This is a genomic window from Caballeronia hypogeia (assembly GCF_001544875.2).
In the GTDB taxonomy this organism is placed as follows: Bacteria; Pseudomonadota; Gammaproteobacteria; order Burkholderiales; family Burkholderiaceae; genus Caballeronia; species Caballeronia hypogeia.
In genome coordinates this window covers 173015-229538 of sequence record NZ_FCOA02000001.1, presented here as the reverse complement: position 1 = coordinate 229538, position 56524 = coordinate 173015, and the positions used below count along the sequence as shown (strand labels likewise).

Genomic DNA, 56524 nt, shown 5'->3' with positions numbered 1-56524 from the left:
TCGTCATGAGCGGCATCGACGATGGTCGCGTGCGCTTTCTCATGCGCATCACGACCTTCGGTCGCCGGTTCAATGTCGAGCGCGGCATTCGTCTGCGGCTCGCGCTGGAGAGTCTCGGCCCGATCTTCGTGAAGTTCGGCCAGGTGCTGTCGACGCGGCGCGATCTGCTGCCCGTCGATATCGCCGACGAGCTCGCCAAGCTGCAGGATCGCGTTCCGCCGTTCGATTCGGCGGTGGCCGTGTCCATCATCGAGAAGTCGCTCGGCGCGGCGATCGACGAATTGTTCGACGATTTCGAGCGCGTGCCGGTGGCGAGCGCCTCGATCGCGCAGGTGCATTTCGCGAAGATAAAAAACGGCGAGCACGCGGGCAAGGCCGTGGCGGTGAAGGTGCTGCGCCCGGGCATGCTGCCGGTGATCGACTCCGACCTCGCGCTCCTGCGCGACATCGCGATCTGGGCAGAACGCCTGTGGGCCGACGGCCGGCGCCTGAAGCCGCGCGAAGTGGTCGCGGAATTCGACAAATATCTCCACGACGAGCTCGACCTGATGCGCGAGGCCGCCAACGGCAGCCAGTTGCGCCGCAACTTCCAGGGGCTCGATCTCTTGCTCGTGCCGGAAATGTACTGGGATCTTTCGGCTCCGACCGTCCTCGTCATGGAACGCATGGTGGGCGTGCCGATCAGTCAGGTCGAAACCCTGCGCGCGGCGGGCGTCGACATTCCGAAGCTCGCGCGCGAGGGTGTCGAAATCTTCTTCACGCAGGTGTTTCGCGACGGCTTTTTTCACGCCGACATGCATCCCGGCAACATTCAGGTGAGCCTCGATCCCGCTACCTTCGGGCGTTATATCGCGCTGGACTTCGGGATCGTCGGGGCATTGTCGGACTTCGACAAGAACTACCTCGCGCAGAACTTTCTCGCGTTCTTCAAGCGCGACTATCACCGCGTCGCAACCCTCCACCTCGAATCCGGCTGGGTGCCGCCGACCACGCGCGTCGAAGAACTGGAAAGCGCGATCCGCGCGGTGTGTGAGCCGTACTTCGACCGCGCACTGAAGGATATCTCTCTCGGGCAGGTGCTGATGCGCCTGTTTTCGACCTCGCGCCGTTTCAATGTCGAAATCCAGCCGCAGCTCGTGTTGCTGCAAAAGACCATGCTCAACGTCGAAGGGCTCGGGCGCTCGCTCGACCCCGAACTCGACCTCTGGAAGACGGCCAAGCCGTATCTGGAGCGCTGGATGAACGAGCAGATCGGCTGGCGTGGCTGGTACGAGCGCCTGCAGATGGAAGCGCCACAATGGAGCAAGACCATTCCGCAGTTGCCGCGCCTGATCCATCACATTCTGGCGCAGCATCACGACGCGCCGCGCGCCAGCAGCGACGAAACCATGCGTCAGCTTCTCGCCGAGCAGAAGCGCACGAACCGGCTGCTGATCACGCTGCTCGCGCTCGGGCTGATCGGGATGGCGGGCGCGGGCGTCGTCATTGCGCAGTTCTGGCTCGGCCATCCTTGAGGTCATCACCGTCATGAGCGATCCGACCCAACCCGACGCACCTTCCTTCGACAACCGCGACCCGAATTCGCCCGGTTTCTGGAACGAACGCTTCGACCAGCACTTCATGCCGTGGGATCAGGCTGGCGTGCCGGAAACGTTCGAGGCGTTCGTCGCGACGCGCACGAAACAGAACGTGCTGATTCCCGGCTGCGGCAGCGCCTACGAAGCGCGCCATCTGGCTGAGCGCGGCTGGCCGGTGCGCGCGATCGATTTCGCGCCGGCCGCAGTCGTTGCGGCACGCGCGCAACTGGGCGCACATGCGGGCATAGTCGAGGAGGCGGATTTCTTCACGTACCAGCCGCCTTTTTCGCCGGACTGGATCTACGAACGCGCCTTTCTGTGCGCGCTGCCGAGGGACCGCTGGCAGGATTACGCCCGGCAAATGGCGGCGCTCCTCGCGCCCGGAGCGGTGCTTGCGGGTTTCTTCTTCATCGGCGCGACGCCGAAGGGGCCGCCGTTCGGCATCGGTCGCGATGAACTGGACGCGCTTCTGACGCCGCACTTCGAGCTGATCGAAGATCGCGAGGTGAGCCACTCGATTCCGGTGTTCGCGGACCGCGAGCGCTGGATGACCTGGCGGCGCAAGTGAGCGGCGGCTTGAAATCCGCTAGCCGCGCCCTGAAATATTGCGCGGTTGAAGTTGTACCCGGCGTTGTACCCGGCCTGCGTGCCTTATCCTGAAAATCGCGGGTCAAAACTGGTTTGCGGCTATAATTCAAGGCTTTGGTGCGACACGCACACTCGTGTCCGGCGGCCCCACGACAAGGGGCATCGACCGTCGGAAATCAGTTGGGGTCGCGGTCCTGACTGCTCTGCTGACCATAGTGCTGGCACCTTGAGGCCGGCAATTTGTAGTGAAGCGATACCTGGAAGGGTAGTACCGGGTATCGCCATAGGCGATTTCCTGGTACTGCATCCGCCGGGATCGCATTGCATCAACTCGGTTACCACCGAGTTCCGCCCTGTCAGCGGCTTCAACTCCGCTGACACGCGGATTGTTGTTTGCAAGTCCTACGCCACAAGCTAAGGGATTCGCTAGCGGTACGAGTGGACAACTCGATGCGTCATTGTTCAACCCAACCTCGCATTCGTTGGGTAGTGAACCTGTTGTACGACCAGCAGTAGCCTAGGAGGACATGCGTCACTGGTAACGGTGGGGTGTGAAGCTTCTCTGACAATAGGTCTTGGCTTGCCAGTATGTGTGGACCGTGAGGTCTGCACATAGATACTCCCAGCAGCGCGGGGGTTGAGTCCTTAGGCTGGCTGATATGGCTAACGCAAGTGAACTACTGATAAACCTCGTAAGAATTGTGGTGCCTAAGCTGCTGTGTGGCACCGACCAAAATGGTACGCGGTTGGCTGATCCGCTCGAAGCTCGGGTCACGTCGTCATCCCACCGCCGGGGGAGAGGTAGAGCCTAAGTCAGTCGTGTGATGCATCGGGAACGTGGTAAGCCCGTATTGTTGCCGGGGAGGTTGCTCGGCAGGCGAACCGTGAGGAACGCTGTGGATGGTGCGGGTATGGGAGGACGGAGAAAGCGAAAGTCGGGCTGTAATGGTTCGGATAGGAGTTGCAACATCACTCCACGCGAAAGCGGGCAGACTTCCGTCTGGTCTACCGTCGCAAGACGGCTGACTAACCCTCTGGTACTTGGTTAGATGCGGGTGCACGCACCCGTGTTGCAGTGTTTGTTCGAGACATGGGTGCATGCACCTATGTTGAGTTCTGTTGTTCCCCAGCGGGTGTATCTGCCCCGCTGGGGGAGATGCGCCTTCTGCCGGGGTCTAACCTAAGGTAGGAGAGCAGCATGAGAGTATCGAGTCGGAAGACTGGGTCTGCGCTTTCCCATGTCCCTGACAAGTGGCACGCCGTAGATTGGCGGCTGGTTGAACGGAATGTGAGAGGGATGCAGATACGAATTGCGAAGGCGACGCGAGAAGGCGACTGGCGCCGGGTGAAAGCCCTGCAACGGATGCTGACTCGCACGTTGTCCGCGAAGCTGTACGCGGTACGACGTGTTACGCAAAATCAAGGTGCGCGTACGGCTGGAGTCGATCGCGAACTGTGGGACTCGCCTGAGAGCCGATGGGAAGCTGTCGGCAGATTGAAGCGGCACGGATATAGGGCTTTGCCATTACGGAGAGTCTTTATCCCCAAAGCCAATGGGAAGGAACGCCCTCTGGGTATCCCGACCATGCGGGACAGGGCGATGCAAGCCCTGTATCTGCTGGCATTGGAGCCGGTAGCAGAATCTACGAGCGACCCGAACTCCTATGGATTTCGAATCAACCGCTCGACAGCTGATGCTATGGGCCAACTGCGCGGTTGTCTGTCCCGCCGGGATTCGTCCCAATGGGTCCTAGACGCTGACATCGAAGGCTTCTTCGATCACATCAACCATGACTGGCTGATCGCAAATGTCCCCATGGACAAGAGCATCCTGCGGAAATGGTTAAAGGCTGGCTTGATTTATAAGGGTCAGTTTCAGGCGACGCGGGCCGGAACGCCCCAGGGAGGGGTGATCTCTCCCACGCTGGCGAATATGACGCTGAACGGGTTAGAACGGGACCTAATCGCGCACCTCAGTGCGAAATTGGGCATCGGGAAGGCCAAGAAGCTGAAGGTCAATGTTGTGCGATATGCAGACGACTTCGTTATCAGCGGAGCTTCTCGCGAAGCTCTCGAACTCGAAGTCCGCCCCTGGGTCGAAGCATTCCTAGCCACACGAGGTTTGCGACTATCCGAGGCGAAGACGCGGATCGTTCACATTGAAGACGGCTTTGATTTCCTTGGGTGGAATTTTCGGAAGTACAACGGAAAATTCCTTCCCACCCCAAGCAAGAAGAACGTGCAAGCGTTCTATCGCAAGGTGGCGGATACGATCAGTGGCAACAAAACGGTTAAGCAGGCGGAGCTTATTGACCTGCTGAACCCTATGTTGCGTGGTTGGGCGCAGTATCACCACCACGTCTCTGCCAAGCGGGCGTTCAGCCGCACGGAGTTTCTAATTTTCAAGCAACTCTGGCGGTGGTCCAAACGACGTCATCCACGAAAGACGGTCGAGTGGGTGAAGAGGAAGTACTTTCACACTATCGAAAGTCGGCATTGGGTGTTTGGCGTCCCACGGATCGCAAAGGACGGTAGTAGGGTGATAGAGGAGCTGTATTCGCTTAGTGGTACGGCTATCCGCTATCCCACGAAGATTCAAGGGGAGTTCAATCCCTTTGACCCTGCGTGGGAACAGTACGGTGAGCAATTGCGACAGACGCGCATGCAGTACTCCAAGCGCCATCTCAAGCAATGGGTCATTTTGTATATGTCGCAGGACGGGCGGTGTGCGCTCTGCGACGGGGTTCTGACCGACGAGACCGGTTCGCACAACCATCATCTGGTGTATCGGATGCACGGTGGGACCGACTCGCTGTCGAACCGGGTACTGCTTCATCCTCACTGCCACCGGCAGGTGCATGCCTGTGGTTTGACTGTGACTAAACCGGCTCTGCGGTAGCAGAGTTTTGCTCATGTAGGCTTGAGCTGTATGCGGGGAAACTCGCACGTACAGTTCTTAGGGGGCCCTTTCTCCGCAAGGGGAGGGGGCTACCCTACCAAGCGTCGAAAGATCATTGTAGGAAGAGTGCCATGCCGATTTACGCGTACCGCTGCGCAAACTGCGGCCACGAAAAAGACGTGCTTCAGAAACTGAGCGATGCGCCGCTCACGCAATGTCCTGCCTGCGGGCAGGACGCTTTTTCGAAGCAGGTGACCGCCGCCGGTTTCCAGTTGAAGGGATCGGGCTGGTATGTCACCGATTTTCGCGGCGGAAACAGCAATTCGAACGGCGGCTCCAATCCGAGCGCGCCGGCGGCGAAGTCGGATGACGCATCGGCGAATTCGGGTAGCGCCGCCAGTTCGAACGTGAGCGAAGGCGCGAACTCCGCTGCCGCATCATCGTCGGAGGCCGCCAAGCCTGCTGCGAGCTCGTCCGCACCGTCGAGCGCTGCTTAAACGCGCGAGATGTACGCGGTCGACGCCATTGCGGCGCCGGCCGGGCCGTATGCCACGCAATTGACCACGTCGACCGCGCTCGAGCGAGCGCGGCCCGCCTGCCGAGCCGAATCTCCCATGCCTTCAGAGAACCGGCGCAGCCTTCGCTCCGTGTAAATGACGACGAAAAAGACTACGCTGAAATCCGTGTTTCTTACCGGCCTGCTCGTGCTGGTGCCGCTCGCGATCACCCTGTGGGTGCTCGGGCTCGTGATTGGCACCATGGATCAGACCCTGCTCCTGTTGCCGCAGTCGTGGCAGCCGGAGCGCATCGTCGGGTTCCATCTGCCGGGCGTGGGCGCGTTGCTGACGCTGGCGTTCATTTTCATCGTCGGGCTGCTGACGCAGAACTTCGTCGGCCAGAAGCTCGTCACGTGGTGGGACGCGATCCTGCGTCATATTCCGGTAGTCGGTCCGCTTTACACGAGCGTGAAGCAGGTGTCGGACACGCTGCTGTCGTCGAGCGGCAACGCGTTCCGCAAGGCGCTGCTGATCGAATATCCGCGCAAGGGTTCGTACACCATCGGCTTTCTGACGGGCATTCCGGGCGGCGACGTGCTGAATCACCTCGACGAGGAGCACGTGAGCGTCTACGTGCCGACGACGCCGAACCCAACGTCCGGCTTCTTTCTGATGATGCCGAAAAGCGAAGTCGTCGAACTGGACATGACCGTCGACGCCGCACTGAAGTACATCGTCTCGATGGGCGTGGTAGCCCCCGCGCCTAGCGCGCCGGCGCCGGTTGCGCCCGCCCGCCGCCCCACCGAGCCGCCGATGTAATGCCGGCGCGCGCGAGCCGAGAGTCAGCCGAATGCAGAGCTTGACCCGAACGCGCGAGCCGTTGATTAACGAACAACGAAAGACACAACATCATGTCGATGCGATCTGAATACTGCGGTCTGGTGACCGAGGCCCGACTGGGCGAAACCGTCTCGCTGTGCGGCTGGGTGCATCGCCGCCGCGATCACGGTGGCGTTATCTTCATCGACCTGCGCGATCGCGAAGGGCTCGTTCAGGTCGTCTGCGATCCGGACCGCGCCGAGATGTTCAAGGTGGCCGAAGGCGTGCGCAACGAGTTCTGCGTGCAGGTGAAGGGCGTCGTGCGCAACCGGCCGGAAGGCACGGTCAACGCGAACCTCACGAGCGGCAAGATCGAAGTGCTGTGCCATGAACTCGTGGTGCTGAATGCGTCGGTGACGCCGCCGTTCCAGCTCGACGACGACAACCTCTCCGAAACCACGCGCCTCACGCATCGCGTGCTCGACCTGCGCCGCCCGCAGATGCAGAAGAATCTGCGCCTGCGCTATCGCGTGGCGATGGAAGTGCGCAAGTATCTCGACGCGCAAGGCTTCATCGACATCGAAACGCCGATGTTGACCAAGAGCACGCCGGAAGGCGCGCGCGACTACCTCGTGCCGTCGCGCGTGAACGCGGGCCAATTCTTCGCGCTGCCGCAGTCGCCGCAGTTGTTCAAGCAATTGCTGATGGTCGCGAACTTCGACCGTTACTACCAGATCACCAAGTGCTTCCGCGACGAAGACCTGCGCGCCGACCGTCAGCCGGAATTCACGCAGATCGACTGCGAAACCTCGTTCCTCACCGAGCAGGAAATCCGCGATCTGTTCGAAGCGATGATCCAGCACGTCTTCAAGGAGACGATGGACGTCACGCTGCCGGCGAAATTCCCGGTCATGCTGTACTCGGAAGCGATGCGCCGTTTCGGTTCGGACAAGCCGGACCTGCGCGTGAAGCTCGAATTCGCCGACCTGACCGATGCCATGAAAGACGTCGACTTCAAGGTGTTCAGCATGCCGGCCAACTCGAAGGACGGCCGTGTTGCGGCGCTGCGCGTGCCGAAGGGCGGCGAGCTTTCGCGCGGCGATATCGACGGGTACACGGAATTCGTGCGTATCTACGGCGCGAAGGGCCTGGCGTGGATCAAGGTCAACGACAAGACCCGCGGCCGCGACGGCCTGCAAAGTCCGATCGTCAAGAACCTGCATGACGCGGCGCTCGCAGCCATCATGGAGCGCACGGCGGCGGAAGACGGCGACATCATCTTCTTCGCGGCGGATCGCGCGAAGGTCGTGAACGACAGTCTGGGCGCGTTGCGTCTGAAGATCGGTCATTCAGAATTCGGCAAGGCGAACGGCCTGCTCGAAACCGGCTGGAAGCCGTTGTGGGTTATCGACTTCCCGATGTTCGAATACGACGAGGAAGAGAACCGCTACGTCGCCGCGCATCACCCGTTCACGAGCCCGAAGGACGAGCACCTCGAATATCTCGAAACCGATCCGGGCCGCTGCCTCGCGAAGGCATACGACATGGTGCTGAACGGCTGGGAAATCGGTGGCGGTTCGGTGCGTATCTTCCAGGAAGACGTGCAGAGCAAGGTGTTCCGCGCGCTGAAGATCGGCGCCGAGGAAGCACGTCTCAAGTTCGGCTTCCTGCTCGACGCGCTTCAGTACGGCGCGCCGCCGCACGGCGGTATCGCGTTCGGTCTGGACCGCGTCGTCACGCTGATGTCCGGCGCGGATTCGATTCGCGACACCATCGCGTTCCCGAAGACGCAGCGCGCGCAGGACCTGCTCACGCAGGCGCCGAGCGAAGTCGACGAGCGCCAACTGCGTGAGCTGCACATCCGTCTGCGTCAGCCGGAACAGAAGACGCATTAAGCATCATCAGTGGTCGTAGTGATGAAAAAGGCGCCGAGTGCGCCTTTTTCGTTTTTTACGGTACAGTCTTTGCGAAGAGGACATATAAAGAAACGCACGTTCAAAACGTCATGCAGAAGCCGCCCAAGATCCCCGAATCCGTGCTCGTCGTCATTCATACGCCGGAGCTGGATGTGCTCATCATCGAACGGGCGGATCACAAGGGCTTCTGGCAATCGGTGACGGGCTCGAAAGACCGCACCGACGAGCCGTTTGCCGAGACCGCCGCGCGCGAGGTGCAGGAAGAAACCGGTATCGTGATCGGCAGCGCGCTCGTTCCGCAGCGTGCGCTGCTCGACTGGCATCACAGCATCCAGTACGAGATCTATCCGCAGTGGCGGCATCGCTATGCGGAAGGTGTCGTGCACAACACCGAACACCAGTTCAGCCTGCTGGTGCCGCATTGTCTGGAAGTGACACTCGCGCCGCGCGAACACACTGCGCACCTGTGGCTGCCGTTTCGCGAGGCCGCCGACCGGTGCTTCTCATGGTCGAACCGGGAAGCGATCCTGCAATTGCCCGAGCGCCTCGCGGCGCATAACCGATGATCGGTGTGCGCCCGCGACGCAGTTTCAAGCGCCTGCGCCAGGCGATGTTCTCCGGCCGTCGCCCGCCGCGCCTGTGCTTCACGGCCGGCAACGAGGTGCGGCTGTTCAAGGGCGGCGTGCAGTTCTTCCCGGCGCTGATCGAACGGATCGACAATGCGCGCGAGTCGGTATCGCTCGAAACCTACATCTTCGCCAACGATGACATCGGCCGCGCCGTCTCCGATGCGCTCGTGCGCGCCGCCGAACGCGGCGTCGAGGTGCGCGTGATCACGGACGGCATCGGCACCGAAAGCAATCTGCCCATGTTCAAGCTCTGGCAGGAGCGCGGCGTCGAGCATCGCATCTACAACCCGCATCTGCTGTTCGGGCCGTTCGGCTGGTCGCGCACGCATCGCAAGCTCGCGCTGATCGACGGCACCTACGCGTTTTGCGGCGGCATCAATATCGTCGACGACTACGATCAGAACGGCACGCGTCTCGAACGGCCGCGCTGGGATTTCGCGATGGAGGCGCAAGGTCCCGTCGTGCGCGACGTGCGTGAGGCCTTCGACCTGCAATGGCAGCGCATCCGGCTCGGCATGAAGCCGCGCAAAGCTTCGCAGTCGCAGGCAAATTGCGAGCCGCGGGAAAGCGATCGCACACCGGGCCGCTGGAATACCCGCCGCGCGATGCTGGCGCGACGCCGGGCGCGCCTCGGCGAGATTCACGCGGTCGACCGGCCGTGCGTCGCGTTTGTCGCGCGCGACAATCTGCTGAATCGCCGCGCCATCGAAAAGGCGTATTTGCGGGCAATTGCCCACGCCGAGAGCGAAGTGCTGCTGGCCAATCCTTACTTCATGCCGGGCCGCAAGCTGCGGCGCGCGCTCGTCAAGGCGGCCGAGCGCGGCGTACGCGTGTCGCTCGTGATCGGTCGTAAGGAATTCGTAGCTTTGGACTACGCGACGCCGTTCCTGTACGGCAACCTGCTCAAGCACGGCGTGCGGATCGCGGAATACGAGAAGACGATGCTCCACGGCAAGGTCGCGGTCGTGGATGCGGACTGGGCCACGATCGGGTCGTCGAACCTCGACGCGCTTTCGCTCGTGCTGAACAACGAGGCAAACATGGTGCTCGTCAATCATCGCGAGATCGCCGCTCTGCACGACGCCATTCTTCAGGCCTTTGACGAAGGCCGTCCCATTGACGAAAAACATTTCGCATCACGACCTATTACGGAGCGGGCGCTTAATTGGCTCGCATATAACACATATCGCGTGATGATGAAGGTAATCACAATCGGCCAGTACGATTAGCCTGCTATTTGGCATTGATTGCGCAAAAATACTGAGTGATGACTGGCCGAAGACAAAACTTCCCATCAACTGGGAACTCGGGCAGTCACTTACAGGCAGTCTGTACATAAAACGCGACAATGAGCTCGGACAATGTTGAGATTTATCCTATTGACAAGTCCTGGCGTTTTTAGAAATGCGTGTCTAAAAATTTGCTTGTAACACCAGCGTTCGGCCACAATAATAGAACGGCCGTTCGATTTTACGGGTCACATAAGAACGGTAGGGACATCATGCGAAAAGGCGAACAGACGCGGGCCGCGATTCTCGACGCAGCGCTGGAGTTGGCAAGTCGGGACGGGCTGGAAGGGCTGACGATCGGCCTGCTGGCCGAACGAATGCAGATGAGCAAAAGCGGTGTGTTTGCGCATTTCGGGTCGCGCGAGGATTTGCAGGTGGAAGTGGTGCGCGAGTACCACCGACGCTTCGAGGATGAAGTGTTCTTCCCGAGCCTGCGCGAAGCACGCGGCCTGCCGCGATTGCGCGGGATGATGAATCGCTGGATGGAGAAGCGCATCCAGGAAGTGACCACGGGTTGCATCTATATCAGCGGCGCGGTCGAGTACGACGACCGCGCCGCCAGCGCCGTGCGCGAGCAGCTCGTGCACAGCGTGAGCATGTGGCGCGAGGCGCTGTTGCGCGCCATTCGCCAGTCGAAGGACGAAGGGCATCTGAAGCCGGAAACCGATCCGCATCTGATGCTTTTCGAGTTGTACAGCTTCACGCTCGGCCTGCATCACGACGCGCGCTTCCTGCATCTGCCGGAGGCCGTGCAACTGATGCGGGACGCGCTGGAAAAGACGATCGTGTCTTATCAGACGCCGCACGCGAACGGGTCTCCGGTGATCGAACCGGGCGCGAGCGCGACGGCGGCGAATTTGACATCGCACCAAACCGACAGTCGGTAGCGCCGTTCGAATCGAGAGGGTGGTTCGGCGGCGCAGACAAGAAGCCTGAGGAAACTGGAGAGACTCATGGGACAGTACGCCGCCCCCCTTCGCGACATGCAGTTCGTGCTGCACGAACTGCTGAACGTGGAAGCTGAATTGAAGAGCATGCCGAAGCATGCCGACCTCGACGCCAACACCATCAATCAGGTGCTCGAGGAAGCCGGCAAGTTCTGCTCCGAAGTCGTGTTCCCGCTCAATCAGAGCGGCGATCGCGAAGGCTGCACTTACGAGGGCGGCGGCGTCGTGAAGACGCCCGCCGGCTTCAAGGATGCATATCGCCAGTACATCGATGCGGGCTGGCCCGCGCTCGGCTGCGATCCCGAGTACGGCGGCCAGGGTTTGCCCGCGTTCGTGAACAACGCCCTCTACGAAATGCTCAACTCCGCGAGTCAGGCCTGGACGATGTATCCGGGCCTCTCGCACGGCGCCTACGAATGCCTGCACGCGCACGGCACGCCGGAGCAGAAGTCGACGTATCTGTCCAAGCTCGTCTCGGGCGAGTGGACCGGCACGATGTGTCTGACCGAACCGCATTGCGGTACGGACCTGGGCATTCTGCGCACGAAGGCCGAGCCGAATTCCGACGGGTCCTACGCGCTCACCGGCACGAAGATCTTCATCTCGAGCGGCGAGCACGACATGGCGGAGAACATCGTCCATCTGGTGCTCGCGCGTCTGCCGGGCGCGCCGATGGGCACCAAGGGCATCTCCCTCTTCATCGTGCCGAAGTTCGTGCCGGACGCGAACGGTGCGCCGGGCGAGCGCAACGGCATCAAGTGCGGTTCGATCGAACACAAGATGGGCATTCACGGCAACGCGACCTGCGTAATGAACCTGGATGGCGCGAAGGGCTGGCTCGTCGGCGAGGCGAACAAGGGCTTGAACGCGATGTTCGTCATGATGAACGCGGCGCGCCTGGGCGTGGGCATGCAGGGTCTCGGTCTCACCGAAGTCGCCTATCAGAACTCGCTCGTCTACGCGAAGGAGCGCCTGCAGATGCGCTCCCTCACCGGTCCGAAAGCGCCGGAGAAGGCAGCCGATCCGATCATCGTGCATCCGGATGTGCGTCGCATGTTGCTTACGCAGAAGGCCTACGCCGAAGCGGGCCGCGCGTTCGCGTACTGGGCGGCGTTGAATATCGACAAGGAGTTGTCCCACGCGGATGAGGCAGTGCGCGCCGAAGCCGCCGATTTTGTCGCGCTGCTCACGCCGGTCATCAAGGCGTTCCTTACGGACAACGCGTTCGAAGGCACCAACATGGCGATGCAGATCTATGGCGGTCACGGCTTCATCTCCGAATGGGGCATGGAGCAATACGTCCGCGATGCGCGCATCAACATGATCTACGAGGGCACGAATTCGATTCAGGCGCTGGATCTGCTCGGGCGCAAGATTCTTGGCGACATGGGTGCGAAGCTGAAGCGCTTCGGCAAGATGGTTGCGGAGTTCGTCGAAGCCGAGGGCGTGAAGCCGGAGATGCAGGAGTTCGTCAATCCGCTCGCGGATATCGGCGACAAGGTGCAGAAGCTCACGATGGAGATCGGCATGAAGGCCATGCAGAATCCCGACGAGGTGGGCGCCGCGGCCGTGCCTTATCTGCGTACGGTCGGTCATCTGGTGTTCTCGTACTTCTGGGCCCGCATGGCGCGCGTCGCGCTGGACAACGCCGCTTCTGGCGACGCCTTTTACAAGGCCAAGCTCGCCACCGCGCGTTTCTACTTCGCCAAGCTGCTGCCGGAAACGGCGTCGACCATCCGCGCCGCGCGCGCCGGCGCGAAGCCGATGATGGACTACGACGAAGCTCTGTTCTGAGCGAGCCTTATCGCGCGCCGCGTTTTCGGCAGAACGAGGCGCGCATCCACTCTCATTCCTCGAAGCAAACCCGTAATCCCGGAGGCTTACCCGTGAGCACCCTCAACATTCGCAAAGTCGCCGTGCTCGGCGCGGGCGTGATGGGCGCGCAGATCGCCGCGCATTTGATCAACGCCCGCGTGCCCGTCCTGCTGTTCGATCTTCCCGCGAAGGAAGGTCCGAAGAACGGCATCGCGCTGAAGGCCATCGAGAATCTGAAGAAGCTGTCGCCCGCGCCTTTCGGCGTGAAGGACGACGCGCAATACATCGAGCCCGCGAACTACGACGACGACATCGAAAAACTCAAAGAGTGCGATCTTGTCATCGAAGCCATCGCCGAGCGCATGGACTGGAAGCATGATCTCTACAAGAAGGTCTCGCCGCACATCGCGCCGCACGCTATCTTCGCGAGCAACACGTCGGGCCTGTCGATCACGGAACTGTCGAACGGCTTCTCCGATGCGCTCAAGGCGCGCTTCTGCGGCGTGCACTTCTTCAATCCGCCGCGCTACATGCATCTGGTCGAGCTGATTCCGACCGCATCGACGCAGCCGCAAATCCTCGACCAGCTCGAAACGTTTCTGACGAGCGTGATCGGCAAGGGCGTCGTGCGCGCGAAGGACACGCCGAACTTCATCGCGAATCGCGTCGGCGTGTTTTCGATTCTCGCGGTGATCGCCGAAGCGGAGAAATTCGGCCTGCGCTTCGACGAAGTCGACGATCTCACCGGCTCCCGTCTCGGCCGCGCGAAGTCCGCGACTTTCCGCACGGCGGATGTCGTCGGTCTCGACACGATGGCGCACGTCATCAAAACGATGCAGGACAACCTGCCCGACGATCCGTTCTTCTCCGTCTACAAGACGCCGCCGGTACTGGAAGCGCTCGTCAGGAACGGAGCGCTCGGCCAGAAGAGCGGCGCGGGTTTCTATCGCAAGGAAGGCCGTGCGATCAAGGTGCTCGACCCGAAGACCGCGCAATACGTCGACGGCGGCGCGAAGGCCGACGAGCTCATCGGTCGCATTCTGAAGCGCCCGCCCGCTGAGCGCTTCAAGCTCCTGCGCGAGACCGACAACAAGCAGGCGCAATTCCTGTGGGCGATCTTCCGCGACGTGTTCCATTACATCGCGGTGCATCTCGAATCGATCGCCGACAACGCGCGCGACGTCGATCTCGCCATTCGCTGGGGCTTCGGCTGGAATCAGGGGCCGTTCGAAAGCTGGCAGGCCGCGGGCTGGCAGCAGATCGCGAAGTGGGTGCAGGAAGATATCGAAGCAGGCAAGGCGCTCTCGAAAGCGCCGCTGCCCGCGTGGGTGCTCGACGGTCCCGTCGCGGAAAAGGGCGTGCACACGAACGAAGGCTCGTGGTCGCCGGCGGCCAAACGCTTCGTGCCGCGCTCTACGTTGCCTGTCTACGAGAAGCAGGTGTTCCGCGCGCCGCTCGAAGGCGTTACGGGCGCCGATCCGAAGACCTACGGCAAGACGCTGTTCGAAACCGAGAACGTGCGCGCGTGGCTCGACAGCGATCAGGGCGATGTCGTCATCGTCAGCTTCAAGACGAAGATGAACACCATCGGTCCGGGCGTGATCGACGGCCTCACGCAAGCGATTGAACTTGCTGAGAAGGAATATCGCGGCGTGGTCGTCTGGCAACCGACGTCGCTGCAACTTGGTGCGCCGGGCGGTCCGTTCTCGGCGGGCGCAAATCTCGAAGAAGCCATGCCCGCGTTCATGATGGGCGGCGCGAAAGGGATCGAGCCGTTCGTGAGGAAGTTCCAGCAAGGCATGATGCGCGTGAAATACGCGAACGTGCCGGTGGTCGCGGCCGTGTCGGGTCTCGCGCTCGGCGGCGGCTGCGAGCTGCTGCTGCACTCGGCGAAGCGGGTCGCGCACGTCGAGAGCTACATCGGTCTGGTGGAAGTTGGCGTGGGCCTCGTGCCGGCGGGCGGCGGACTCAAGGAAGCCGCGTTGCGCGCGGCCGAAGCCGCAAGCGCCGTCAACGCGACGAACGACCTGCTCAAGTTCCTGCAGAAGTCCTTCGAGAATGCGGCGATGGCGAAAGTCTCGTCTTCCGCATTCGATGCCCGCGCGATGGGCTATCTGAAGCCGACGGACACCATCGTGTTCAACGTGCATGAGTTGCTCGACATCGCGAAGAGGGAAGCGCGCGCGCTGGCCGACGCCGGTTATCGTCCGCCGCTGCGCGCCAAGCAGATTCCGGTCGCGGGACGCTCGGCGATTTCGACGATCAAGGCGTCGCTCGTCAACATGCGCGACGGGCGCTTCATCAGCGAGCACGATTTCCTGATCGCGAGCCGCATCGCGGAAGCGGTGTGCGGCGGCGATGTCGAAGCGGGCAGTCTCGTCGACGAGGAATGGCTGCTGGCGCTCGAGCGCCGCGCGTTCGTCGAACTGCTCGGCACGCAGAAGACGCAGGAGCGAATCATGGGCATGTTGCAGACCGGCAAGCCGGTTCGCAACTAAGGCACGCGAAAACGGAGTCAACATGAGCAAACAACTTCAAGACGCATACATCGTCGCCGCGAGCCGTACGCCGATCGGCAAGGCGCCGCGCGGCGTGTTCAAGAACACGCGCCCGGACGAGCTGCTCGTCCACGCAATCAGATCGGCGGTCGCGCAGGTGCCGGGGCTCGATACGAGCGTGATCGAGGACGCCATCGTCGGCTGCGCGATTCCCGAAGCCGAGCAAGGGCTGAACGTCGCGCGCATGGGCGCGTTGCTGTCGGGCTTGCCGAATACCGTCGGCGGCGTGACGGTGAACCGCTTCTGCGCGTCCGGCCTGACGGCGCTCGCGATGGCGGCGGACCGCATCCGCGTCGGTGAAGCCGATGCGATGATCGCCGGCGGCTGCGAATCGATGAGCATGGTGCCGATGATGGGCAACAAGCCCTCGCTGTCGCCGCATATCTTCGACCGCAACGAGGACGTGGGCATCGCGTATGGCATGGGTTTGACGGCCGAGAAAGTCGCGGAGCGCTGGAAGGTGAGCCGCGAGGCGCAGGACGCGTTCGCGGTGGAGTCGCATCGCAAGGCGCTGGCCGCGCAACAGGCGGGCGAGTTCGCCGATGAAATCGCCGCCTACACGCTGAACGAACGCTTCCCCGATCTCGCGTCGGGCGAAGTGCGCGTGAACAATCGCGAAATCGGGCTCGACGAAGGTCCGCGCGCGGAAACGTCGCTCGAAGGTCTGGCGAAGCTGCGCCCCGTGTTCACGAACAAGGGCTCGGTCACGGCCGGCAACAGCTCGCAGACCTCGGACGGCGCGGGCGCGCTGATCGTCGTGTCGGAAAAGGTGTTGAAGCAATTCAATCTCACGCCGCTCGCGCGCTTCGTCAGCTTCGCGGTGCGCGGCGTGCCGCCGGAGATCATGGGCATCGGGCCCAAGGAAGCGATCCCCGCCGCGCTGAAGGCCGCGGGTCTCAAACAGGACGACCTCGACTGGATCGAGCTGAACGAAGCGTTCGCCGCGCAGGCGCTGGCCGTGATCGGCGATCTCGGGCTCGATGCATCGAAGGTCAATCCGCTCGGCGGCGCGATCGCGTTGGGGCATCCGCTGGGCGCCACGGGGGCGATCCGCGCAGCGACGGTCGTGCACGGCCTGCGCCGGCGCAACCTCAAGTACGGCATGGTGACGATGTGCGTCGGCACCGGCATGGGCGCGGCGGGCATCATCGAGCGGCTTTGATCCAGGCGCATCCACGCGTCGTGACGGCGCGTGGACGCGAAGACAAGGAGACAGCGGATGGAGATTCAGATCGAACGCGCGGACGGCGTGCTGAGCATCGTGCTCAATCGTCCGGAGAAGAAAAACGCGATCACCGCGTCGATGTATCAGGAAATGGCCGACGGCCTCTATGAAGCCGAGATGGACCCGACCGTGCGCGCGGTGCTGATTCGCGCGACCGGCACGACCTTCAGCGCCGGCAACGATCTCGACGACTTCCTCAACGACCCGCCCAAGGGGCTGGATGCGCCGGTGTTCCAGTTTCTGCGGCGCATCGCCGGCTTTCCAAAGCCGATCGTGGCGGCAGTCGGAGGCACGGCGGTGGGCATCGGCACGACGATGCTTCTGCATTGCGACATGGTGTACGCGAGCCCCGGCGCGAAATTCTCGCTGCCGTTCGCGCAGCTCGGGTTGTGTCCGGAAGCGGCATCGAGCCTCTTGCTGCCGCGCACGGCGGGCTATCAGCGCGCAGCGGAAAAGCTGCTGCTGGGCGAAGCGTTCGACGTGAACGAGGCGATCGGCATGGGCTTCGTGAACGGCGCGATCGATGCCGCCGAGCTCGACGCCTACGCGTTCGAGAAAGCGAAGCGGCTGGCGCTGCTGCCGGCGTCTTCGTTGCGCGTGACCAAGTCGTTGATGAAGGGCGCGCAGTCGCACGAAGTCACCGCGCGCATGGAAGACGAAGCCACGCACTTCGCGCGGATGCTGGTCGCGCCGGAAGCGCGCGAGGCGTTTCAGGCGTTCTTCGAGAAGCGCAAGCCGGACTTCGGCAAGTTCGAGTGAATCGCTTCGGCTTCAGTCGACGTCGTATTCGACGAAGCTGTTTTCGCGCGCGAAGCTGACGAGCCGCAAGCCCGCCTGCTTCGCGATCGCGATGGCGAGCGAGGTGGGCGCGGAGATGGTGGCGATCATCGGCACGCCGACGCGCGCCGACTTGCGCACCAGCTCGTAACTCGCTCGGCTCGACAGGAACACGAAACCCTGCGTCGTGTCTTCGCGGCGCAGGATCAACTGGCCGATCAGCTTGTCGAGCGCGTTATGCCTGCCGACGTCCTCGAACGCGTAGCGCACGACGCCGGTCTCATCGCACCATGCGGCGGCGTGCAGACCGCCCGTCAACTTCGTCAACTGCTGATGCGCGGGCAATTCGCGCGCGGCCCGCTCGATGGCGTCGGGCGCGAGACGCGTGAGAAAGCCGGTGTCCGGCACGCGCTCGGGCTGAAGATCGAGCAACTCGATACTTTCGATTCCGCACACGCCGCAACCGGTGCGCCCGGCGAGCGCGCGGCGCTTGTCCTTCAGCGAGACGAAAGCCTGTTGCACGACCTGAAGATGCACTTCGGCATGCGGCAATACGACACCGTCATCGCGAAAGTAGACTTCTATGTCGTGGATATCGCTGCCGCGCTCGACGATGCCTTCGGTAAGCGAGAAGCCCACCGCGAACGCTTCGAGATCGCGCGGCGTGCACATCATCACCGCGTGCGAAATGCCGTTGAAGACCAGCGCGACGGGCCACTCCTGGCCGACGTTGTCCGCCACGACCGCGCTCTCGCCCACGCGATGCCGGCGCACCGCACGCTCGACGAAGCCAGGTTGATCGTCGGTTTCGAGTTGATTCACTTTTGCTGCTCCTGAACCGACTTCTTCAAGTAAAGTCGGGAATACGACTTGCTGCTTGTCCTTGCTGTGCGTGCGCTCGCGCGCGAACAGCGGCTTGATTGCAATGGTTCCAGCCAGATCCAAGGCCCTACAATAACTGAAGCGGGCTGTGCCTGTCGCGCACCTCCCGCGCAATCCAACGAGGCTTCGCCATGGGACTTTACGACGCCGCCCGTCTGTTCGGATTCGAAGTCGAATCCTCTGACAATCTGCGCTTCATTCCGCTCGCCGTGCGTTTCAACATGGACCGCTTCGGCATGCGCATCTCGCTCGATCAATGGCAGCAGCTTCCCTACGACGATCGCGTGCTGCTCGCGCGCTTTCCGATCGAGGACGAGGCCGGGCTCGAAAAGAACTTCGATCTCGCGCTCGAAGAGATGATGAAGACACACACGAATGCCGCGCCCGAGAAGATCGAGCGCGACCCCGACCCGGTGTGGGCGCATGCCGACGCCGTGCCCGAAGCCGTGATCCGGCAAAGCAGTCTGTGCGGCGTGAGCGCGCCGAGCCTGGACCGATGGGGCCAGCTCGACCGTTTCCAGCGTTACGCGCTCGCAAAACTCTCGCGCAACACCGATCGCGTCAATCACGATTTCCTGCCCGCGATGAAAGAGTTCGGCCTCGCGGAGTGAATCAGCACGAGGCGGGATAGGCGCAAACGTTAAGCGCGCGCTTTAATCAGATTATTTGCGGATGAACCCTAAACCCGGGTTCATTGCTGCCGTTATTGGGCGTTATCCATTAATCGCGACGTGGACGAGTTCCACGCCGCGCATTCGCGTGGACGCGCATTTCGAGGATGCGCGTTGCGCGCGCATCAAAGGGATACGCCCGCAGCTCATGACTCGATTCCTCTCCAGAGGTTTGCTCGTCAACATCGCCGTGGTGTTGGCCGCGCTCGGCGCGAACGCGTTCGTCGCCTGCGAACGCATTGGCGGACTGCGCGAAAGCGACGCCCGCACGCTACGCTCCATGAGCCTGTTGCGCGATCTCGGCGCCTGGCGCGGCACGCTCGGCGAAACGCTCACGCAACTGAGCCGCTTCGAGGCGACCGGCGTCGCGGAAACGGACGCGCAGCATCAGGCGCGCGAAGCTCATCTCGACGCGCTCGAAAGCGGCCTGCGCGCGCAGATCGCGATGGAGCAAGGCATGAGCGGCGCCTTCGACGCGCTCGCCACGCGCGCCGCCGAAATGCGCCGCGACGCCAATCAGGCGTTCGAGCGCGCGAAGCACGCCAATCCCGAGGAGCCCCGCGCCTGGGCCGACGCCGCGTTCGTTACGCTAGGCGAAGACCAGCAGGCCGTCGATGAAGAACTTGCCGCCGTGCGTTCCCGTATCGACACGGCGACCATCGCCGCGCTCGATGTCTCCGCGCAGGCGTCGAGCGGCGCGATGCTGCTGCTCGTCTTCACGATGCTCGCCGGCAGCGCCTTGCTCATCTATCTGTTCGCGAGCAACGAGCGGCAGTCGCGCGAGAAGCTCGGCGTCGTGCGTGCGCGCCAGCGCAGCAACGAGCGCTTTCGCGGCATGTTCGAGGCGCATCCGGTGCCGATGTGGATCGTCGATCGCGAGACCATGCGCTTCATTGCGGTGAATCCGGCCGCCATCGAACATTTCGGCTTCAACGAGCCGGAGTTCATGAACATGACGCTGCGCGACCTGCATTACGCCGACGACTTCGACAGCTTCGCCGCGCGGCTCGCGCGCAACGGCGGAGAAGGCGGCGAGCGTGCGCAGTCGGTGCAAGGTTCGGCGGGCGTCTGGCGCTATCGCTGCAAGGACGGTGCGATCGTCAGTGCGGATGTTTCGCATCACGCGCTCGCGTATTCGAACCGGCCGGGCATCTTCATGCTGGCGAACGACGTGACCGACCGCATCAACGCGGAGGCCGAAGCGCGCCGCTCGAACGAGATGCTCGAAGCGGTCATCGACAACATTCCGCAGCGCGTGTTCTGGAAGGATCGCGAACTGCGCTATCTCGGCTGCAACAACGCCTTCGCGCGCGATGCCGGCCTCGCGTACAACGAGCAGGTGATCGGCAAGTCGGACTATGAATTGCCGTGGAGCGCGCTCGCGGACATGGTTCGCGCGGACGACGAAGAGGTCATCTTCACCACCGTGCCGAAGATGCATCACGAGCGCGACATCGTGATGGGCGACCAGTTGCGCACCATCGTCACCAGCAAGCTGCCGCTGCTCGACGGCGAAGGACAGACCATCGGCGTGCTCGGCTCGTATCACGACGTCACCGACCACAAGCGCGCCGAACTCGCGCTGCGCCTGCAAAGCCGCGCGCTCGACGCCAGCGTCAACGCGATCCTGATCACCGGCGTGGTCGACGGCGCCAATGTAATCGAATACGCGAATCCGGCGTTCAAGCGCATCACCGGTTATGACCCGAGCGAAGTCATCGGCCAGGATTGCCGCTTTCTGCACGGCCCGGACGGCGACCAGGACGGACTCACGTCGATCCGCCGCGCGCTTGCCGCCAACATGGAGGCGAGCGTCGTGGTGCGCAACTATCGCAAGGACGGCGCGCTGTTCTGGAATCAGCTTTTCGTCGCGCCTGTGCCGAATGCGCAGGGCATGACGACGCATCACATCGGCATCATCAACGACGTCACGGACCTGATGCGGTATCAGGAAGAGCTCGAATATCAGGCGAATTACGACACGCTCACGCGCCTGCCTAACCGCAACCTGCTGCGCGATCGTCTGCAACACGCGATCGTGCAGGCGCGGCGGCGCGAGACCAAGATCGCCGTCGTGTTCATGGACCTCGACGGCTTCAAGAACGTCAACGACAGTCTGGGCCACAGCGTCGGCGACCGGTTGCTCGCGGTGATCGCGGAGCGCCTCGCGCGCTCGGCGCGTTCGAGCGACACGGTCGCGCGTCACGGCGGCGACGAGTTCGTGGTCGTGCTGCCCGATCTCACCGACGAAGCCGGACTGATCGCGTGGATGGAGCGTACGCGTGCAGCGATCTCCGAGCCGGTCATGCTCGACGACACCGAGCTTTACGTCGGCTGCAGCATGGGCGCGAGTCTCTTCCCGCAAGACGGCGACGACGCCGAAACCGTCATGAAGAAGGCCGACCTCGCGATGTATCGCGCGAAGGACATGGGCCGCAACACGTACCAGTTCTATCAGCCGGAGATGAACGCGAGCGTCGGCGCGCGCATGAATCTCGAACGCCGTCTGCGGCGCGCGCTGCGCGACGGCGAGTTCCTGCTGCACTATCAGCCGCAAGTGGATATGACGACGCGCGCGATCGTCGGCATCGAGGCGCTGGTGCGCTGGCACGATCCGGAGCAGGGGCTGGTGTCGCCGGCGTCGTTCATTCCGGTGGCGGAGGAGAGCGGGCTGATCGGGCCGCTGTCGGAGTGGGTGCTGCGCGAGGCGTGCCGCCAGAACAAGGCATGGCAGGACGCCGGGCTGCCGCCGGCGCGCGTGTCGGTGAATCTGTCGGCGCGGCATTTCCAGCAGCGCGACATCGCGCGGCTCGTCACCTCCGTGCTGGAGGAAACGGGACTGGAGCCGCGCTATCTCGAACTCGAACTCACCGAAAGCGCGATCATGCGCAACGCCGAGGAAGCGATCACGATGCTCTCCGAGCTATCGGCGCTGGGTATCGGCATTGCGATCGACGACTTCGGCACCGGCTATTCGAGCCTCTCGTATCTGAAGCGCTTTCCGGTGCATCGGCTGAAGATCGACCGCTCGTTCGTCGCGGATATCGGCTCGTCGGGCGACGATGAAACCATCACGTCGGCGATCATCGCGCTCGCGCATTCGCTCGAATTGCAGGTGATCGCGGAGGGCGTCGAAACGCACGCGCAGCACGACTTCCTGCGCGAGCGCGATTGCGACGAGATGCAGGGCTATTTGTTCTCGCGCCCGATGCCGCACGAGGCGATTCCCGGCCTGCTCCAGCAGGGCGTGCTGCCCCACTGATCGCGCATTCAGTCGAGCGACGGCAGCACGCGCGGACGCCGGTCGCGGTCGGTCGCGACGTAGGTGAGCGTCGCTTCCGTCACCTTGACGACTTGCTCGGCGAGATTCATGCGCTGCGCCCAGACCTCGACGGCCACCGTGACGGACGTGTTGCCCGTCTTGACGATATCGGCGTAGAAGCTCAACAGATCGCCGACGAACACGGGCTGCTTGAACAGGAACGAGTTCACCGCGACGGTCGCGACGCGGCCGTTCGCGCGGCGGCTCGCCGGAATGGAGCCGGCGATATCGACCTGCGCCATGATCCATCCGCCGAAGACGTCGCCGTGGACATTGGCGTCGGCGGGCTGAGGCACGACGCGCAGCGCGACGTGCTTTTCGGGAAGACTGGGATGGTCGGTCATGGCAGGCGTTCCGGTTTGCAAGGCGGCCGAGAGGCTCCGGCGCCAAGCGGCCCCTTGAACCTTCTGCGACAATGCCTATTTATGAATGAGCCCTTGTGCGTGCGAGGCAATGACCTCGACGGCCACAGGGCCTGAAGTAAATTGTACGGGAAAGCGTGCACGAGACACGCGCCCGGATCGACGATAAAACTCGTCCCCTGCAAGGCCGTGCCGCGCCCGAATCCGGCCGCGCGGCGCGCCTGAACGATACGAACTCATGCGCCGCTTCCCGAACGCAGAGCCCGGGCCGGTGTCCCAGGGCCCGCGCAACGACTGGCAGACGATCCGCTCGCTGCTGCCTTATCTCACCACATACAAATGGCGCGTCGCGTTCGCGCTGACATGCCTGATCGGCGCGAAGGTCGCGAACCTCGGCGTGCCGATCGTCATGAAGCATATCGTCGATGGTCTCGCCTCCGTGCAGCATCTCACCGCGCTCGGACGCGCGAACGATGCGCCGGGCGTCGTGCTGATCGGCGGCATCGGTTTGCTGGTGATCGCTTATGCGGCCGTGCGACTCTGCACGTCGCTGTTCACCGAATTGCGCGAGCTGCTGTTCGCGAAGGTGACCGAAAGCGCAGTGCGCAAGCTCGCGCTGCAAGTGTTCCGGCATCTGCATGCGCTGTCGCTGCGCTTTCATCTGGAGCGCCAGACGGGCGGCATGTCGCGCGATATCGAACGCGGCACGCGCGGCATTCAGCAACTCGTTTCCTATTCGCTGTACAGCATTCTGCCGACGCTCGTCGAAGTCGGTCTCGTGATGGCCTTCTTCGTCACGAAGTACGAGGCCTATTACGCGATCGTCACGGGCATGGCGCTCGTCTCGTACATCGTGTTCACGGTGAAGGTGACCGAATGGCGCACGCATTTTCGCCGCACCATGAACGATCTCGATTCGAAGGCGAACTCGCGCGCCATCGATTCGCTGCTCAACTACGAGACGGTGAAGTACTTCGGCAACGAAGAATGGGAAACGCGCCGTTACGATGAAAACCTGCAGCGCTATCGCGCGGCCGCGATCAAGTCGCAGCGCTCGCTCTCGATGCTGAACTTCGGCCAGCAGACGATCATCGGCGTCGGGCTCGTGTTCATTCTGTGGCGCGCGACGCAGGGCGTGATGGCGGGGCGTCTCACGCTCGGCGATCTCGTGCTCATCAACACCTTCATGCTGCAGCTCTACATTCCGCTGAATTTCCTCGGCGTGGTGTATCGCGAGCTGAAGCAGGCGCTGACCGACATGGACCGCATGTTCACGCTGCTCGGCGCGGGTCGCGAAGTGCCCGATGCGCCGAACGCGCCGCCGCTCGACGTGCGCGGCGGAGAAGTGCGTTTCGAGAACGTGAGCTTCGCGTATGAAAAGGCGCGGCAGATTCTGCACGGCGTCGATTTCACGATTCCGGCGGGCACGACCACGGCTGTCGTCGGGCATAGCGGCTCGGGCAAGTCGACGCTCGGGCGCCTGCTGTTCCGATTCTATGATCTCGACCGCGCGCAGGGCGGTGGCATCCGCATCGACGGGCAGGACATTCGCGACGTGACGCAGGATTCATTGCGCGCGGCGATCGGCATCGTGCCGCAGGACACCGTGCTCTTCAACGATTCGATCTACTACAACATCGCGTATGGCAGGCCGTCGGCGAGCCGCGAGGAAGTGATCGCGGCGGCGCGGGCCGCGCACATTCACGACTTCATCGAAGCGCTGCCGGCGGGTTATGACACGGCCGTCGGCGAGCGCGGGCTGAAGCTGTCGGGCGGGGAGAAGCAGCGCGTCGCGATCGCGCGCACCTTGCTCAAGAACCCGCCGATCCTGATCTTCGATGAAGCCACCTCCGCGCTCGATTCGAAATCGGAACGCGCGATCCAGGGCGAACTCGACTCGATCGCGCGCGAGCGGACGACGCTCATCATCGCGCACCGGCTGTCGACGGTCGTGCATGCGCAGCAGATCATCGTGATGGATCACGGGCGCATCGTGGAGCGGGGCACGCACGCGGAGCTGTTGCGCGCCGGTGGGCTGTTTGCGCAGATGTGGGCGTTGCAGCAGCAGCGAGCGAGCACTGCGCAAGAGCGCGACGCGACCGATCAGGCGCATACGGCGGCGTAACGAGCGCGCCGCCGTCGGTCGATGCATCACTCCATCGCGTGCGCGCCGCCGATCGCCACGCCATCGTGCGCCTGCGATGCCGTGGAGGACCAGCGCAGCCACTGACCGCGCAGCAGGAACAACGCGCCGAACGCGCAGGTCGCGAGCACGCCGAAGGTCGCGAAGCCCATCTGATAGCTGCCGGTGCTTTCCTTCGCGATGCCCATGATCACCGGCAGATAGAACCCGCCGATACCGCCCGCCGCGCCGACGATCCCCGAAAGCAAGCCCGTCTTGCCCTTCCAGCGATGCGGCACGAGCTGGAAGGTCGAGCCGTTGCCGAGACCGAAGGCGATGTACAGGCAGATGAGAATCGCGAGGCCGCCCGTCACCGGTGGCATCCAGATCGCGAACGCGAAGTCGCCGATGGCGATCGCGGCAAGCAGCACCAGCAGCGCGCGCACGCCGGTCACGCGATCGGCGACATAGCCGCCGAACGGCCGCACGATCGCGCCGAGAAACGCGAGCAGCGACATGAAGAGGCCCGCTTCGAGTTTCGGCATCTGATAAAGCGACGTGAGCAGCAGCGTCACATACGAAGACATCCCGACGAAACCGCCAAAGGTAATGCTGTAGATCAGCATGACGACCCACGTATCGCGCTCGCCGAGCACCGAGCGATAACGCTTCGGCAACACCGCGATCGCAATGAGGGCGCCGATCACCGGCAACAGCAGCACGCCTGCACGGCCGCCGCCGAAAACGCCGGCGTTCACTGCGAGCACCAGCACGACGAGGCTGACCAGCGTCACCGCGAAGCTGAACAGCGCGCGCATCGTGCTGCCGGTTTTCTCGCCGGCATCTGACGCCCACGCGAACAGAGCGACCGCCGTGATCGCGAGCAGCGGCAACGCGGCCGCGGTCGACATCTGCCAGCCGAAGGCCTCGGCGAGATGCGGAAACAGGAAGCCGTCGAGCACCGCGCCGATATTGCCCGCTGCAGCGAGACCCAGCACGAGCCCCTGCACCTTCGGCGGATAGTTGCTGCCGGCCATCGGCAATGCGACTGCGAAGCTCGCGCCGCCCATGCCGAGGAACACGCCCAGCACGAGCAGCAACGCATATGACGGCACGCCTGGAAGCAGCGGCAGCACGATCGCGGGAATCGACGAGAGCACCACGCCCATCAGCGCGACGCGCCGGCCATCGGTCGATTGATAGAGGTTGCCGAGCGTCACGCGCAGAATCGCCGCGGCCAGCACCGGCACCGCGACGAGAAAGCCCTGCTGCGCGGCCGACATGGTCACGTCGCGGCCGATGAACGGCGCCAGCGGCCCGTAAAGCACCCACACGGTGAAGCCCGTATCGAAATAAAGGAAGCAGGCGAGCAGGGAGCGCCAGTTGCCGCTCTTGAGCGATGCGATCAGGTTGGACATTGCGGAGTTCCGAATAGGCGCGTGCTGCCGGATGAACACGCGACGGCTCCTTAAACTGCAAGCACCATGCCAATGGAATGCATGTTCAATCGATGCATCGGCAGAGCGAGCGTGGGCGCGGGTTTGCGGCGCATGCGCGGACCTGACCGGCGCGCATGCGCCCCGCATGCCGGTGGCACCGGCACCGTGCGCGCTCGCTTGCGGATGGTGCGCCGCGCCTTCGCGCGGTTCACGCGCCCGCTAGAATGCGGTTCTCGTCCTCATGCGCTCGTCGAAATGGAACTGAAATGGCTGGAAGACTTCGTCTCGCTCGCGGAGACGCGCAGCTTCAGTCGCTCCGCTGAACTGAGACACATCACGCAGCCGGCGTTCTCGCGGCGCATCCAGGCGCTCGAGGCGTGGCTCGGCACGGAACTGATCGACCGCTCCGTCTACCCGACGCGTCTCACGCAGGCCGGCAATGTGTTCTACGAGCAGGCGCTCGCGATGCTTTCGCAATTCCACGAGGCGCGCACGCTGCTGCGCGGACAGGGCGGCGTGCCGGCCGCGACCATCGAGTTCGCCGTGCCGCATACGCTGTCGCTCACGTACTTTCCACGCTGGCTCGAACATATCGAAGCGCGGCTCGGACGCATCCGCACGCGGCTGCGCGCGCTCAACGTGCACGACGCGGTGCTCTCGCTCGTCGAAGGCGGCTGCGATCTGGTGATGGGCTATCACCATCCGAGCCATCCGGTCGCGCTCGATCCTGCGCGCTACGACATGCTCACGCTCGGCATCGAGCCGATCAGCCCGTTCTCCGCGGTGACCAAGGGCGGACGCGCACGCTTCACCTTGCCCGCGAGCGCCGAATCGCCGGTGCCGTATCTGTCGTACACGCCCAATGCGTACCTCGGACGCATGACCGAAGTGATCATCGCGACGGCGCCCGCGCGCCTTTATCTCGACAAGGTCTACGAAACCGACATGGCAGAAGGCCTCAAGGCGATGGCGCTCGCCGGCCATGGCGTCGCGTTCCTGCCGCACAGCGCCGTGGAGGATGCGGTGGACGAGGGCAAGCTCATTCGCCTCGACCGCGGAACGCGTGGCACGCCCGCCGGTCAGTTCACGCTGACCATGGACATCCGCCTGTATCGCGACAAGCTCGCGGCGCAAGGCGAGGAGCCGCGTCAGGCGCTGATGCGCGCGCTCTGGGATGCAGTAGGTGAAGAATTGTTGAAAGCATCCTCGCAAACGACCGCCACATAAGGCTTTGCGGCGTTATGCATGATTTGCATGATCGGATACGAATACGGCATTGGATTTGGAAACGCCGTTTTTCGACAATGAACGCATTCCACACACCGCTGGAGCTTCAATGTCCTCTCCGAAGTACGACCATGCCATCCCCTCGTATCTCCACGCCGACGATCTCGGCCCCTGGGGCAACTACCTGAAGCAGGTCGATCGCGTCGCTCCCTATCTCGGTTCCCTCTCCCGCTGGCTCGAAACCCTCAAGCGCCCGAAGCGCATTCTCATCGTCGATTGCCCGATCGAACTGGATAACGGCACCGTCGCGCACTTCGAAGGCTATCGCGTGCAGCACAACACGTCGCGCGGTCCCGGCAAGGGCGGCGTGCGTTATCACCAGGACGTCACGCTCTCCGAAGTGATGGCGCTGTCCGCGTGGATGTCGGTGAAGAACGCGGCCGTGAACGTGCCGTACGGCGGCGCGAAGGGCGGTATCCGCGTCGATCCGCGCACGCTGTCGCGCGGCGAACTGGAGCGCGTGACGCGCCGTTACACCAGCGAGATCGGCATCATCATCGGGCCGAACACGGACATTCCCGCGCCGGACGTGAACACGAACGAGCAGATCATGGCGTGGATGATGGACACGTACTCCATGAACCAGGGCCAGACGGCGACGGGTGTGGTCACCGGCAAGCCGATCTCGCTCGGCGGCTCGCTCGGCCGCAAGGAAGCGACCGGACGCGGCGTGTTCGTGGCCGGCACGGAAGCGGCGCGACGCATCGGCATGGAAATCGAAGGCGCGCGCATCGCGGTGCAGGGCTTCGGCAACGTCGGCGGCATCGCGGCCAAGCTGTTCCAGGAAGCGGGCGCGAAGGTCATCGCCGTGCAGGATCACACCGGCACCATTCATAACTCGAAGGGCATCGATACCATCGCCTTGCTCGATCACGTCGCGAAGAACGGCGGCGTGGGCGGCTTCGCGGGCGCGGACCCGGTGCAGGCGGACGAGTTCTGGATGATCGAAAGCGACATCCTGATTCCGGCCGCGCTGGAAAACCAGATCACCGAGAAGAACGCGCCGAAGATCCGCACGAAGATCGTCGTGGAAGGCGCGAACGGCCCGACCACGACAGCGGCCGACGACATCCTGAACGACAAGGGCATCCTCGTGATTCCCGACGTGATCGCCAACGCGGGCGGCGTGACCGTGTCGTACTTCGAATGGGTGCAGGACTTCTCCAGCTTCTTCTGGACCGAAGACGAGATCAACCAGCGTCTGGAGCGCGTGATGCGCGAAGCGTTCGCAGGCGTCTGGCAGGTGGCGAGCGAGCATCAGGTGTCGGTGCGTACGGCGGCGTTTATCGTCGCGTGTACGCGGATTCTGCAGGCGCGCGAAATGCGTGGCCTCTATCCCTGATCCGATGCGGCGCGTTCGGCGCAACCAGCATCAGGCAAGCGGCGCGCAGCATGCGCGCCGCAATTGCGCCTGGTAAGAATGCGGGCGGCATTTCCTCGGGAATGCCGCCCGCATTTGTATGAAAACTACAAGTGGTCGAACTAGTTGAATTCGGTCAAGCATCTGCTTCGAAACGCCAGTAATATGCGCGGTCGCAACCGGGTTGCACACCGGGGCGCGACGCCGTCTCACAAATAAGACGACGTGGGTTAACAATCATTCTTTCAGAATAATTACCCTGCTAAACTTGCCCCGGTTTTTCGCCACAGGAGATCGAACACATGATGGTTAAAAAGGCTGCGCTGCTCGTCGCCGCGCTCGGGTTTCTCGCCACCAGCGCCTACGCCCAGGACGCAGGCACACTCAAGAAAATCAAGGACACGGGTGTGATCTCGCTGGGGCATCGCGAATCGTCCATTCCGTTCTCGTACTACGACGACAAGCAACAGGTCGTCGGCTATTCGCATGAGTTCGCGCTGAAGGTCGTGGACGCGGTCAAGCAGAAGCTGAACATGCCTGACCTGAAGGTGAAACTCACGCCGATCACCTCGCAGAACCGCATTCCGCTCGTGCAGAACGGCACTGTGGATATCGAGTGCGGCTCGACCACGAACAACGCCGAGCGTCAGCAGCAAGTCGCCTTCTCGAACACGATCTTCGTGATCGGCACGCGCCTGATGACCAAGAAGGATTCGGGCGTCAAGGACTGGGCCGACCTGAAGGGCAAGACCGTGGTGACGACCGCCGGTACCACGTCCGAGCGCCTGCTTCGCAAGATGAATCAGGACAAGAACATGGGCATGAACATCATCAGCGCGAAGGATCACGGCGATTCGTTCCTGACGCTGTCGACCGGCCGTGCCGTGGCGTTCATGATGGACGACGCGCTGCTCGCGGGCGAACGCGCCAAGTCGAACAATCCGGGCGATTTCGTGATCGTCGGCACGCCGCAATCGCATGAAGCGTACGGCTGCATGATTCGCAAGAACGATCCGGAGTTCAAGAAGGTCGTCGACGACGCGATCGCCAAGGTGGAAACCTCGGGTGAAGCCGACAAGATCTACAAAAAGTGGTTCGAAAGCCCGATCCCGCCGAAGGGTCTCAACCTCAACTTCCCTGAAAGTGATGACATGAAGGCTCTCTTCAAGAGCCCGAATGACAAGGCAATCGACTAACCGGTTCGCGTAATCGAACGAACGAAACGGAAGGAGCTTGCTTCTTCCGTTTCTTTTTGGAGTGAGTCCATGTCTTATCACTGGAACTGGGGCGTCCTGCTGAGTCCGGTGTCCACCGGCGAGCCCACCACCTATCTCGGCTGGCTGATCTCCGGCTTCTGGGTGACGATCACCGTGTCGCTCGCGGCCTGGGTGATCGCACTCGTGGTCGGCTCGTTGTTCGGCATCTTGCGCACGGTCCCGAATCGCACGCTGGCGGGCATCGGCACCGTCTATGTCGCGATCTTCCGCAATATTCCGCTGATCGTGCAGTTCTTCATCTGGTATCTCGTGATTCCTGAACTGCTGCCCGAATCGATGGGCAACTGGTTCAAACAACTGCCGCCCATGGCGCAGTTCTATTCGTCATCGATCATCTGTCTCGGGCTTTTCACCGGCGCGCGCGTGTGCGAGCAGGTGCGCTCGGGCATCAACGCGCTGCCGCGCGGCCAGCGCAACGCGGGTCTCGCGATGGGCTTCACGCAATGGCAGACGTATCGCTACGTGCTGATGCCGGTGGCGTACCGCATCATCGTGCCGCCGCTCACGTCGGAATTCCTCAACGTGTTCAAGAACTCGGCGGTGGCGTCGACCATCGGTCTGCTCGATCTGTCCGCGCAGGCGCGCCAGCTCGTCGACTACACGGCGCAGACGTATGAGTCGTTCATCGCGGTGACGGTCGCCTACATGCTCATCAACCTCATCGTGATGCAGCTGATGCGCTGGGTCGAGGCGAGGACGCGGCTGCCCGGCTACATCGGAGGCAAGTAATGCATCATTTCAACTGGAGTGGCGTGATCGGCTCGCTGCCTACGTTGTGGACGGGCGCCATCATCACGCTGCAGATCACGGTGCTCGCCATCGTGGTCGGCATCATCTGGGGCACGGTGCTTGCGCTGTTCCGCCTCTCGGGCATCAAGCCGCTGCAGTGGTTCGCGAGCCTGTACGTGACGCTGTTCCGCTCGATCCCGCTCGTGATGGTGCTGCTGTGGTTCTTCCTGATCGTGCCGCAACTGCTGCAGAACGTGCTCGGGCTCTCGGCCGACATCGACATTCGCCTCGCTTCCGCGATGGTCGCGTTCTCGCTGTTCGAAGCCGCGTACTATTCGGAAATCATACGCGCGGGCATTCAGGCGGTGCCGCGCGGCCAGGTGAATGCGGCGTTCGCGCTCGGCATGACCTACCCGCAGGCGATGAAGCTCGTCGTGCTCCCGCAGGCGTTCCGCGCGATGGTGCCGCTGCTGCTCACGCAGGCCATCGTCCTGTTTCAGGATACGTCGCTCGTCTACGTGATCAGCCTCGCGGACTTCTTCCGCACGGCGACGAACATCGGCGACCGCGACGGCACGTCCGTCGAAATGGTCCTGTTCGCGGGCGCATGCTATTTCGTGATTTGCGTGGTGGCGTCGGCCCTCGTCAAAAGTCTTCAGAAAAAGGTCGCAAGATGATCTCTATCAAGAATGTTTCCAAGTGGTACGGGCAGTTCCAGGTGCTGACGGACTGCACGACCGAAGTGAAGAAGGGCGAGGTCGTCGTGGTGTGCGGCCCGTCGGGCTCGGGCAAGTCGACGCTCATCAAGACCGTGAACGGCCTGGAGCCGTTCCAGAAGGGCGAGATCTCGATCAACGGCCAGTCGCTCACCGACAAGAAGACCAATCTGTCGAAGCTGCGCTCGAAGGTCGGCATGGTGTTTCAGCACTTCGAGCTGTTTCCGCATCTGACGATCACGCAGAACCTGACGCTCGCGCAGGTCAAGGTGCTCGGCCGCTCGAACGACGAAGCGACGCAGAAGGGCCTGAAGCTGCTGGATCGCGTCGGCCTGCGCGCGCATGCGGATAAATATCCGGGGCAGTTGTCGGGCGGTCAGCAGCAGCGCGTGGCGATTGCGCGCGCGCTGTCGATGGACCCGATCGCGATGCTCTTCGACGAGCCGACTTCCGCGCTCGACCCGGAGATGATCAACGAAGTGCTCGACGTGATGGTCGAACTCGCGCAGGAAGGCATGACCATGATGTGCGTGACGCACGAAATGGGCTTTGCGAAGAAAGTGGCGAACCGCGTGATCTTCATGGATCGCGGCTTGATCGTGGAGGACGATCAGAAGGAAGCGTTCTTTGCGAATCCGAAGTCGGATCGCGCGAAGGATTTTCTGGCGAAGATCCTGCACTGAGTTTTCGGCTCAGCAAAGCAGAAACGGCGCTTCTGAAAGGAAGCGCCGTTTTTTTATTCGATTCCGAGTTCCGATTCCACCGCCGCCGTTGATCGAATTTCGTCGACTTTGAGCGCCGAGCCGACGCACGCCTTCGCCAGCGGTTCCGCCGCTTTCTTCGCCACTGCCTCCGGCACCGGAATGTTCACCGTGCGCGCGAGATCGCCGCACTGGAACATGGCGAGGTCGCCGGGAGCGAAGCGCGTCCAGGTTTCGTTGTCGGTGAGAGGAGACGTGGCGATCACCGCGACGCGGTCTTCGGGCGTCGTGTACTTGGCGAAATCGATCGACATGTCCGCGTCGATAAGATGTGCCGTCGAGAACGGCCAGCTGCGCACCAGATAGTACAAATGTGTCGAGCAGTGCGAGAACAACGCCTGCCCGTTCGACATCAGGAAATTGAAGACGCCGTATTGCGTGATGTCGCGCGTGAGCACGGCGAGCGCATCGAAGAGCTCGTCGAGCGGCGGCTGCGAGCACGGAAACGCACGGCGCAGGCCTTGCAGCAGCGTGCAGAACGCGAGCTCGCTGTCGGTCGTGCCGACCGGCTGATACACGCCGGTCAGTTCGGGCGCGTGACCTTTCAGATCGCCGTTGTGCGCGAAGATCCAGTGCCGGCCCCACAGCTCGCGCATGAACGGATGGCAGTTCTCCAGCAGGATATGTCCCTGCGTCGCCTTGCGGATATGCGCGATGGTGTTCTTCGACTTGATCGGATAGCGCTTCACCATGTCCGCGAGCGGCGAACTGGCGGACGATTGATGGTCGATGAAGAGCCGGCACGCCTTGTCTTCGAAAAAGGCGATGCCCCAGCCGTCGGCATGGTGATCCGTGACTCCGCCGCGCGCCGCAAACCCGGTGAACGAGAAAGTCACGTCGGTCGGTTCAGCGCAGTTCATTCCGAGGAGTTGGCACATGATGCGGGCGGCTTATGGCGTTTGGCCAGGTTGTTACAATACGTCCGACTAGCATATCACCGAGGCAAATTCGAAAAAATCGAACGGCGTCGCGCGCGAGCAGGCGTTGTCAATTTTCAACGGCGATTTTTGCCTGTTCTTGATAGGGGTTTGCGCGATGCCGTGGTCCTGCGCATCGCGCCGCAGAACGCCTGCGTCATTCCAACGTTTTCGTTTCCACATTCGCCATGTCCGCTAATTCCTCCTCGCTCAACTCGCTCACGATCGCGCGTCCCGACGACTGGCACCTGCACGTGCGCGACGGCGCGACGCTCGCCGCCGTCCTGCCGCACACGGCGCGCCAGTTCGCCCGCGCGATCATCATGCCGAACCTGAAGCCGCCGGTTACGACGACGGAGATGGCGTCGGCGTACCGCGACCGAATTCTCGCGGCGCTGCCCGCAGGTTCACGCTTCGAGCCGCTGATGACGCTCTATCTGACCGACAACACGCCGCCCGACGAAATCCGCCGCGCGAAGGAGAGCGGCTTCGTGCACGGCGTGAAGCTGTATCCGGCGGGCGCGACGACGAATTCGGACGCGGGCGTGACGGATCTGCTCGGCAAATGCGCCAAAACGCTCGAAGCGATGCAGGAAGTCGGCATGCCTTTGCTGACTCACGGCGAAGTGACGGATGGAGACATCGACGTGTTCGATCGCGAGAAGGTGTTCATCGACCGGGTGATGACGCCGCTGCGCCGCGATTTTCCGGCGCTGAAGGTCGTGTTCGAGCACATCACGACGAAGGACGCGGCCGATTACGTGCGCGAGGCGGAAGGCGCGATCGGTGCAACGATCACCGCGCATCATCTGCTTTACAACCGCAACATCATGCTGGTCGGCGGCATGCGCCCGCATTATTACTGCCTGCCGGTGCTGAAGCGCGAGACGCATCGCGTGGCGCTGGTCGAAGCGGCGACCTCGGGCAATTCGCGCTTCTTCCTCGGCACGGACAGCGCGCCGCATCCGAAGGGTCTGAAGGAACACGCGTGCGGCTGCGCGGGCTGCTACACGGCGTTGCATGCGCTGGAGTTGTACGCCGAAGCGTTCGACAAGGCCGGCGCGCTCGACAAGCTCGAAGGTTTCGCGAGCTTCCACGGCGCGGACTTCTACGGCTTGCCCCGCAGCGCGGAAAAAGTCACGCTCGAACGCGGATCGTGGACGCTTCCGGCCGAATTCACCGCCGGCGACTCGACCATCGTGCCGTTGCGCGGTGGCGAGTCGATCAACTGGCGTTTCACGGACGCTCAATAAATCCGCAGACGTGAGCGCGGGTTTCGCCGATATCGATTGGACGCGTCCCTGGCTCGCGCCGGTCGAGCCGCGCGGCCGGCGCTGGCAGGCGGCCGCGCTGGCCGGCTACGCAGATTATCTCGAAGCGCTCAACGAAGATGCAGCGCGAGCCGCGCTCACGACGGGACGCGGCGAGGCGCTCGCGTTCATCGCACAGGAAGGACTGCCGGCGGGCGCTTCCTACGAAGGTCACATCGCGCTGACCGGGCGCGTGCCGACGCGCCACAATCTCCACGATTTTTTTAACGGCCTGATGTGGTTCGCGTATCCGCGCATCAAGGCCGCGCTCAACGCGCGCCACGCGGCGCAGATCGACGCGCTCGGCATCGGTCCGACGCGCGGCGGCGTGCGCGACGCGCTCACGCTCTTCGATGAAAACGCGGTGCTGTTCGCCTGCGCCGACGCGACGCTCGCCGATGCGCTGCGCGGCTTCGGCTGGCGCGCGCTGTTCGTCGACGAACGCGCGGCGTGGGGCGCTCGCTGCGAGGCGCGCATGTTCGGGCACGCGTTGCTGGAAAAGCTGGTCGCGCCGTACAAGGCGTGTACGGGGCACGCATGGATCGTCGACGTTCCCGCAGCGTATTTCACCTCCGACGACGCGGCCCGCCGCGCGATGATCGACGAAGCGGTGTCGGCGCGAATCATCGCCGGGCCGCTCGACAGCCGCGCCTTCGCGCCGCTGCCCGTGCTGGGTGTGCCGGGCTGGTGGGACGCGAACGCATCGGCGGATTTCTACGACGATGTTTCCGTATTCCGGCCGGGGCGCCGATCCCGCTGATGTTAAAATCGCCAGTTGCAAAGCGGGCCAGGCAATCGCGGCTTCGGCGTTTCGGCGCAGAGGGCGAGGAAAGTCCGGACTCCACAGGGCAGGGTGATGGCTAACGGCCATCCGTGGCGACACGCGGAACAGGGCAACAGAAAGCAAACCGCCGATGGCTTCGGGCGCGAGTCCGAAGATCAGGTAAGGGTGAAACGGTGCGGTAAGAGCGCACCGCGGACGTCGCGAGACGTTCCGGCACGGTAACCTCCACCCGGAGCAATTCCAAATAGGCAGGCGCGCATCCTCGCGATGCAGGACGGGGCCCCCGTTCGTCTGCGGGTAGGAAGCTTGAGCGCGTCAGCAATGGCGCGTCTAGAGGAATGATTGCCACGCGCGTTCGGCTTCGGCCGCGCGCGCGCACAGAATCCGGCTTATCGGCCCGCTTTGTCGTCGTTCAAAAGAGAAGAGCCGGCGTCTTGTGACGTCGGCTCTTTTCGTTTTCTCCGCGCGGATCGCGAATCAGGCTTCGACGATATCGAACGAATGCGTCAGCTCCGCCGACTTCGCGAGCATGATCGACGCCGAGCAGTATTTGTCATGCGACAGGTTGATCGCGCGCTCGACCGTCGCCGGATTCAGGTTCTTGCCCGTCACCGTGAAGTGAAAGTGGATCTTCGTGAAGACCTTCGGGTCTTCGCTCGCGCGATCCGCCTTCAGTGTGACCGAGCAATCCCGGATTTCCTGACGGCTCTTCTTCAGGATCATCACGACGTCATACGCGGTGCAGCCGCCGGTTCCGAGCAGCACCATTTCCATGGGGCGCGGTGCGAGATTGCGGCCGCCGCCTTCTGGCGCGCCGTCCATGTTGACGAGGTGGCCGCTTCCCGTTTCGGCGGCGAAGGCCATGCCGTCTTGTCCCATCCAGCTAACTTTGCATTCCATGCCGTGGCTCCAGCTGCTCAAGCTTCGTTACAGATTCTTCATTGTAGCGGTTCACGGAGTTTCGCTCGGACGCTGCTTACGAACATCTACCAGTTGACGAAGCGAAATTCGATGAGCCGAATTTGACGGTGATGAGGAAATTTGCAACTGAAGACACCCTCTAGCAGACTGGGCCGATACGTGACGAGCTTGAAATTCATGCAAGCTATTGAATTTAATGAATTAAATTTTAGTTCTCTCGTCGTTTGGAAATTTCAAATTATGAAATTCACTTTCACCATGCAAATCTTCTTGCCTTGCAGCATGGTCGTGCCTATACTCGTCTCTGTCTCCTCCACCTCCTCCTTGGTGGATTAAGCCCGAGCCCAAATCGCTCGGGTTTTTTTTCGTCCCTGCGCCGAGGAAACCCAAGACAAACCAAACCTTTGACGCGGCGACGGAATTCCCTTTATAATTCAAAGTTCTCTTCGCCCTACGCCCGCGGAGAGAAGCTTGTGAGAGCCTGCACGCGCCGTGGAAGTGACGCGAGCGCACTTATATAAGCAGGGCCGAGCAAGGCAGTTCCAAGGGCAAATCAATTTTTTGGATCGATCATGAAGACGTTTTCCGCAAAAGCCGAAGAGGTTTCGCGCGAATGGTACGTGATTGACGCGACGGATAAAGTCCTCGGCCGTGTCGCCAGCGAAGTGGCACGCCGTCTTCGCGGCAAGCACAAGCCTGAGTTCACTCCGCACGTCGACACCGGTGATTTCATCATCGTCGTCAATGCCGGCAAGCTGAAGGTCACCGGCAACAAGACCACGGACAAGAAGTACTATCGTCACTCGGGTTACCCGGGCGGCATCTACGAAACGACGTTCGGCAAGATGCAAGAGCGCTTCCCGGGCCGCGCGCTCGAGAAGGCTGTCAAGGGCATGCTTCCGAAGGGTCCGCTCGGCTACGCGATGATCAAGAAGCTGAAGGTCTACGCCGAAGCTACGCATCCGCACTCGGCACAACAGCCGAAGTCGCTCGAGATCTAAGGGGAGCCCACATGATCGGTAACTGGAACTACGGTACGGGTCGCCGCAAAAGCGCGGTCGCTCGTGTCTTCATCAAGTCGGGCAAGGGCGAGATCGTCGTCAACGGCAAGCCCATCGCCGACTACTTCTCGCGCGAAACGTCGCTGATGATCGTGCGTCAGCCGCTGGAACTCACGAACCACGGCACCACGTTCGACATCAAGGTCAACGTGTCGGGCGGCGGTGAAACGGGTCAGGCAGGCGCGGTTCGTCACGGCATCACCCGTGCGCTGATGGACTACGACGCAACGCTCAAGTCGCAACTGTCGAACGCAGGCTTCGTCACCCGCGACGCGCGTGAAGTGGAACGTAAGAAGGTCGGTTTCCACAAGGCACGCCGCCGGAAGCAGTTCTCGAAGCGTTAAGCGTTTCGGAGGTTCGACAGACGTGTTCTGGCGAATCCGCTGCGAAAGCCGCCCGCACTCAGGTGCCGGCGGCTTTTTAGTTTTGGCGCAGGCAGACTGAAAGATGTCGAATTTGCATATAGCCCATTGATTCCATGGACATTCGGCACGATATTGAGATCAGCCCTACAATAGCGGTAAGAAGCTTAATTGGAGATTTCGAATGAGCGCTGTCAGCGACACCCCCACGACCGAAATGCCGATGCCGTTCGTCTTCACCGACGCGGCTGCGGACAAGGTCAAGCAATTGATCGACGAAGAAGGCAATCCGGATCTGAAGCTGCGCGTGTTCGTGCAGGGCGGCGGATGCTCGGGCTTCCAGTACGGTTTCACGTTCGATGAAGAGATCAACGAAGACGACACCGTGTTGGACAAGGCGGGCGTGCAACTGCTCGTCGACTCCATGAGCTATCAGTACCTCGTCGGCGCGGAGATCGACTACAAGGACGACATCAACGGCGCCCAGTTCGTCATCAAGAATCCGAACGCCACGACCACCTGTGGCTGCGGTTCGTCTTTCTCGGTTTAAGCGCGCGCTTCTGGCGTCGTGAGAAAACGGAGCCTTCGGGGCTCCGTTTTTCGTTCAGTGCGGGTAAATCGCGCCCAGCACGCGCTCGCCCGCCGCGCCCGTCACCGCGGGCAGATTGCCCGGCTCGCGCGCGACGCAGCGCATCGCGAGCCACGCAAACGCCAGCGCCTCGACCTGCTGCGGGGGCACCCCGAGCGCTTCGGTCGTCATGACGGGCGCGCCCGCGACGCCGTTGTCCTCGAGCGCACGCTGCATCATCTCCATCAGCACCGGGTTGCGCGCGCCGCCGCCGCAGACGTACACCGAGCGCGCGTCCGATGCGTGGCGTGCGATCTCGCGGGCGACGGTCGTGGCGGTCAATGCTGTCAAAGTCGCCTGCACGTCGGCGGGGGCGAGATTTGCGAGAGCCGAGAGCTTCGCATCCATCCACGCAGGGTTGAACAGGTCGCGTCCCGTGCTTTTCGGCGGCGCGAGGTCGAAGAACGGCTCATCGAGCAGGGCGTTCAATAGCGGCTGGTCGATCCGGCCTTGCGCGGCGAACTGTCCGCCGTCGTCATACGCGCGCTGCGTGTGACGCAATGCCCATTCGTCGATCAGCGCGTTCGCCGGGCCGCAATCGAAGCCGCGCACCTCGCCGCTCGCCGCGAGAATCGTGATGTTGCTGATGCCGCCCAGATTGCACACGACGCGCGTCTCGTTCTTCGCGCCGAACACTGTGGCATGGAAGGCGGGCACGAGCGGCGCGCCCTGGCCTCCGGCGGCGACGTCGCGGCTGCGGAAATCGGCGACCACGTCGATGCTGGTCATTTCCGCGAGCATCGCGGGATTGTTGATCTGCCGCGTGAAGCCCTTTTCCGGCCGATGCCGCACCGTCTGCCCATGCACGCCGATGGCGCGCACCTTCGACGCCGAATAGCCGCTCATGCTCTGCAATTCGTGGCAGCACACGGCGTAGCGCGTGGCGAGCGCATTGGCGGCGAGGCACTCGCGTTCGATCTCGTTCTCGCCGGGCGCTTGGAGGGCGAAGAGCGCGTCGCGCAAACCTTTCGAAAACGATACGTGCGCCTCGCCGAGCACGACCGGCGCTTGGCCGGTGGTGAATTGCACCGCGACGCCGTCCACGCCGTCCATGCTGGTGCCGGACATCAAACCGAAGTAGACGCCGTCCGCTTTTCCCGTTTCGATTGCTTCGGTTTTCCTGGGCACGCTGCTCTCCTCTTCGATGCGCTCTGGCCGGGTTTGCTCGTTCAGCGGCGATTATCCGCGCAAAGGATTGAATCGTTAAGCTCCCTCCGAACGCGTCGGGATTGCGCGGCGTGTGCAGGCGCGACAAAACGCGCGCGTCATCGCGTAAAATCCTGAGCCTGAACAAGCAATTGCGCGCGATTTCGTGATTTTTCGCGCACGCCGCCGATCTGGCGCGGCATTCCCGCCAGCCACGCCGGCGCACAGCGTCGGCACGACTGCAGGTCGCCCCCATCGAACCCTTTGACTTCACAAGCCGCGAGCATGACCACTGACTCCAACGATTCTTCCGCGCCCGCCGCGCAAAGCTTTCCGATCACCGAAGACGTGAAGAGCGCGCTCGCCATCGCGAAGCGCGGCTGCGACGAACTGCTGATCGAAGACGAATTCGCGCAGAAGCTCGCCAGGAGCGCCGCCACGGGCAAGCCGCTGCGCATCAAGCTCGGTCTCGATCCCACCGCGCCGGACATTCACATCGGCCATACGGTCGTGCTGAACAAGATGCGCCAGTTGCAGGATCTCGGCCATCACGTGATCTTCCTGATCGGCGATTTCACCTCGCTGATCGGCGACCCGTCCGGCCGCAATGCGACGCGCCCGCCGCTCACGCGCGAGCAGATCGAGATGAACGCGAAGACCTATTTCGAACAGGCGTCGCTCGTGCTCGATCGCGAAAAGACCGAAATCCGCTACAACAGCGAATGGTCGATGCCGCTCGGCGCCGACGGCATGATCAAGCTCGCGTCGCGCTACACGGTCGCGCGCATTCTGGAGCGCGAGGACTTCACCAAGCGCTTCCAGGGCGGCGTGCCGATTTCGATCCACGAATTCCTGTATCCGCTGATGCAGGGCTACGACTCGGTCGCGCTGAATTCGGACCTGGAACTGGGCGGCACGGATCAGAAGTTCAATCTGCTCGTCGGCCGTGAATTGCAGAAGCAGTACGGCCAGGAGCAGCAGTGCATTCTGACGATGCCGCTGCTCGAAGGGCTGGATGGCGTCGACAAGATGTCGAAGTCGAAGAACAACTACGTCGGCATCAGCGAGAAGCCGACCGACATGTTCGGCAAGCTGATGAGCATTTCCGACGTGCTGATGTGGCGTTACTTCGAGCTGCTGTCGTTCCGTCCGATGAGCGAGGTCGAACACTACAGGCGCGAGGCCGAAGGCGGCCGCAATCCGCGCGACTTCAAGGTGATGCTCGCGCAGGAGATCGTCGCGCGCTTCCACTCGCAGGCGGACGCCGAGCGCGCGCTCGACGATTTCAACCATCGCGCGAAGGGCGGCGTGCCGGACGACATTCCGTCGGTGACGCTCGCGGGCGCGCCGCTTGCGATCGGGCAGTTGCTCAAGCAGGCGGGGCTCGTGCCGTCGACGAGCGAGGCACTGCGCAACATCGAGCAGGGCGGCGTGAAGATCGACGGCGTGACGGTCTCGGACAAGGGCCTGAAGGTCGACGCGGGTGAGTTCGTCATTCAAGTCGGCAAGCGCCGCTTTGCGCGCGTGACGCTGACGGCATGATCGCGCTGATCCAGCGTGTGAAACGCGCCGACGTGCGCGTGGGCGAACGCGTGACCGGCGCGATCGACGCAGGCCTGCTCGCGCTGGTCTGCGCCGAGCGCGGCGACAACGAGGCCGCCGCGGACAAATTGCTCGCGAAAATGCTCGCCTACCGCGTGTTCGGCGACGCCGCGGGCAAGATGAACCTCTCCGTCTCGAACATGGACGGCGCGGGGCGCGCGGGCGGCGTGCTGCTGGTCTCGCAATTCACGCTCGCGGCGGATACCTCGAGCGGACTGCGCCCGAGCTTCACGCCCGCCGCGCCGCCGGACGAAGGCAAGCGGCTCTTCGATTACTTCGTCGGCCAGGCGCGCGCGAAGCATCCGGTCGTCGAAACGGGCGAGTTCGGCGCGGAGATGCAGGTGTCGCTCGTCAACGACGGCCCGGTCACGTTCTGGCTGCAAGTGCGGCCCTGATCCTCGATTCCAGAATGCCTATGACGACGCAAGTTCTGTTCATCCGACACGGCGAAACCGAGTGGAACGCCATCAAGCGCATCCAGGGGCATATCGACATTCCCTTGTCCGCGCACGGTTTTCTGCAGGCCCAGCAACTTGGTGCGCGGCTTGCGCGCGAAGGGCGCATCGATGCGGCGTATTCGAGCGACCTGCAACGCGCACAGCAAACGGCGCAACCTTTCGCCGACGCGCTCGGGCTCGAAGTGCGTCTTTCGGAAGGCCTGCGCGAGCGCTTTTACGGCGCGTTCCAGGGGCACGACAGCGACGAGATCAACGACAAGTTTCCCGCCGAATACATCGAATGGCAGACGCGCGACCCAGGGTTCGCGCCGCCCGGCGACGGTGAATCGCAGCGCGTGTTCTATCACCGCGTCGTGCATGCGATGGAGCCGCTCGTGGCCGCGCATGCGGGTGGGCGCATCGCGGTCGTGGCGCACGGCGGCGTGCTCGATTGCATCTATCGATTCGCGACGAAACTTTCGCTGCACGAGCCGCGCAACTGGCCGCTGCTCAATTGCAGCGTCAACGTGGTGGACTACGAGAACGGCGGCGCAAAGGTGATTGCGTGGGGCGATATCGCCCATTTGTCGACGGACACCGCCGACGACGACTTCCGCAAGCGCGCATGACCGTTAACCTTTGTTCGCGTCCCAGAGATCGCGGATCGGACCACCGTCCGGCGCCGTGATGCCGAAGTGGCGATAGGTGAGCATCGTCGCGACGCGACCGCGCGGCGTGCGTTGCAGAAAGCCTTGCTGGATCAGATACGGCTCCAGCACGTCCTCTATGGTGTCGCGCTCCTCGCCGATCGCCGCCGCGAGATTGTCCACACCGACCGGCCCGCCGTCGAACTTGTGGAGAATCGCTTCGAGCAGCTTGCGGTCCATCAGGTCGAAACCGACGGGATCGACGTCGAGCATTTTCAGCGCTTTGTCGGCGACATCGGCGGTGATCATGCCGTCCGCCTTCACTTCGGCATAATCGCGCACCCGCCGCAGCAAGCGATTCGCGATACGCGGCGTGCCACGCGAGCGCTTCGCGATTTCCAGCGCGCCCTCGTTCACGATATCCGCCTTCAATAGCGACGCCGAGCGCGCCACGATGCGCGCCAGTTCGCTCGCGTTGTAAAACTCCAGCCGCGACACGATGCCGAAACGGTCGCGCAGCGGATTGGTCAGCATACCCGCGCGCGTGGTCGCGCCGACCAGCGTGAACGGCTGCAGATCCAGCTTCACGCTGCGCGCGGCCGGACCTTCGCCGATCATGATGTCGATCTGATAATCCTCGAGCGCCGGATACAGGATTTCCTCGACGACCGGAGAAAGCCGGTGAATCTCGTCGATGAACAGTACGTCGTTCGCTTCGAGGTTGGTGAGCAGCGCGGCGAGGTCGCCCGCGCGCTCCAGCACCGGCCCCGACGTCTGCCGCAGATTCACGCCCATCTCCCGCGCGATGATATGCGCGAGCGTCGTCTTGCCGAGACCCGGCGGTCCGAACAGCAGCACGTGATCGAGCGCTTCCGAACGGCGCTTGGCCGCTTCGATGAAGATTTCGAGTTGGCCGCGCGCCTTTTCCTGCCCGATGTATTCATCGAGCTTGTGCGGACGCAGCGCGCGCTCGAACGCTTCTTCGTTCGACGAGACGGGTTTGGCCGAGATGACGCGTTCGGCGGCGAGTTTGTCGGTTTCGATCATTTTTCGATTGTACAGCGAGCTTTTCAGCGGCGAAGCTGGCCGAATGGCCTAGTGCGTCACGCTTTCGACAGCGCTTTCAATGCCAGCTTGATGCCTTCCGAGACGCCCGTTCCGGCCGGCACGTTCTTGATCGCGGCGAGCGCTTCCTTCTCCGAATAGCCGAGCGCGAGCAGCGCGTTGAGAATGTCCGACGCGTGATCGGACTGCGAGGCCGCGCTCGCCATTGCGCCGAGATCCGCACCGAGCTTGCCCTTCAATTCGAGCAGCAGCCGTTCCGCCGTCTTCTTGCCGATGCCCGGCACGCGCGTGAGACGCGCGGCGTCCTGCGTCGTGACGGTCTGCGAGAGCTCATGCACGCTCATGCCCGACAGCACGGCCAGCGCCATGCGCGCGCCGATGCCGCTGATCTTCAGCAGCTCGCGGAACGTCGAACGCTCCTGCGTGGTGAGAAAGCCGTAGAGCAGATGCGCGTCCTCGCGCACGATCAACTGCGTGAGCAGCACGACCTTATCACCGGTGTTCGGCAGGTTGTAGAACGTGCTCATCGGCACGTCGATTTCGTAACCTACGCCGTTGCAGTCAACGAGCAAATGCGGCGGATTTTTTTCCAGCAGAACGCCGGCGATGCGACCGATCATGTGTTTTGAATGCTCTAGAAATTAGCCGATAAGCCGACCACGCCGCACACGCAAGCCTTTCTTCGCCAGCCCCGGCGCGATGCCGCCCAGCGTCGCCAGCCCTGTGCCGCCGTGCGCGTGACAGATGGCCATGCCGAGCGCGTCGGCGGCGTCGGTGCTCGGCACGCCGGAGAGACTCAACAGACGCACGACCATCTGCTGCATCTGTTCCTTGGTCGCGCGTCCATAGCCGACGACGGCCTGCTTCAGTTGCAGCGCGGTGTATTCGGCCACCGGCACGCCGCTCGCGACGAGCCCGCAAATCGCCGCGCCGCGCGCCTGTCCGAGCAGCAGCGTGGACTGTGGATTGACGTTGACGAAGACCTTTTCGATCGCCGCCTGATCCGGATTGTGCTGCGCGATGAGTGTCGAGATGCCGCTGAAAATCGTGTTAAGCCGCGAAGGCAGATCGGCCTCGGCCGTCTTGATGACGCCGCTCGTCACGTAATTGAGCGTGTGCCCGTGCTTCTCGATGATGCCGAAGCCGGTCACGCGCAAGCCGGGGTCGATGCCTAGGATTCTCATTCGTTCGCGTTGTGCGAGGTCCAAATCAAAATGGCCTGTTTGCGCCATTGGAAGCGCAAACAGGCCAATCTTAATTGAATCGCCCGAAATTAATGACGGAAATGGCGCGTGCCGGTGAAGATCATCGCGACACTGTGTTCGTCTGCGGCCGCGATCACTTCGTCGTCGCGCATGGAGCCGCCCGGCTGGATCACGCAGGTCGCGCCCGCGTTCACGACCACATCGAGACCGTCGCGGAACGGGAAGAACGCATCCGACGCCACCGCCGAGCCGTTCAGCGTCAGACCGGCGTTCTGCGCCTTGATGCCCGCGATGCGCGCCGAATCCACGCGGCTCATCTGGCCCGCGCCGACGCCGAGCGTCATGCCGCCGCTGCAGAACACGATCGCGTTCGACTTCACGTACTTCGCCACGCGCCACGCGAACATCAGATCGTCCATTTCCTTCGGCGTCGGATGGCGCCTGGTCACGACGCGCAGTTCGTGCGGCTGCACGTTCTTCGCATCGAGCGATTGCACCAGCAGGCCGCCGCCGACGCGCTTCAGGTCGAACTTGTTGTGACCGTCGCCGAGCGCGATCTGCAGCAGGCGCACGTTCTGCTTCGCCGCGAACACGGCGCGCGCGGCTTCGCTGAACGAAGGCGCGATCAGCACTTCGACAAACTGCTTCGCGACTGCCTGCGCCGCCGCTTCATCGACTTCGCGATTGAAGGCGATGATGCCGCCGAACGCGGAAGTCGGGTCGGTCTGGAACGCCTTCGCGTACGCTTCCGCCGCGTTCGCGCCAACCGCGACGCCGCACGGGTTCGCGTGCTTGATGATGACGCAGGCGGGCGCGTCGAACGTCTTCACGCATTCCCACGCGGCGTCCGAATCGGCGATGTTGTTGTACGACAGCTCCTTGCCCTGCAACTGCTCGTAGTTGGCGAGCGCGCCGGCCGGCACGGACAGGTCGCGATAGAACGCCGCGCTCTGATGCGGATTCTCGCCGTAGCGCAGGTCCTGAACCTTGTCGAACGCGAGATTGAACGTGGCCGGATACGTGTTGCGATCCGAATGCTGGAGCGCATCGGTCAGGCTCGTCAGATAGTTCGTGATCGCGCCGTCGTACTGAGCGGTATGCGCGAAGACCTTGGTCGCGAGACGGAAGTTCGTCTTGTAGCCGACGGAATTGCCGTTTGCGCGCATTTCATCGAGCACGGCCGAGTAATCCGCCGGATCGACCACGACCGTCACATCGCGATGATTCTTCGCCGCCGAGCGCAGCATGGTCGGCCCGCCGATATCGATGTTCTCGATCGCGTCTTCCAGCGAGCACTCTTCCTTCGACACCGTCTGCACGAACGGGTACAGGTTCACCACCAGCAGATCGATGGTCGGAATGTCGTGCTTCTCCAGCGCGTCCATATGCTCGGGCAGGTCGCGGCGCGCGAGAATGCCGCCGTGAACCTTCGGATGCAGCGTCTTCACGCGCCCGTCGAGCATTTCCGGGAAGCCGGTGTAGTCGGCGACTTCCGTCACGGGCAGGCCCGCGTCGGCGAGCAGTTTCGCCGTGCCGCCTGTGGAGAGGAGCTTGACGCCGAGTTCCGACAGCGATTTCGCGAAATCGACGATGCCGGATTTATCGGAGACGGAGAGGAGCGCTTGCTTGATCATGATGAACACTGAAACCGAAAAGGGAAACCAGGCCGGACCAAGGCGCGCGCCTCAGTCCGATGAATCAAATCAATCCGTGCTGCTGAAGCTTCTTGCGCAACGTGTTGCGGTTGATGCCGAGATACTCGGCCGCGAGAGATTGGTTACCGCCCGCCTGCTCGAGCACCACTTCGAGCAGAGGTTTTTCCACGCATGAAATCACCATGTCGTAGACGTCGTGCGGGTTGGAGCCGTCCAGGTCCTGAAAATAGTTGTCGAGGCTCTGGCGGACGCATTGTTCGATGTTATGTCTGCTCATGCGGCAATCAGTCGGTCTGTCGTGTTGTTGAGCCCGCCGCCACACGATTCTTCTTCGGCTGCGTCGTCGGCGTCGCCGGACTCGTCCACATAGACGAGACGGTCGGACAACGCCTTTTGTGCGTCGAAGAATTCGTTGACAGCGAGCAATTGTTCTTTGGTCGTGTCCAGCGTATTCATCCGGTGCCGGAAGGTGTTGGCGCCGGAAAGGCCGCGAGTGTACCAGCCGATATGCTTGCGCGCAGTCCGAACGCCGGTGAATTCCCCATAAAAGGCGTAGTGATCTTCGAGGTGCTCGTTCATCACCTGCTGGATCTCGTCGATGCGCGGCGGCAGCAGGCGCTCGCCGGTCTTCAGGAAATGTTCGATCTCGCGGAACAGCCACGGGCGGCCTTGCGCGGCGCGGCCGATCATGATGGCGTCGGCGTTAGTCGCGGCGAGCACGTCGCGCGCTTTTTCGGGCGTGGTGATGTCGCCGTTCGCGACCACCGGAATGCCGATCGACGCCTTCACCGCCGCGATGGTTTCGTACTCCGCGTCGCCCTTGTACAGATCGGCGCGCGTGCGGCCGTGCACGGTGAGCATGGAAATGCCCGCTTCCTGCGCGATGCGCGCGATGGTAATCGCGTTCTTGTTCTCGCGATTCCACCCCGTGCGAATCTTGAGCGTGACGGGCACGGCGTCCGGCCCGACACCGACCGCCTGCACCACCGCTTCCACGATGCGCGCGACGAGCGGTTCGTTCTGCAGCAGCGCCGACCCCGCCGCGACGTTGCACACCTTCTTGGCCGGGCATCCCATATTGATGTCGATGATCTGCGCGCCGTTGGCGACGTTGTGACGCGCGGCTTCGGCGAGCATCTGCGGGTCGGCGCCGGCGATCTGCACCGAGATCGGCTCGACCTCGCCCGCGTGGTTGGCGCGGCGCATGGTCTTCTCGCTTTTCCACAGTTGCGCGTTCGACGCGACCATCTCCGATACCGCGTAGCCCGCGCCCATGCGTTTGCAAAGCTGGCGGAACGGGCGGTCGGTGACGCCTGCCATCGGAGCGACGAACAGGTTATTGCGTAGAACGTGTGAACCGATGGTGGGCATGAAGGCTAAAGGATCCGCGTTCCCGAAAGCCGGCCGAAGCCGCGTGAAGGCGGATGCAACATTTCTGAAGGGGAAACACTTATTTTAACGCGAAGCGCGTGCTGAAATTAAGAGCAATCGCGTGCAAGTCTTTAAATCTTCAATGAAAGCACGTGCGTTCATAGAGGATAAGTCCCTTGACTTAACGCAGACGATTGCCCTTTTGCCGTCTCGGATCAGCGTCGCTGGCCGAACATCATCTGGCGGGCGAGCGCCGTTTTCAGCGGCGGAAGGAACTCGAGCGCGGTCAGCGCCAGGCCGCGCATGGCCGCGAGCGGCGGGAAGTCGACCGTGAAAATACGCGCGAGCGTGTCCGTCGCGCCGATGGTCAGACGCCGGTCGAGCGCGCGGCGCTGTGCGAAGCGGGCGAGCGCAAGGGGGCGCGGGCCGTCGGCGGAGAGCGCGTCGGTGAGCGCGAACGCGTCGCGCAGGCCGAGATTCAGGCCCTGACCCGCCACCGGATGCAGGGTTTGGGCGGCATTGCCGATGGCCACCGTGCGGCGGTCGACGAGCACGTCGAGCGCGGTCAAGCCGAGCGGAAACGCAGCGCGCCCCGCGATGCGGGTGAAACGGCCCATGCGAGTGCCGAAAGCGGCGCCGAGTTCGGCGAGGAACGTGTCGTCGTCGAGTTCCATGCGGCGTGCCGCTTCATCCGGCGAGCAGCACCAGACCAGCGAATAGTCGGCATGACGCTGGCCGCCGCACGGCAAGAGCGCGATCGGACCTTCGTTCGTGAAGCGCTCCCACGCGACGTTCGCGCGCGGGTCTGACACGCTCACCGTGCCGACGATGGCCGTCTGGCCGTAGTCGCGCGCGCGACGCTCGCCGGGCGTGCTCACCTCCGTCTTCTGATAGAGCCCGCCTTCCGCGTTGACGAGCACCTTCACGCGGATCGCGCGCTCGCCACTGGCGGATTGCAGCGGCAGCGTGACGCCGTCGTGGTCTTGCAGCGGCGCGAGGGCGGCGGTGTCGGTGAGCCAGTCCACGTTGGCCGATCGCACCGCCGCCGCGAGCGCACCGACGAGCGAGCCGTAACGCACCACGTAGCCCAGTTCGGGCAACTCGTGCTCGTCGTGCTCGATCAGCGTGCGGCCGAAATGACCCCGCTGCGATACGTGAATACGCCGGATCGGCGTGACGTCGCCCGGAAAGCCGAGTGGCTGGAGCATGACGCGGCTGCCGTGCGACAGGGCGAGCGCGCGCGGATCGTTCACGGCGGCTTCGGGCGTGCGCGCGTCGATCAGGGCGATGGAAAGCCGCGAAGTCGCGCTGCGCCGCGCGAGCCAGCCCGCCAGCGCCAGCCCGACCGGCCCCGCGCCAACAATGGCGATGTCGTAGTCGAAATGCGTTTCCTGCGCGTCGGTCGTGGCGTTCATTGCTTCAGTCATTCGATTCGCGCATCAGCGCCTCGATCTCGTCGGCCAAAACCGGCACTTCGCGCGTGAGGAGCTCGCAGCCGTTTTGCGTGACGACCGCGTCGTCCTCGATGCGGATGCCGATGTTCCAGTACTTTTCCGGCACATTCTCGGCAGGGCGCACGTAAAGACCCGGCTCGACCGTGAGCGCCATGCCGGGCACGAGCATGCGCCAGGGAAGCGCGCCTTGCTCGTCGAGCGGGCCGTCCGCCTCGCGGTACTCGCCTGCGTCGTGCACGTCCATGCCGATCCAGTGTCCCGTGCGATGCATGTAGAACGGCGCATAGGCGCGCTGCGCGAGGACGTCGTCGACGCCGCCGCTCTTCGATTTGTCGAGCACGCCCGTGTCGAGCAGGCCCTGCGACAGCACCTTGAGCGCGGCCTGATGTGGCGCGTCGAAGGTGACGCCGGGGCGCGTTGCATCGACTGCGGCGGCCTGCGCGGCGAGCACGACGTCATACAGCTCGCGCTGCGCCGGCGTGAAGCGCCCGCTCGCGGGATACGTGCGCGTGATGTCCGACGCGTAGCCGTCGAGCTCGCACGCGGCGTCGATGAGGACCAGGTCGCCTTCGCGCGCAATCGCGTTGCCCGCCGGATAGTGCAGCACGCACGCGTTCGCGCCCGCCGCGACGATCGAGCCATATGCCGGCGCCTGCGCGCCTTGACGGCGGAACGTGTACAGCAGCTCGGCTTCGATTTCGTATTCGCGCATGCCGGGACGCGTTGCGCGCATGGCGCGGCGGTGCGCCTCGGCGGAAATCGATGCCGCGCGGCGCATGATCGCGATCTCGTGCTCGTCTTTCACGAGGCGCATTTCGTCGAGTATCGGCAGCAGATGCTCGGCCTTCGCGGGTGCGCGCACGCCGGTGCGGCCCTGCGCGCGCACGGCGGCGAGCCATTCGCGCACCTGCGCATCCAGTTCCGCCGACGTGCCGAGCGCGTAGTGCAGCGCGGGTTTGTCGGCGATCAGGCGCGGCATTTCCTCGCCGAGCGCGCCGATGGGCAACGCGGCATCGAGGCCGAAAGCGTCGCGGGCGGCTTCCGGACCGAAGCGGAACCCTTCCCACGTTTCGCGCTCCGCGTTCTTCTCGCGGCAAAAGAGGATCGACGCGGCCTCGCCCGGCTTCGCGCTCGCGTTCAAAACGAGCGTCGCCTCGGGTTCGTTGAAGCCCGTCAGGTAATAGAAGTAGCTGTCGTGACGGAAAGGGTAGTCCGTGTCGCGATTGCGCATGACTTCCGGCGCGGTCTGCACGATGGCGACGCCGCCGCCCCGCGCACGCAGCGCGGCGAGCACGCGCTCGCGACGCGTGCGGTAAATATCGACGGCAATGGGACTGGCGAGTTCGGTCGGTGAGTTCATGGGCCGATTGTAGCGCCGGCTTCACGACCACGGCATTCGGCCGTTCGGCCTATTGCGCCGGCGCGTGCACGTGAAGCATGCTTACTCGCCGGCGGGACGATTGCGCACGCTGCCTGCGATCAGGTCGAAGCGGAACAGCCGGCATTCGAGCGCACCGTTGAACAGCGGCGTCTTGGTCGATTCGCGCAGGCGCAGGAGGCCCGGCAGCTTGCGGTCGGAGGTGAGCACGTAGGCCCGCCAGCCCGGAAAGCGCTGCTTGAGCGCGTTGCCGAAGGAAACGAAGAATTCGTTGTCGGCCGGATCGGGTTGCGCGCGGGCGAAGGCGTCGTCGTCCTCGCGGCGGGAGCGCGGCGTTTCGCGGATTTCGCCGCGCGGGCCGCGGCCGCGCACTTCGATACGCTCGCCGTACGGCGGATTGGCGATCAGAATCCCGCCCGCTTCGGTCGGCGGCACCATGTTGCGGGCGTCGACCTGCTTGAGCGACAGATCGGTGACGCCGGCGCGGCTCAGGTTCGCGCGGGCCTTTTCGAGCATGTCTCCGGAAATGTCGCTGCCGAAAATGTTCAGTTCGGCCTGCGATGCGCGCGCTGCGCGGCGCTGCTCCGTCGCGGCCTGTCTGAGCTTTTGCCACATGCCCGGATGGAACGGCTTGAGCTTTTCGAAGCCGAAGCGCCGTTCGCTGCCCGGCGCGATGCGCAGCGCGGTTTGCGCCGCTTCCGCGAGGAAGGTGCCGCTGCCGCACATCGGATCGAAGAGCGGGGTGCCGGGCGTCCAGCCGGTCAGGCGCAGAATGCCGGCCGCGAGATTTTCGCGCAGCGGCGCCGCGCCCTTGTCCAGGCGCCAGCCGCGCTTGAACAGCGGTTCGCCCGAGGTGTCGAGATAGAGCGTGCACTCGTTCATCGTGAGGAACGCGAACACGCGCACGTCGGGCTGCGCCGTGTCGATGCTCGGGCGCGCGCCTGCCACGTCGCGCAGACGGTCGCAGACGGCGTCCTTCACGCGCAGCGTGGTGAATTCGAGGCTTTTTACCGGCGATTTGATCGCGGTAAGGTCGACGCGCATGGTCTGGCTGGGCGTGAACCATTGCTCCCAGCGCTGGCGATGCGTCAGTTCGTAGATGTCGTGTTCGTTGCGATACGGGCCTTGCGCGACTTTCAGAAGCACGCGGCTGGCAATGCGCGAATGCAGATTCGCCGCCATGCCCGCGACCCAGCCGCCCCGAAAGTGCACGCCGCCGGGTACCTGCGCGCCGACGATCAGGCTGCCGCCGCCCGAAAGCGGCGCGTCGGCCACGTGCCGTTCCCCGATCTCCGCCAACTCGGCGGCAAGCGGTGCTTCGAGACCGCGCGGGCAGGGGACAAACCAGTCGAAGAGGGGGGAGGACATTAGGCGTATGCGGAGCGTGTAAAGGCATCATTCTACGCAATCAGTGCGCCAGCACCGCTTGCCGGCGATATCCGCGCATGGCCATGCTCGATCCATCGACTGCGGTTACGCGCGCCGGGTGGCGTGGCGTTCGGTTACCGAATGACTGTACCTGGCGCAATGAATTGCGTTACAACCACAGACGAAATGCAGGTGCCGTTGAATATGACGTTCAGGCTCGGCAGCGTCTTGAGCTGTCCCGGGGAAAAGGGGCCGGTCACGACCAGTTGCGCGATGATGTGGTGCTCGTACGCTTGAGGCGTGCTGTTCAAAGGGAAGCTGCTGACGGACGGGGCTGGTTTCTCATCGCCGTTCCAACCGTCCGTGACGAGGAAGCGTATGCCGACGCCCGGAAGATTGGTCTGGTAGGCATTGCGCACGCTGGGTGCGGGCGTGCCATTGACCGATACGATCTTCGTGATGTCGCAAATCCCTCCGTCCGTGCTGATGTCCGGTTCATAGTTCGTTTCCGCGAGCAGCGTGCCGATCACGACGTCCTTTGGCACGACGATGTTGGCCGGAAACGAAATTGGCTTTAGAGAGCGGTCCTGATAGGGAAATTCGATTTTAGACGCGCTGGCATTGAACGACGCGGTCGCTGCGAGTAGCAAAACGCCGACGCACGATGCGCGCCGCAGACGTTTGACCGTCTTGATTCGAGCGGTGGAGACGAGGTTGAACGTGGACATGTAGGATCGATCGCCTGAGAAACGCGGCGTTCGAGATTCGACGCCGTCGGGAATTGCAACGTCGTGGCACGGTGCTTCCAGCGCGCCGCGAACGATTGCAGATTTTCCCGCTATCTTGCCCAAGCAAAGCGGTGTCCGATAACTGTGCTCGTGTCAATTTTGTTTGCGCGCATGCGGCTGGTTTGCGCATGCCACAAAAAAGCCGCTATCCGTCCCGGACGGATAGCGGCTTTTTGTTGAGTGCAGAGCCGTTGTAGCTACTCCACCGCCTTCATCATGTCCTCCACGACCTTCTTCGCATCTCCGAACACCATCATCGTCTTGTCCATATAGAACAGTTCGTTGTCGAGGCCGGCGTAACCTGCCGCCATCGAGCGCTTGTTCACGATGATGGTCCTTGCCTTGTACGCTTCCAGAATCGGCATGCCGGCAATCGGCGATTTCGGATCGGTCTTCGCGGCGGGGTTCACCACGTCGTTCGCGCCGAGCACCAGCACCACGTCCGTCTGGCCGAACTCGCTGTTGATGTCCTCCATTTCCTGCACCATCTCGTACGGCACTTCGGCTTCGGCCAGCAGCACGTTCATGTGGCCCGGCATGCGCCCCGCGACCGGGTGAATCGCGTAGCGCACATCGATGCCTTTCTCCACGAGCTTGTCCGTCAGCTCCTTCAGCGCATGCTGCGCGCGCGCCACGGCCAGACCGTAACCCGGCACGATCACCACGCTTTCGGCATTGCCGAGCATGAACGCGGCGTCATCGGCGGAACCGGATTTGACCGGACGCTGCTCCGTCGAGCCGCCCGCGACCGCGCCGCCCGCTTCGCCGCCGAAGCCGCCGAGAATCACGTTGAAGAACGACCGGTTCATCGCCTTGCACATGATGTACGACAGGATCGCGCCCGACGAACCCACCAGCGAACCCGCGATGATCAGCATCGGGTTGTTCAGCGAGAAGCCGATGCCCGCCGCCGCCCAGCCCGAGTACGAGTTCAGCATCGAGACGACCACCGGCATGTCCGCGCCGCCGATCGGAATGATGATCAGCACGCCCAGCGCGAACGCGATGATCGTCATGATGATGAACGGCAGCCACGATTCGGTGAGCATGAAGATCACGCCGAAGCCGACCATCGCGACGGCCAGCAGCAGGTTGATCAGATGCTGTCCCGAATAGGTGACCGGCGCGCCCTGAAACAGCCGGAACTTGTATTTGCCCGACAGCTTGCCGAACGCGATGACCGAACCCGAGAACGTGATCGCGCCGACGAACGTGCCGATGAACAACTCGACGCGATTGCCGTACGGAATCGGCTCGCCGAGCGGCGCGAGACCGAACGCGGCCGGCTCCGCGACCACGCCGTACGCGATACACACCGCCGCGAGACCGATCAGCGAGTGCATCGCCGCGACGAGCTCGGGCATCTTCGTCATCTCGACTTTCGCCGCGATGTACGCGCCCGCGCCGCCCCCGATGATCAGCGCGACGAACAGCAGCGACAGCCCGAGCGCGAGATTCGCCTCGAGATACGCCGCCTGTTTAACGATCAGCGCGAGCGTGGTGAGAATGGCGATCGCCATGCCCGCCATGCCGAACGTATTGCCGATACGCGCGGTCTTCGGGTTGGATAAGCCCTTCAGCGCCTGGATGAAGCACACCGAGGCGATGAGATACAGGAGAGTAACGACGTTCAGGCTCATTTACGCGCCCTCCTTGCTCGTGATCTTCCTGGGCTCTTTCTTCTTGAACATCTCGAGCATTCGCCGTGTGACGAGAAAGCCGCCGAACACGTTCACTGCCGCGAGCAGCACGGCGAGCGTGCCGAAGAACTTGCCCGCCGCGCCGACGGTCAGCCCGACCGCGAGCATCGCGCCGACGATCACGATCGCCGAAATCGCGTTGGTCACGGCCATCAAAGGCGTATGCAAGGCAGGTGTGACGTTCCACACCACGTGGTAGCCGACGTAAATGGCCAGCACGAAGATGATGAGGTTGATCACCGTGTGATTGATGACATCCATGTGCGTCTCCGTGTCGGCCTTAAGCGGCCGGGCGCGTGACTTGCCCGTCGCGGCACTGGAGCGTGGCCGCGACGATATCGTCAGCGAGGTCGATGTTGAGCGTGCCTTCCTTCGTCAGAATCAGCTTCAGGAAGTCCAGAAGATTGCGGGCGTAGAGCGCTGAGGCGTCGGCGCCGACCATCGAAGCGAGATTCGTATGGCCGACGATATGTACGCCATGCTTCATCACCACCGTATCGACTTCGGTGAGCGGGCAGTTGCCGCCTTTCTTGCCTTCGAACTCGGGACCGCGTCCGGCTGCCAGATCGACGATCACCGAGCCCGGCTTCATGTGCTTGACCGTTTCGACCGAGATCAGCGTGGGCGCGGGACGGCCTGGAATCAGCGCGGTCGAGATGACGATGTCGGCCGCCTTCGCACGCTCGTGCACCTGCGCCGCCTGCCGCGCGAGCCAGGAGGGCGGCATCGGGCGCGCGTAGCCGCCGACGCCTACCGCGGCTTCGCGTTCCTCATCGGTTTCGAAGGGCACGTCGACGAACTTCGCGCCGAGCGACTCGATCTGCTCCTTTACGGCCGGACGCACGTCGGATGCTTCGACGACCGCGCCCAGACGCTTGGCCGTCGCGATCGCCTGCAAGCCCGCGACGCCCGCGCCGAGCACCAGCACGCGCGCCGCTTTCACGGTGCCGGCGGCGGTCATCAGCATCGGCATGAAGCGCTGGTAGTACTGACAGGCCATCAGCACGGCCTTGTACCCGGCGATGTTCGCCTGCGACGAAAGCACGTCGAGACTTTGCGCGCGCGTCGTGCGCGGCGCGGCTTCGAGCGCGAACGCGGTCACGTTGGCGCTGGCTAGCCGCGCGGTGTTCTCGGTGTTGAAAGGATCGAGCATGCCGACGAGCACGGCGCCCGGTTTGAACATGACCAGTTCGCTTTCGCTCGGCGACTGGACCTTGAGGACGATCTCGGCGGAAAAGGCCGTGGCGGCATCGACGATATCCGCGCCCGCCTGAGCGAACGCATCGTCGATATAGCTTGCCGGCAAGCCCGCGCCGCTCTGGACAGAAACGCGATGTCCTTGCGTGACGAGCTTCTTGACCGTTTCGGGCGTGGCGGCGACGCGCGCCTCGTTCGCCCGCGTTTCGGCAGGCACTCCAATGTGCATCTTGTAATCCTCCTGTCTTTGTTGCCTTCGTCACCCGGGCAAGGATTAGGAAGGCTTAAGGCTGAGTTTTATTTCTAATGCTGGAACTGACGGCTATCGCAACTGTAACCGAAGAATGCGCACGCAAGAGTCCGATCCGGCACTCGTTCCGCGTTTACGACGATCGACGCCTGGCCCTTAGGCCGAGCGCGCGTGATCGTCGCCAGGACGGTAAAATATCTGACCATGAAATCAGATACTTGGGCCCCCCATGTAACGGTGGCGGCAATCGTCGAGCGGGACGGACGCTTTCTCGTCATCGAGGAGCACACGTCGGCAGGGCTGCGAATCAACCAACCGGCCGGTCATCTCGAAGCGGGCGAAACCCTCGTCGAGGCGGTGATCCGCGAGACGCTCGAGGAAACGGCGCATCGCTTCGAGCCCGAGGCGCTGGTCGGCGCGTACATGACGCACTTCGCGCGGCCGGGCGGCGATGTCACGTACCTGCGCTTCACGTTTTGCGGCAAGTCCGCTGGAGAAGAGACCGACCGTGCGCTCGACGAAGGCATCGTGCGCGCAATGTGGCTCACCGCCGACGAGTTGCGCGCATCGGCGGGGCGGCACAGGACGCCGCTCGTCATGAAGTGTGTCGACGACTATTTATCCGGGCGGCGCGTGCCGCTCGATTTCATTCATACGCATTCGGTCGCGCCGGTAGTGCGGGCTTAAACGCCTTTTCTTTTGCGCGACGAGCCGCATCTGGCGGATTCGGGATCAACGCGCGGTATTCATATGAGCAAGCGAAAGGTAGTGGTGGGCATGTCGGGCGGCGTGGATTCGTCGGTCACGGCATGGC

The 56524-nt window shown here is 63.1% G+C and carries 52 protein-coding genes and 1 other RNA gene (2 of these 53 cut by a window edge); 33 read left to right on the top strand and 20 right to left on the bottom strand.

Annotated features, from left to right (window positions below; translation table 11 throughout):
• From ubiB to AWB79_RS00950, 13 genes are all read left to right on the top strand, one after another.
• A protein-coding gene (ubiB, locus tag AWB79_RS01010; protein ID WP_061165514.1) for a ubiquinone biosynthesis regulatory protein kinase UbiB crosses the window boundary here: on the top strand, positions 1–1514 show its 3' portion. The gene continues 61 nt to the left of window position 1, outside the view; only the last 1514 of its 1575 coding nucleotides appear in the window; its start codon lies beyond the left edge, outside the window; the stop codon is at positions 1512–1514.
• A gap of 13 nt (positions 1515–1527) precedes the next feature.
• Positions 1528–2145: a methyltransferase gene (locus tag AWB79_RS01005; RefSeq protein ID WP_061165513.1), complete on the top strand. Its 618-nt coding sequence runs from the start codon at positions 1528–1530 to the stop codon at positions 2143–2145.
• 1218 nt (positions 2146–3363) lie between these two features.
• A complete protein-coding gene (gene ltrA / locus AWB79_RS01000) occupies positions 3364–5064 on the top strand; it encodes a group II intron reverse transcriptase/maturase (protein WP_061165512.1) in 1701 nt (566 codons plus the stop codon).
• 131 nt (positions 5065–5195) lie between these two features.
• Entirely contained in the window at positions 5196–5561 is a 366-nt protein-coding gene (locus AWB79_RS00995; protein ID WP_061165511.1) for an FmdB family zinc ribbon protein, read from the top strand.
• Positions 5562–5717: 156 nt separating this feature from the next.
• On the top strand, positions 5718–6380 hold the full coding sequence (locus AWB79_RS00990; protein ID WP_061165510.1) for a DUF502 domain-containing protein: 663 nt from the start codon (positions 5718–5720) through the stop codon (positions 6378–6380).
• A 92-nt stretch (positions 6381–6472) separates the two neighbouring features.
• A complete protein-coding gene (gene aspS / locus AWB79_RS00985) occupies positions 6473–8275 on the top strand; it encodes an aspartate--tRNA ligase (protein WP_061165509.1) in 1803 nt (600 codons plus the stop codon).
• 110 nt (positions 8276–8385) lie between these two features.
• Positions 8386–8862: a dihydroneopterin triphosphate diphosphatase gene (gene nudB / locus AWB79_RS00980; RefSeq protein ID WP_061165508.1), complete on the top strand. Its 477-nt coding sequence runs from the start codon at positions 8386–8388 to the stop codon at positions 8860–8862.
• Positions 8863–8906: 44 nt separating this feature from the next.
• A complete protein-coding gene (locus AWB79_RS00975; protein WP_232470796.1) occupies positions 8907–10154 on the top strand; it encodes a phospholipase D-like domain-containing protein in 1248 nt (415 codons plus the stop codon).
• Positions 10155–10426: 272 nt separating this feature from the next.
• The gene (locus tag AWB79_RS00970) at positions 10427–11101 is read left to right on the top strand and encodes a TetR/AcrR family transcriptional regulator (RefSeq protein WP_061165506.1); all 675 of its coding nucleotides are present in this window, start codon (positions 10427–10429) and stop codon (positions 11099–11101) included.
• A 66-nt stretch (positions 11102–11167) separates the two neighbouring features.
• Positions 11168–12955 carry an acyl-CoA dehydrogenase C-terminal domain-containing protein gene (locus AWB79_RS00965; RefSeq protein ID WP_061165505.1) on the top strand — a complete coding sequence of 596 codons (1788 nt, stop codon included), beginning with the start codon at positions 11168–11170 and terminating at the stop codon, positions 12953–12955.
• 92 nt (positions 12956–13047) lie between these two features.
• Positions 13048–15474, top strand: coding sequence for a 3-hydroxyacyl-CoA dehydrogenase/enoyl-CoA hydratase family protein (locus tag AWB79_RS00960; RefSeq protein WP_061165504.1), 2427 nt, complete (start codon positions 13048–13050; stop codon positions 15472–15474).
• 22 nt (positions 15475–15496) lie between these two features.
• Positions 15497–16696: an acetyl-CoA C-acyltransferase gene (locus AWB79_RS00955; RefSeq protein WP_061165503.1), complete on the top strand. Its 1200-nt coding sequence runs from the start codon at positions 15497–15499 to the stop codon at positions 16694–16696.
• Between the two features lie 57 nt (positions 16697–16753).
• The gene (locus AWB79_RS00950; RefSeq protein ID WP_061165502.1) at positions 16754–17518 is read left to right on the top strand and encodes an enoyl-CoA hydratase; all 765 of its coding nucleotides are present in this window, start codon (positions 16754–16756) and stop codon (positions 17516–17518) included.
• A gap of 12 nt (positions 17519–17530) precedes the next feature.
• On the opposite strand, the gene fdhD is transcribed toward AWB79_RS00950, so the two are convergent.
• A complete protein-coding gene (fdhD, locus tag AWB79_RS00945; RefSeq protein WP_061165911.1) occupies positions 17531–18358 on the bottom strand; it encodes a formate dehydrogenase accessory sulfurtransferase FdhD in 828 nt (275 codons plus the stop codon).
• A gap of 191 nt (positions 18359–18549) precedes the next feature.
• Here fdhD and AWB79_RS00940 point away from each other — a divergent pair, with 191 nt between their 5' ends.
• Both AWB79_RS00940 and AWB79_RS00935 read left to right on the top strand, forming a co-directional pair.
• Positions 18550–19029, top strand: coding sequence for a nitrate reductase associated protein (locus AWB79_RS00940; RefSeq protein ID WP_061165501.1), 480 nt, complete (start codon positions 18550–18552; stop codon positions 19027–19029).
• A 208-nt stretch (positions 19030–19237) separates the two neighbouring features.
• The gene (locus AWB79_RS00935; RefSeq protein ID WP_061165910.1) at positions 19238–22351 is read left to right on the top strand and encodes a sensor domain-containing protein; all 3114 of its coding nucleotides are present in this window, start codon (positions 19238–19240) and stop codon (positions 22349–22351) included.
• Between the two features lie 8 nt (positions 22352–22359).
• Here AWB79_RS00935 and AWB79_RS00930 read toward each other — a convergent pair whose 3' ends face one another.
• Complete coding sequence (locus AWB79_RS00930; RefSeq protein ID WP_061165500.1) at positions 22360–22755, bottom strand: acyl-CoA thioesterase; 396 nt, start codon at positions 22753–22755, stop codon at positions 22360–22362.
• Positions 22756–23011: 256 nt separating this feature from the next.
• Here AWB79_RS00930 and AWB79_RS00925 point away from each other — a divergent pair, with 256 nt between their 5' ends.
• Positions 23012–24898 (top strand): ABCB family ABC transporter ATP-binding protein/permease, encoded by a 1887-nt coding sequence (locus AWB79_RS00925; protein ID WP_061165499.1) that lies wholly within the window; start codon positions 23012–23014, stop codon positions 24896–24898.
• Positions 24899–24924: 26 nt separating this feature from the next.
• Here the strand turns inward: AWB79_RS00925 and AWB79_RS00920 are convergent, their stop codons facing one another.
• Positions 24925–26313, bottom strand: a complete 1389-nt coding sequence (locus AWB79_RS00920) for an MFS transporter (RefSeq protein ID WP_061165498.1) — start codon at positions 26311–26313, stop codon at positions 24925–24927.
• Positions 26314–26589: 276 nt separating this feature from the next.
• On the opposite strand from AWB79_RS00920, the gene AWB79_RS00915 reads away from it, so the two are divergent.
• The 6 genes from AWB79_RS00915 (at position 26590) to AWB79_RS00890 (ending at position 32386) form a co-directional block, all read left to right on the top strand.
• On the top strand, positions 26590–27561 hold the full coding sequence (locus AWB79_RS00915) for a LysR family transcriptional regulator (RefSeq protein WP_061165909.1): 972 nt from the start codon (positions 26590–26592) through the stop codon (positions 27559–27561).
• 109 nt (positions 27562–27670) lie between these two features.
• Positions 27671–28963 carry a Glu/Leu/Phe/Val family dehydrogenase gene (locus AWB79_RS00910; protein WP_061165497.1) on the top strand — a complete coding sequence of 431 codons (1293 nt, stop codon included), beginning with the start codon at positions 27671–27673 and terminating at the stop codon, positions 28961–28963.
• 320 nt (positions 28964–29283) lie between these two features.
• On the top strand, positions 29284–30177 hold the full coding sequence (locus tag AWB79_RS00905; RefSeq protein ID WP_061165496.1) for a glutamate/aspartate ABC transporter substrate-binding protein: 894 nt from the start codon (positions 29284–29286) through the stop codon (positions 30175–30177).
• A gap of 69 nt (positions 30178–30246) precedes the next feature.
• Positions 30247–30987 carry an amino acid ABC transporter permease gene (locus tag AWB79_RS00900; protein ID WP_061165495.1) on the top strand — a complete coding sequence of 247 codons (741 nt, stop codon included), beginning with the start codon at positions 30247–30249 and terminating at the stop codon, positions 30985–30987.
• Positions 30987–31664, top strand: coding sequence for a glutamate/aspartate ABC transporter permease GltK (gltK, locus tag AWB79_RS00895; protein ID WP_061165494.1), 678 nt, complete (start codon positions 30987–30989; stop codon positions 31662–31664). Before AWB79_RS00900 ends, gltK begins: the two co-directional genes overlap by 1 nt.
• Positions 31661–32386: an amino acid ABC transporter ATP-binding protein gene (locus tag AWB79_RS00890; RefSeq protein WP_061165493.1), complete on the top strand. Its 726-nt coding sequence runs from the start codon at positions 31661–31663 to the stop codon at positions 32384–32386. Before gltK ends, AWB79_RS00890 begins: the two co-directional genes overlap by 4 nt.
• 53 nt (positions 32387–32439) lie before the next feature.
• Here the strand turns inward: AWB79_RS00890 and AWB79_RS00885 are convergent, their stop codons facing one another.
• Both AWB79_RS00885 and AWB79_RS39275 read right to left on the bottom strand, forming a co-directional pair.
• Complete coding sequence (locus AWB79_RS00885; protein ID WP_074169314.1) at positions 32440–33342, bottom strand: class II glutamine amidotransferase; 903 nt, start codon at positions 33340–33342, stop codon at positions 32440–32442.
• Positions 33343–33390: 48 nt separating this feature from the next.
• Entirely contained in the window at positions 33391–33564 is a 174-nt protein-coding gene (locus AWB79_RS39275) for a hypothetical protein (protein ID WP_157695674.1), read from the bottom strand.
• 5 nt (positions 33565–33569) lie between these two features.
• On the opposite strand from AWB79_RS39275, the gene pyrC reads away from it, so the two are divergent.
• The 3 genes from pyrC (at position 33570) to rnpB (ending at position 35883) form a co-directional block, all read left to right on the top strand.
• Entirely contained in the window at positions 33570–34634 is a 1065-nt protein-coding gene (pyrC, locus tag AWB79_RS00880; protein WP_061165491.1) for a dihydroorotase, read from the top strand.
• A 10-nt stretch (positions 34635–34644) separates the two neighbouring features.
• Positions 34645–35451 (top strand): DUF3025 domain-containing protein, encoded by an 807-nt coding sequence (locus AWB79_RS00875; protein ID WP_061165490.1) that lies wholly within the window; start codon positions 34645–34647, stop codon positions 35449–35451.
• 19 nt (positions 35452–35470) lie between these two features.
• Positions 35471–35883: RNase P RNA component class A (gene rnpB, locus AWB79_RS00870), an RNA gene on the top strand.
• A gap of 69 nt (positions 35884–35952) precedes the next feature.
• Here the strand turns inward: rnpB and AWB79_RS00865 are convergent.
• Positions 35953–36375 carry an OsmC family protein gene (locus AWB79_RS00865; RefSeq protein ID WP_061165489.1) on the bottom strand — a complete coding sequence of 141 codons (423 nt, stop codon included), beginning with the start codon at positions 36373–36375 and terminating at the stop codon, positions 35953–35955.
• Positions 36376–36968: 593 nt separating this feature from the next.
• Between AWB79_RS00865 and rplM the strand changes: the two genes are divergently transcribed.
• The 3 genes from rplM (at position 36969) to erpA (ending at position 38369) form a co-directional block, all read left to right on the top strand.
• The gene (gene rplM, locus AWB79_RS00855) at positions 36969–37397 is read left to right on the top strand and encodes a 50S ribosomal protein L13 (protein ID WP_061165487.1); all 429 of its coding nucleotides are present in this window, start codon (positions 36969–36971) and stop codon (positions 37395–37397) included.
• A gap of 11 nt (positions 37398–37408) precedes the next feature.
• Positions 37409–37801, top strand: a complete 393-nt coding sequence (rpsI, locus tag AWB79_RS00850; RefSeq protein WP_014190405.1) for a 30S ribosomal protein S9 — start codon at positions 37409–37411, stop codon at positions 37799–37801.
• Between the two features lie 202 nt (positions 37802–38003).
• The gene (gene erpA / locus AWB79_RS00845; RefSeq protein WP_061165486.1) at positions 38004–38369 is read left to right on the top strand and encodes an iron-sulfur cluster insertion protein ErpA; all 366 of its coding nucleotides are present in this window, start codon (positions 38004–38006) and stop codon (positions 38367–38369) included.
• 54 nt (positions 38370–38423) lie between these two features.
• Here the strand turns inward: erpA and AWB79_RS00840 are convergent, their stop codons facing one another.
• Positions 38424–39554, bottom strand: a complete 1131-nt coding sequence (locus AWB79_RS00840) for an anhydro-N-acetylmuramic acid kinase (protein ID WP_096031497.1) — start codon at positions 39552–39554, stop codon at positions 38424–38426.
• 324 nt (positions 39555–39878) lie between these two features.
• Between AWB79_RS00840 and tyrS the strand changes: the two genes are divergently transcribed.
• The 3 genes from tyrS to AWB79_RS00825 are packed head-to-tail and all read left to right on the top strand — an operon-like array spanning position 39879 to position 42261.
• The gene (gene tyrS / locus AWB79_RS00835; protein ID WP_061165485.1) at positions 39879–41135 is read left to right on the top strand and encodes a tyrosine--tRNA ligase; all 1257 of its coding nucleotides are present in this window, start codon (positions 39879–39881) and stop codon (positions 41133–41135) included.
• Entirely contained in the window at positions 41132–41590 is a 459-nt protein-coding gene (gene dtd / locus AWB79_RS00830) for a D-aminoacyl-tRNA deacylase (RefSeq protein ID WP_061165484.1), read from the top strand. Before tyrS ends, dtd begins: the two co-directional genes overlap by 4 nt.
• Before the next feature lie 20 nt (positions 41591–41610).
• Complete coding sequence (locus tag AWB79_RS00825; protein WP_061165483.1) at positions 41611–42261, top strand: histidine phosphatase family protein; 651 nt, start codon at positions 41611–41613, stop codon at positions 42259–42261.
• A gap of 3 nt (positions 42262–42264) precedes the next feature.
• Here the strand turns inward: AWB79_RS00825 and ruvB are convergent, their stop codons facing one another.
• The 13 genes from ruvB to AWB79_RS00760 all read right to left on the bottom strand — a co-directional run bounded on the left by ruvB (position 42265) and on the right by AWB79_RS00760 (position 55689).
• Positions 42265–43326, bottom strand: a complete 1062-nt coding sequence (gene ruvB / locus AWB79_RS00820) for a Holliday junction branch migration DNA helicase RuvB (protein WP_061165482.1) — start codon at positions 43324–43326, stop codon at positions 42265–42267.
• Positions 43327–43382: 56 nt separating this feature from the next.
• On the bottom strand, positions 43383–43964 hold the full coding sequence (gene ruvA, locus AWB79_RS00815) for a Holliday junction branch migration protein RuvA (RefSeq protein ID WP_061165481.1): 582 nt from the start codon (positions 43962–43964) through the stop codon (positions 43383–43385).
• A gap of 21 nt (positions 43965–43985) precedes the next feature.
• Positions 43986–44528, bottom strand: a complete 543-nt coding sequence (gene ruvC / locus AWB79_RS00810) for a crossover junction endodeoxyribonuclease RuvC (protein WP_061165907.1) — start codon at positions 44526–44528, stop codon at positions 43986–43988.
• Positions 44529–44617: 89 nt separating this feature from the next.
• On the bottom strand, positions 44618–46183 hold the full coding sequence (gene purH, locus AWB79_RS00805) for a bifunctional phosphoribosylaminoimidazolecarboxamide formyltransferase/IMP cyclohydrolase (protein ID WP_061165906.1): 1566 nt from the start codon (positions 46181–46183) through the stop codon (positions 44618–44620).
• A 64-nt stretch (positions 46184–46247) separates the two neighbouring features.
• Positions 46248–46481 carry a Fis family transcriptional regulator gene (locus AWB79_RS00800; protein ID WP_040052966.1) on the bottom strand — a complete coding sequence of 78 codons (234 nt, stop codon included), beginning with the start codon at positions 46479–46481 and terminating at the stop codon, positions 46248–46250.
• Positions 46478–47575 (bottom strand): tRNA dihydrouridine synthase DusB, encoded by a 1098-nt coding sequence (dusB, locus tag AWB79_RS00795; protein ID WP_061165480.1) that lies wholly within the window; start codon positions 47573–47575, stop codon positions 46478–46480. Before dusB ends, AWB79_RS00800 begins: the two co-directional genes overlap by 4 nt.
• A gap of 215 nt (positions 47576–47790) precedes the next feature.
• Positions 47791–48990 carry a UbiH/UbiF/VisC/COQ6 family ubiquinone biosynthesis hydroxylase gene (locus tag AWB79_RS00790; protein ID WP_232470780.1) on the bottom strand — a complete coding sequence of 400 codons (1200 nt, stop codon included), beginning with the start codon at positions 48988–48990 and terminating at the stop codon, positions 47791–47793.
• 4 nt (positions 48991–48994) lie between these two features.
• On the bottom strand, positions 48995–50389 hold the full coding sequence (locus AWB79_RS00785; RefSeq protein ID WP_061165478.1) for an aminopeptidase P N-terminal domain-containing protein: 1395 nt from the start codon (positions 50387–50389) through the stop codon (positions 48995–48997).
• Positions 50390–50470: 81 nt separating this feature from the next.
• Positions 50471–51775 carry a THUMP domain-containing class I SAM-dependent RNA methyltransferase gene (locus AWB79_RS00780; RefSeq protein WP_061165477.1) on the bottom strand — a complete coding sequence of 435 codons (1305 nt, stop codon included), beginning with the start codon at positions 51773–51775 and terminating at the stop codon, positions 50471–50473.
• 134 nt (positions 51776–51909) lie between these two features.
• On the bottom strand, positions 51910–52503 hold the full coding sequence (locus tag AWB79_RS00775) for a hypothetical protein (protein WP_061165476.1): 594 nt from the start codon (positions 52501–52503) through the stop codon (positions 51910–51912).
• A 257-nt stretch (positions 52504–52760) separates the two neighbouring features.
• On the bottom strand, positions 52761–54203 hold the full coding sequence (locus tag AWB79_RS00770; protein WP_061165475.1) for an NAD(P)(+) transhydrogenase (Re/Si-specific) subunit beta: 1443 nt from the start codon (positions 54201–54203) through the stop codon (positions 52761–52763).
• Positions 54204–54524 (bottom strand): NAD(P) transhydrogenase subunit alpha part 2, encoded by a 321-nt coding sequence (locus AWB79_RS00765; RefSeq protein ID WP_061165474.1) that lies wholly within the window; start codon positions 54522–54524, stop codon positions 54204–54206.
• 19 nt (positions 54525–54543) lie between these two features.
• The gene (locus tag AWB79_RS00760; protein ID WP_061165473.1) at positions 54544–55689 is read right to left on the bottom strand and encodes a Re/Si-specific NAD(P)(+) transhydrogenase subunit alpha; all 1146 of its coding nucleotides are present in this window, start codon (positions 55687–55689) and stop codon (positions 54544–54546) included.
• Positions 55690–55914: 225 nt separating this feature from the next.
• Between AWB79_RS00760 and AWB79_RS00755 the strand changes: the two genes are divergently transcribed.
• Positions 55915–56397, top strand: coding sequence for an NUDIX hydrolase (locus tag AWB79_RS00755; RefSeq protein WP_061165472.1), 483 nt, complete (start codon positions 55915–55917; stop codon positions 56395–56397).
• A 63-nt stretch (positions 56398–56460) separates the two neighbouring features.
• On the top strand, positions 56461–56524 hold the start of the coding sequence (gene mnmA, locus AWB79_RS00750; protein ID WP_061165471.1) for a tRNA 2-thiouridine(34) synthase MnmA. The gene runs 1067 nt beyond the window's last position; only the first 64 of its 1131 coding nucleotides appear in the window; the start codon lies at positions 56461–56463; the stop codon falls past the right edge of the window.

What these genes read in the sequence shown, in the direction of transcription:
- AWB79_RS01005 (WP_061165513.1), top strand. Translation starts at nt 1,528, where the DNA reads ATGAGCGATCCGACCCAACCCGACGCACCTTCCTTCGACAACCGCGAC.
- ltrA (WP_061165512.1), top strand. Translation starts at nt 3,364, where the DNA reads ATGAGAGTATCGAGTCGGAAGACTGGGTCTGCGCTTTCCCATGTCCCT.
- AWB79_RS00995 (WP_061165511.1), top strand. Translation starts at nt 5,196, where the DNA reads ATGCCGATTTACGCGTACCGCTGCGCAAACTGCGGCCACGAAAAAGAC.
- AWB79_RS00990 (WP_061165510.1), top strand. Translation starts at nt 5,718, where the DNA reads ATGACGACGAAAAAGACTACGCTGAAATCCGTGTTTCTTACCGGCCTG.
- aspS (WP_061165509.1), top strand. Translation starts at nt 6,473, where the DNA reads ATGTCGATGCGATCTGAATACTGCGGTCTGGTGACCGAGGCCCGACTG.
- nudB (WP_061165508.1), top strand. Translation starts at nt 8,386, where the DNA reads ATGCAGAAGCCGCCCAAGATCCCCGAATCCGTGCTCGTCGTCATTCAT.
- AWB79_RS00975 (WP_232470796.1), top strand. Translation starts at nt 8,907, where the DNA reads ATGTTCTCCGGCCGTCGCCCGCCGCGCCTGTGCTTCACGGCCGGCAAC.
- AWB79_RS00970 (WP_061165506.1), top strand. Translation starts at nt 10,427, where the DNA reads ATGCGAAAAGGCGAACAGACGCGGGCCGCGATTCTCGACGCAGCGCTG.
- AWB79_RS00965 (WP_061165505.1), top strand. Translation starts at nt 11,168, where the DNA reads ATGGGACAGTACGCCGCCCCCCTTCGCGACATGCAGTTCGTGCTGCAC.
- AWB79_RS00955 (WP_061165503.1), top strand. Translation starts at nt 15,497, where the DNA reads ATGAGCAAACAACTTCAAGACGCATACATCGTCGCCGCGAGCCGTACG.
- AWB79_RS00950 (WP_061165502.1), top strand. Translation starts at nt 16,754, where the DNA reads ATGGAGATTCAGATCGAACGCGCGGACGGCGTGCTGAGCATCGTGCTC.
- AWB79_RS00940 (WP_061165501.1), top strand. Translation starts at nt 18,550, where the DNA reads ATGGGACTTTACGACGCCGCCCGTCTGTTCGGATTCGAAGTCGAATCC.
- AWB79_RS00935 (WP_061165910.1), top strand. Translation starts at nt 19,238, where the DNA reads ATGACTCGATTCCTCTCCAGAGGTTTGCTCGTCAACATCGCCGTGGTG.
- AWB79_RS00930 (WP_061165500.1), bottom strand. Translation starts at nt 22,755, where the DNA reads ATGACCGACCATCCCAGTCTTCCCGAAAAGCACGTCGCGCTGCGCGTC.
- AWB79_RS00925 (WP_061165499.1), top strand. Translation starts at nt 23,012, where the DNA reads ATGCGCCGCTTCCCGAACGCAGAGCCCGGGCCGGTGTCCCAGGGCCCG.
- AWB79_RS00920 (WP_061165498.1), bottom strand. Translation starts at nt 26,313, where the DNA reads ATGTCCAACCTGATCGCATCGCTCAAGAGCGGCAACTGGCGCTCCCTG.
- AWB79_RS00915 (WP_061165909.1), top strand. Translation starts at nt 26,590, where the DNA reads ATGGAACTGAAATGGCTGGAAGACTTCGTCTCGCTCGCGGAGACGCGC.
- AWB79_RS00910 (WP_061165497.1), top strand. Translation starts at nt 27,671, where the DNA reads ATGTCCTCTCCGAAGTACGACCATGCCATCCCCTCGTATCTCCACGCC.
- AWB79_RS00905 (WP_061165496.1), top strand. Translation starts at nt 29,284, where the DNA reads ATGATGGTTAAAAAGGCTGCGCTGCTCGTCGCCGCGCTCGGGTTTCTC.
- AWB79_RS00900 (WP_061165495.1), top strand. Translation starts at nt 30,247, where the DNA reads ATGTCTTATCACTGGAACTGGGGCGTCCTGCTGAGTCCGGTGTCCACC.
- gltK (WP_061165494.1), top strand. Translation starts at nt 30,987, where the DNA reads ATGCATCATTTCAACTGGAGTGGCGTGATCGGCTCGCTGCCTACGTTG.
- AWB79_RS00890 (WP_061165493.1), top strand. Translation starts at nt 31,661, where the DNA reads ATGATCTCTATCAAGAATGTTTCCAAGTGGTACGGGCAGTTCCAGGTG.
- AWB79_RS00885 (WP_074169314.1), bottom strand. Translation starts at nt 33,342, where the DNA reads ATGTGCCAACTCCTCGGAATGAACTGCGCTGAACCGACCGACGTGACT.
- AWB79_RS39275 (WP_157695674.1), bottom strand. Translation starts at nt 33,564, where the DNA reads ATGTGGAAACGAAAACGTTGGAATGACGCAGGCGTTCTGCGGCGCGAT.
- pyrC (WP_061165491.1), top strand. Translation starts at nt 33,570, where the DNA reads ATGTCCGCTAATTCCTCCTCGCTCAACTCGCTCACGATCGCGCGTCCC.
- AWB79_RS00865 (WP_061165489.1), bottom strand. Translation starts at nt 36,375, where the DNA reads ATGGAATGCAAAGTTAGCTGGATGGGACAAGACGGCATGGCCTTCGCC.
- rplM (WP_061165487.1), top strand. Translation starts at nt 36,969, where the DNA reads ATGAAGACGTTTTCCGCAAAAGCCGAAGAGGTTTCGCGCGAATGGTAC.
- rpsI (WP_014190405.1), top strand. Translation starts at nt 37,409, where the DNA reads ATGATCGGTAACTGGAACTACGGTACGGGTCGCCGCAAAAGCGCGGTC.
- erpA (WP_061165486.1), top strand. Translation starts at nt 38,004, where the DNA reads ATGAGCGCTGTCAGCGACACCCCCACGACCGAAATGCCGATGCCGTTC.
- tyrS (WP_061165485.1), top strand. Translation starts at nt 39,879, where the DNA reads ATGACCACTGACTCCAACGATTCTTCCGCGCCCGCCGCGCAAAGCTTT.
- dtd (WP_061165484.1), top strand. Translation starts at nt 41,132, where the DNA reads ATGATCGCGCTGATCCAGCGTGTGAAACGCGCCGACGTGCGCGTGGGC.
- AWB79_RS00825 (WP_061165483.1), top strand. Translation starts at nt 41,611, where the DNA reads ATGACGACGCAAGTTCTGTTCATCCGACACGGCGAAACCGAGTGGAAC.
- ruvB (WP_061165482.1), bottom strand. Translation starts at nt 43,326, where the DNA reads ATGATCGAAACCGACAAACTCGCCGCCGAACGCGTCATCTCGGCCAAA.
- ruvA (WP_061165481.1), bottom strand. Translation starts at nt 43,964, where the DNA reads ATGATCGGTCGCATCGCCGGCGTTCTGCTGGAAAAAAATCCGCCGCAT.
- ruvC (WP_061165907.1), bottom strand. Translation starts at nt 44,528, where the DNA reads ATGAGAATCCTAGGCATCGACCCCGGCTTGCGCGTGACCGGCTTCGGC.
- purH (WP_061165906.1), bottom strand. Translation starts at nt 46,183, where the DNA reads ATGATCAAGCAAGCGCTCCTCTCCGTCTCCGATAAATCCGGCATCGTC.
- AWB79_RS00800 (WP_040052966.1), bottom strand. Translation starts at nt 46,481, where the DNA reads ATGAGCAGACATAACATCGAACAATGCGTCCGCCAGAGCCTCGACAAC.
- dusB (WP_061165480.1), bottom strand. Translation starts at nt 47,575, where the DNA reads ATGCCCACCATCGGTTCACACGTTCTACGCAATAACCTGTTCGTCGCT.
- AWB79_RS00790 (WP_232470780.1), bottom strand. Translation starts at nt 48,990, where the DNA reads ATGAACGCCACGACCGACGCGCAGGAAACGCATTTCGACTACGACATC.
- AWB79_RS00785 (WP_061165478.1), bottom strand. Translation starts at nt 50,389, where the DNA reads ATGAACTCACCGACCGAACTCGCCAGTCCCATTGCCGTCGATATTTAC.
- AWB79_RS00780 (WP_061165477.1), bottom strand. Translation starts at nt 51,775, where the DNA reads ATGTCCTCCCCCCTCTTCGACTGGTTTGTCCCCTGCCCGCGCGGTCTC.
- AWB79_RS00775 (WP_061165476.1), bottom strand. Translation starts at nt 52,503, where the DNA reads ATGTCCACGTTCAACCTCGTCTCCACCGCTCGAATCAAGACGGTCAAA.
- AWB79_RS00770 (WP_061165475.1), bottom strand. Translation starts at nt 54,203, where the DNA reads ATGAGCCTGAACGTCGTTACTCTCCTGTATCTCATCGCCTCGGTGTGC.
- AWB79_RS00765 (WP_061165474.1), bottom strand. Translation starts at nt 54,524, where the DNA reads ATGGATGTCATCAATCACACGGTGATCAACCTCATCATCTTCGTGCTG.
- AWB79_RS00760 (WP_061165473.1), bottom strand. Translation starts at nt 55,689, where the DNA reads ATGCACATTGGAGTGCCTGCCGAAACGCGGGCGAACGAGGCGCGCGTC.
- AWB79_RS00755 (WP_061165472.1), top strand. Translation starts at nt 55,915, where the DNA reads ATGAAATCAGATACTTGGGCCCCCCATGTAACGGTGGCGGCAATCGTC.